At 69.0% G+C, this 57,671-nt stretch carries 48 protein-coding genes (2 of these 48 only partly in view); 18 read left to right on the top strand and 30 right to left on the bottom strand.

Annotation, left to right across the window (positions count from 1 at the left end):
* The 3 genes from lepA to J2W78_RS22640 form a co-directional block, all read left to right on the top strand.
* Positions 1 to 1,471: the 3' portion of a translation elongation factor 4 gene (lepA, locus tag J2W78_RS22650; protein WP_253373821.1), read on the top strand. Its footprint begins 335 nt before the window's first position; 1,471 of the gene's 1,806 nt are visible here — the last part of the coding sequence; the start codon falls outside the window, past its left edge; it ends in the stop codon at positions 1,469 to 1,471.
* 362 nt (positions 1,472 to 1,833) lie between these two features.
* The gene (locus tag J2W78_RS22645) at positions 1,834 to 3,087 is read left to right on the top strand and encodes an efflux RND transporter periplasmic adaptor subunit (RefSeq protein WP_253373820.1); all 1,254 of its coding nucleotides are present in this window, start codon (positions 1,834 to 1,836) and stop codon (positions 3,085 to 3,087) included.
* 95 nt (positions 3,088 to 3,182) lie between these two features.
* Positions 3,183 to 6,353 (top strand): efflux RND transporter permease subunit, encoded by a 3,171-nt coding sequence (locus tag J2W78_RS22640; RefSeq protein WP_253373819.1) that lies wholly within the window; start codon positions 3,183 to 3,185, stop codon positions 6,351 to 6,353.
* Positions 6,354 to 6,369: 16 nt separating this feature from the next.
* On the opposite strand, the gene J2W78_RS22635 is transcribed toward J2W78_RS22640, so the two are convergent.
* A complete protein-coding gene (locus tag J2W78_RS22635) occupies positions 6,370 to 7,353 on the bottom strand; it encodes a LacI family DNA-binding transcriptional regulator (protein ID WP_253373818.1) in 984 nt (327 codons plus the stop codon).
* 212 nt (positions 7,354 to 7,565) lie between these two features.
* On the opposite strand from J2W78_RS22635, the gene ptsP reads away from it, so the two are divergent.
* The 4 genes from ptsP (at position 7,566) to J2W78_RS22615 (ending at position 14,534) form a co-directional block, all read left to right on the top strand.
* Positions 7,566 to 10,127, top strand: coding sequence for a phosphoenolpyruvate--protein phosphotransferase (gene ptsP / locus J2W78_RS22630; RefSeq protein WP_253373817.1), 2,562 nt, complete (start codon positions 7,566 to 7,568; stop codon positions 10,125 to 10,127).
* A gap of 3 nt (positions 10,128 to 10,130) precedes the next feature.
* Positions 10,131 to 11,078: a 1-phosphofructokinase gene (gene pfkB / locus J2W78_RS22625; RefSeq protein WP_253373816.1), complete on the top strand. Its 948-nt coding sequence runs from the start codon at positions 10,131 to 10,133 to the stop codon at positions 11,076 to 11,078.
* A gap of 47 nt (positions 11,079 to 11,125) precedes the next feature.
* Positions 11,126 to 12,850, top strand: a complete 1,725-nt coding sequence (locus J2W78_RS22620) for a fructose-specific PTS transporter subunit EIIC (RefSeq protein ID WP_253373815.1) — start codon at positions 11,126 to 11,128, stop codon at positions 12,848 to 12,850.
* A gap of 178 nt (positions 12,851 to 13,028) precedes the next feature.
* Positions 13,029 to 14,534, top strand: coding sequence for a carbohydrate porin (locus J2W78_RS22615; RefSeq protein WP_253373814.1), 1,506 nt, complete (start codon positions 13,029 to 13,031; stop codon positions 14,532 to 14,534).
* Positions 14,535 to 14,549: 15 nt separating this feature from the next.
* Here the strand turns inward: J2W78_RS22615 and J2W78_RS22610 are convergent, their stop codons facing one another.
* The 5 genes from J2W78_RS22610 to J2W78_RS22590 form a co-directional block, all read right to left on the bottom strand.
* On the bottom strand, positions 14,550 to 15,074 hold the full coding sequence (locus J2W78_RS22610; protein ID WP_253373813.1) for a hypothetical protein: 525 nt from the start codon (positions 15,072 to 15,074) through the stop codon (positions 14,550 to 14,552).
* A 283-nt stretch (positions 15,075 to 15,357) separates the two neighbouring features.
* A complete protein-coding gene (locus J2W78_RS22605; protein WP_253373812.1) occupies positions 15,358 to 16,419 on the bottom strand; it encodes a hypothetical protein in 1,062 nt (353 codons plus the stop codon).
* 57 nt (positions 16,420 to 16,476) lie between these two features.
* The gene (locus J2W78_RS22600; protein WP_253373811.1) at positions 16,477 to 19,539 is read right to left on the bottom strand and encodes a penicillin-binding protein 1A; all 3,063 of its coding nucleotides are present in this window, start codon (positions 19,537 to 19,539) and stop codon (positions 16,477 to 16,479) included.
* 241 nt (positions 19,540 to 19,780) lie between these two features.
* The gene (locus J2W78_RS22595; RefSeq protein ID WP_253373810.1) at positions 19,781 to 20,980 is read right to left on the bottom strand and encodes a flagellin; all 1,200 of its coding nucleotides are present in this window, start codon (positions 20,978 to 20,980) and stop codon (positions 19,781 to 19,783) included.
* A gap of 184 nt (positions 20,981 to 21,164) precedes the next feature.
* The gene (locus J2W78_RS22590; protein WP_253373809.1) at positions 21,165 to 22,364 is read right to left on the bottom strand and encodes a flagellin; all 1,200 of its coding nucleotides are present in this window, start codon (positions 22,362 to 22,364) and stop codon (positions 21,165 to 21,167) included.
* 203 nt (positions 22,365 to 22,567) lie between these two features.
* Here J2W78_RS22590 and J2W78_RS22585 point away from each other — a divergent pair, with 203 nt between their 5' ends.
* Entirely contained in the window at positions 22,568 to 22,984 is a 417-nt protein-coding gene (locus tag J2W78_RS22585; RefSeq protein ID WP_253373808.1) for a flagellar biosynthesis repressor FlbT, read from the top strand.
* A gap of 22 nt (positions 22,985 to 23,006) precedes the next feature.
* Here the strand turns inward: J2W78_RS22585 and J2W78_RS22580 are convergent, their stop codons facing one another.
* Both J2W78_RS22580 and J2W78_RS22575 read right to left on the bottom strand, forming a co-directional pair.
* On the bottom strand, positions 23,007 to 23,234 hold the full coding sequence (locus J2W78_RS22580; RefSeq protein ID WP_253373807.1) for a DUF3606 domain-containing protein: 228 nt from the start codon (positions 23,232 to 23,234) through the stop codon (positions 23,007 to 23,009).
* Between the two features lie 95 nt (positions 23,235 to 23,329).
* Entirely contained in the window at positions 23,330 to 24,475 is a 1,146-nt protein-coding gene (locus tag J2W78_RS22575; RefSeq protein WP_253373806.1) for an acyltransferase family protein, read from the bottom strand.
* A 274-nt stretch (positions 24,476 to 24,749) separates the two neighbouring features.
* Here J2W78_RS22575 and J2W78_RS22570 point away from each other — a divergent pair, with 274 nt between their 5' ends.
* A complete protein-coding gene (locus J2W78_RS22570) occupies positions 24,750 to 26,138 on the top strand; it encodes an HD-GYP domain-containing protein (RefSeq protein WP_253373805.1) in 1,389 nt (462 codons plus the stop codon).
* Positions 26,139 to 26,173: 35 nt separating this feature from the next.
* Here J2W78_RS22570 and J2W78_RS22565 read toward each other — a convergent pair whose 3' ends face one another.
* Positions 26,174 to 26,551 carry a restriction endonuclease gene (locus tag J2W78_RS22565; protein WP_253373804.1) on the bottom strand — a complete coding sequence of 126 codons (378 nt, stop codon included), beginning with the start codon at positions 26,549 to 26,551 and terminating at the stop codon, positions 26,174 to 26,176.
* Between the two features lie 177 nt (positions 26,552 to 26,728).
* Between J2W78_RS22565 and J2W78_RS22560 the strand changes: the two genes are divergently transcribed.
* Entirely contained in the window at positions 26,729 to 27,157 is a 429-nt protein-coding gene (locus J2W78_RS22560; RefSeq protein ID WP_253373803.1) for a TIGR01244 family sulfur transferase, read from the top strand.
* Between the two features lie 10 nt (positions 27,158 to 27,167).
* Here J2W78_RS22560 and map read toward each other — a convergent pair whose 3' ends face one another.
* Complete coding sequence (map, locus tag J2W78_RS22555) at positions 27,168 to 27,920, bottom strand: type I methionyl aminopeptidase (protein WP_253373802.1); 753 nt, start codon at positions 27,918 to 27,920, stop codon at positions 27,168 to 27,170.
* Between the two features lie 394 nt (positions 27,921 to 28,314).
* Here map and J2W78_RS22550 point away from each other — a divergent pair, with 394 nt between their 5' ends.
* Complete coding sequence (locus tag J2W78_RS22550; protein WP_253373801.1) at positions 28,315 to 28,962, top strand: HdeD family acid-resistance protein; 648 nt, start codon at positions 28,315 to 28,317, stop codon at positions 28,960 to 28,962.
* 45 nt (positions 28,963 to 29,007) lie between these two features.
* Here J2W78_RS22550 and J2W78_RS22545 read toward each other — a convergent pair whose 3' ends face one another.
* From J2W78_RS22545 to J2W78_RS22505, 9 genes are all read right to left on the bottom strand, one after another.
* On the bottom strand, positions 29,008 to 29,910 hold the full coding sequence (locus tag J2W78_RS22545) for a transporter (protein WP_253373800.1): 903 nt from the start codon (positions 29,908 to 29,910) through the stop codon (positions 29,008 to 29,010).
* 347 nt (positions 29,911 to 30,257) lie between these two features.
* A complete protein-coding gene (locus J2W78_RS22540; RefSeq protein WP_437178558.1) occupies positions 30,258 to 31,088 on the bottom strand; it encodes a 3-keto-5-aminohexanoate cleavage protein in 831 nt (276 codons plus the stop codon).
* Positions 31,089 to 31,143: 55 nt separating this feature from the next.
* Entirely contained in the window at positions 31,144 to 32,499 is a 1,356-nt protein-coding gene (locus J2W78_RS22535; RefSeq protein WP_253373798.1) for a sigma-54-dependent transcriptional regulator, read from the bottom strand.
* Positions 32,489 to 34,363, bottom strand: a complete 1,875-nt coding sequence (locus J2W78_RS22530) for a sensor histidine kinase (RefSeq protein ID WP_253373797.1) — start codon at positions 34,361 to 34,363, stop codon at positions 32,489 to 32,491. The genes J2W78_RS22535 and J2W78_RS22530 overlap by 11 nt, the downstream gene beginning before the upstream one ends.
* A 205-nt stretch (positions 34,364 to 34,568) precedes the next feature.
* On the bottom strand, positions 34,569 to 35,438 hold the full coding sequence (locus J2W78_RS22525; protein WP_253373796.1) for an ABC transporter ATP-binding protein: 870 nt from the start codon (positions 35,436 to 35,438) through the stop codon (positions 34,569 to 34,571).
* A gap of 8 nt (positions 35,439 to 35,446) precedes the next feature.
* Positions 35,447 to 36,268, bottom strand: coding sequence for an ABC transporter permease (locus tag J2W78_RS22520; protein WP_253373795.1), 822 nt, complete (start codon positions 36,266 to 36,268; stop codon positions 35,447 to 35,449).
* 14 nt (positions 36,269 to 36,282) lie between these two features.
* Positions 36,283 to 37,263 carry an ABC transporter substrate-binding protein gene (locus J2W78_RS22515; RefSeq protein ID WP_253373794.1) on the bottom strand — a complete coding sequence of 327 codons (981 nt, stop codon included), beginning with the start codon at positions 37,261 to 37,263 and terminating at the stop codon, positions 36,283 to 36,285.
* 263 nt (positions 37,264 to 37,526) lie between these two features.
* A complete protein-coding gene (minC, locus tag J2W78_RS22510) occupies positions 37,527 to 38,258 on the bottom strand; it encodes a septum site-determining protein MinC (RefSeq protein WP_253373793.1) in 732 nt (243 codons plus the stop codon).
* Positions 38,259 to 38,396: 138 nt separating this feature from the next.
* Positions 38,397 to 38,864, bottom strand: a complete 468-nt coding sequence (locus tag J2W78_RS22505) for a regulator (protein ID WP_253373792.1) — start codon at positions 38,862 to 38,864, stop codon at positions 38,397 to 38,399.
* Positions 38,865 to 39,214: 350 nt separating this feature from the next.
* Here J2W78_RS22505 and typA point away from each other — a divergent pair, with 350 nt between their 5' ends.
* Positions 39,215 to 41,041: a translational GTPase TypA gene (gene typA, locus J2W78_RS22500; protein ID WP_253373791.1), complete on the top strand. Its 1,827-nt coding sequence runs from the start codon at positions 39,215 to 39,217 to the stop codon at positions 41,039 to 41,041.
* 112 nt (positions 41,042 to 41,153) lie between these two features.
* Here the strand turns inward: typA and J2W78_RS22495 are convergent, their stop codons facing one another.
* Both J2W78_RS22495 and J2W78_RS22490 read right to left on the bottom strand, forming a co-directional pair.
* Positions 41,154 to 42,842, bottom strand: coding sequence for a methyl-accepting chemotaxis protein (locus tag J2W78_RS22495; RefSeq protein ID WP_253373790.1), 1,689 nt, complete (start codon positions 42,840 to 42,842; stop codon positions 41,154 to 41,156).
* Between the two features lie 57 nt (positions 42,843 to 42,899).
* A complete protein-coding gene (locus J2W78_RS22490; RefSeq protein ID WP_253373789.1) occupies positions 42,900 to 43,148 on the bottom strand; it encodes a hypothetical protein in 249 nt (82 codons plus the stop codon).
* Positions 43,149 to 43,261: 113 nt separating this feature from the next.
* Between J2W78_RS22490 and minC (J2W78_RS22485) the strand changes: the two genes are divergently transcribed.
* Genes minC (J2W78_RS22485) through minE form a run of 3 tightly spaced genes read left to right on the top strand, consistent with a single transcriptional unit; the run spans position 43,262 to position 45,012 of the window.
* A complete protein-coding gene (gene minC, locus J2W78_RS22485) occupies positions 43,262 to 43,900 on the top strand; it encodes a septum site-determining protein MinC (protein WP_253374119.1) in 639 nt (212 codons plus the stop codon).
* A 12-nt stretch (positions 43,901 to 43,912) separates the two neighbouring features.
* A complete protein-coding gene (gene minD, locus J2W78_RS22480) occupies positions 43,913 to 44,728 on the top strand; it encodes a septum site-determining protein MinD (protein WP_003602600.1) in 816 nt (271 codons plus the stop codon).
* On the top strand, positions 44,725 to 45,012 hold the full coding sequence (minE, locus tag J2W78_RS22475; protein ID WP_056197183.1) for a cell division topological specificity factor MinE: 288 nt from the start codon (positions 44,725 to 44,727) through the stop codon (positions 45,010 to 45,012). The genes minD and minE overlap by 4 nt, the downstream gene beginning before the upstream one ends.
* 205 nt (positions 45,013 to 45,217) lie before the next feature.
* Here the strand turns inward: minE and J2W78_RS22470 are convergent, their stop codons facing one another.
* The 4 genes from J2W78_RS22470 to J2W78_RS22455 all read right to left on the bottom strand — a co-directional run bounded on the left by J2W78_RS22470 (position 45,218) and on the right by J2W78_RS22455 (position 48,595).
* Positions 45,218 to 45,655, bottom strand: a complete 438-nt coding sequence (locus J2W78_RS22470; RefSeq protein WP_253373788.1) for a MarR family winged helix-turn-helix transcriptional regulator — start codon at positions 45,653 to 45,655, stop codon at positions 45,218 to 45,220.
* A 21-nt stretch (positions 45,656 to 45,676) separates the two neighbouring features.
* Positions 45,677 to 45,964: a putative quinol monooxygenase gene (locus J2W78_RS22465; RefSeq protein ID WP_253373787.1), complete on the bottom strand. Its 288-nt coding sequence runs from the start codon at positions 45,962 to 45,964 to the stop codon at positions 45,677 to 45,679.
* A 126-nt stretch (positions 45,965 to 46,090) separates the two neighbouring features.
* Complete coding sequence (locus tag J2W78_RS22460; protein WP_253373786.1) at positions 46,091 to 47,470, bottom strand: cytochrome P450; 1,380 nt, start codon at positions 47,468 to 47,470, stop codon at positions 46,091 to 46,093.
* 45 nt (positions 47,471 to 47,515) lie between these two features.
* Positions 47,516 to 48,595: an IS630 family transposase gene (locus tag J2W78_RS22455; RefSeq protein WP_253368020.1), complete on the bottom strand. Its 1,080-nt coding sequence runs from the start codon at positions 48,593 to 48,595 to the stop codon at positions 47,516 to 47,518.
* Between the two features lie 280 nt (positions 48,596 to 48,875).
* On the opposite strand from J2W78_RS22455, the gene J2W78_RS22450 reads away from it, so the two are divergent.
* From J2W78_RS22450 to J2W78_RS22440, 3 genes are all read left to right on the top strand, one after another.
* Positions 48,876 to 49,769, top strand: a complete 894-nt coding sequence (locus J2W78_RS22450; RefSeq protein WP_253373785.1) for an SMP-30/gluconolactonase/LRE family protein — start codon at positions 48,876 to 48,878, stop codon at positions 49,767 to 49,769.
* 67 nt (positions 49,770 to 49,836) lie between these two features.
* Positions 49,837 to 51,687, top strand: coding sequence for a glycoside hydrolase family 15 protein (locus J2W78_RS22445; protein WP_253373784.1), 1,851 nt, complete (start codon positions 49,837 to 49,839; stop codon positions 51,685 to 51,687).
* Between the two features lie 8 nt (positions 51,688 to 51,695).
* Positions 51,696 to 52,658, top strand: a complete 963-nt coding sequence (locus tag J2W78_RS22440; protein ID WP_253373783.1) for a TIGR03885 family FMN-dependent LLM class oxidoreductase — start codon at positions 51,696 to 51,698, stop codon at positions 52,656 to 52,658.
* A gap of 30 nt (positions 52,659 to 52,688) precedes the next feature.
* Here the strand turns inward: J2W78_RS22440 and J2W78_RS22435 are convergent, their stop codons facing one another.
* The 5 genes from J2W78_RS22435 to J2W78_RS22415 form a co-directional block, all read right to left on the bottom strand.
* Positions 52,689 to 53,015 (bottom strand): hypothetical protein, encoded by a 327-nt coding sequence (locus tag J2W78_RS22435; RefSeq protein WP_253373782.1) that lies wholly within the window; start codon positions 53,013 to 53,015, stop codon positions 52,689 to 52,691.
* Between the two features lie 13 nt (positions 53,016 to 53,028).
* Entirely contained in the window at positions 53,029 to 53,415 is a 387-nt protein-coding gene (locus tag J2W78_RS22430; protein ID WP_253373781.1) for a hypothetical protein, read from the bottom strand.
* A 10-nt stretch (positions 53,416 to 53,425) separates the two neighbouring features.
* Entirely contained in the window at positions 53,426 to 54,106 is a 681-nt protein-coding gene (locus J2W78_RS22425; RefSeq protein WP_437178529.1) for a tetratricopeptide repeat protein, read from the bottom strand.
* A 17-nt stretch (positions 54,107 to 54,123) separates the two neighbouring features.
* Entirely contained in the window at positions 54,124 to 55,230 is a 1,107-nt protein-coding gene (locus J2W78_RS22420; RefSeq protein WP_253373779.1) for a hypothetical protein, read from the bottom strand.
* 137 nt (positions 55,231 to 55,367) lie between these two features.
* Positions 55,368 to 57,671 carry the 3' portion of a LamG domain-containing protein gene (locus J2W78_RS22415; RefSeq protein ID WP_253373778.1) on the bottom strand. 129 nt of this gene lie beyond the right edge of the window, so the window shows 2,304 of its 2,433 coding nt (coding positions 130–2,433); the start codon falls outside the window, past its right edge; the stop codon is at positions 55,368 to 55,370.

The following is a 57,671-nucleotide window of genomic DNA, read 5'->3' as shown; positions in this document are numbered from 1 at the left end:
CGTCGAGGCGCAGACGCTCGCCAACGTCTACCAGGCGCTCGACGCCAACCACGAGATCGTGCCCGTCCTCAACAAGGTCGATCTGCCCGCCGCCGAGCCGGATCGGGTCAAGGAGCAGATCGAGGAGGTGATCGGCCTCGACGCCTCCGAGGCCGTGCCGATCTCGGCCAAGACCGGCCTCAACATCGAGGCGGTGCTGGAAGCCATCGTCAAGCGCCTGCCGGCACCGAAGGGCGACCGCGAGGCGCCGCTGAAGGCGCTGCTGGTCGATAGCTGGTACGACGTCTATCTCGGCGTCGTCGTGCTCGTGCGCATCGTCGACGGCGTGCTCAAGAAGGGCATGACCATCCGCATGATGGGCGCGGACGCCGCCTACGGCGTCGATCGCATCGGCGTGTTCCGCCCGAAGATGGCCGATATCGGCGAACTCGGCCCCGGCGAGGTCGGCTTCTTCACCGGCTCGATCAAGGAGGTGGCCGACACCCGCGTCGGCGACACCATCACCGAGGACAAGCGCCAGACCACGCAGATGCTCGCGGGCTTCAAGGAGGTTCAGGCGGTCGTGTTCTGCGGCCTGTTCCCCGTGGACGCCGCCGACTTCGAGTCGCTCCGCGGTGCCATGGGCAAGCTGCGCCTGAACGACGCCAGCTTCTCCTACGAGATGGAGACGTCCGCCGCGCTCGGCTTCGGCTTCCGCTGCGGCTTCCTCGGGCTGCTGCACCTCGAGATCATCCAGGAGCGCCTGGAACGCGAGTTCAACCTCGACCTGATCTCGACCGCACCCTCGGTCGTCTACCGCCTGTTGATGCGCGACGGCGAGCACAAGGAGCTGCACAACCCGGCCGACATGCCCGATCCGATGAAGATCGAGACCGTCGAGGAGCCGTGGATCCGCGCCACCATCCTCACCCCCGACGAGTATCTCGGCGGCGTGCTGAAGCTGTGCCAGGACCGGCGCGGCGTGCAGATCGACCTGAACTACGTGGGAAAACGCGCCATGGTCGTCTACGACCTGCCGCTCAACGAGGTGGTGTTCGATTTCTACGACCGCCTGAAGTCGATCTCGAAGGGCTACGCCTCGTTCGACTACCACGTCTCGGATTACCGCGAGGGCGACCTCGTGAAGATGTCGATCCTCGTCAACGCCGAGCCGGTCGATGCCCTCTCGATGCTCGTCCACCGCACCCGCGCCGAGTCGCGCGGCCGGGCGATGTGCGAGAAGCTGAAGGACCTGATCCCGCGCCACCTGTTCCAGATCCCGGTCCAGGCGGCGATCGGCGGCAAGATCATCGCTCGCGAGACCATCCGCGCCTTGTCCAAGGACGTGACCGCCAAGTGCTACGGCGGCGACATCTCACGCAAGCGCAAGCTTCTGGACAAGCAGAAGGAAGGCAAGAAGCGCATGCGCCAGTTCGGGCGCGTGGAGATCCCGCAGGAGGCCTTCATCGCCGCGCTGAAGATGGACGACTGATACGGTTGCCGCTTGATCAGAGCGGCAACCGTATCAGCAAGCCTGCGCGGCGCTTGAGCGAGGCCCCAATCCGCTATCCCGAAGGGATCAACCGGATTTGGTATGACGGGTCATCCCGCCTCGCTGTCATCGCGAGGCGGAGCCGCCGCACGAGCAACAACCGAGGAAAATCCCGTCCGCGCGTCGAATCGGCGCCCTTGCTTCATTTGTGAGAAACCGGTCCCGTCATACCCCCGTCAAGCCGCCACGGTAACGGCGTAATTCGGGAGCTTCGGTTGCGCGCAAGCGAAAGCCGAATCAACCGGCGCGCGGCGCGCCCGTCGTGACATCGAGGCGCTGGGTCGAAGCGGGACGGGACGACGATGGGCGGGGCGCACGAGGACAACCTGACGCCGCACAGGATGCGGCTGCGCACGCAACTCCTCGTTGCCTGCGTGCTAGGGGCGGGCGCGGCTGCCGCCCTCTGGTACGGACGACCGAAGGAGGTCGATGCCGCGGTGCCGACGCCGGCCGCCGTGACGACCGCCGCACCGGGGCGCTTCGTGCTCACCGAGAGCCAGCTCGCCACCGTCACCACCGTTCCGGTCGAGCAACGGCTGTTCTACGAGGACATCGCCACCGAAGGGAAGATCAGCGTCGACGAGTACCGGGCGACGCCCGTCTTCTCGCCCTATGCCGGCCGGGTCATCACCATCTTCGCTCGCTCCGGCGAGCAGGTGAAGCAGGGTGACAAGCTGTTCTCGCTCCAGGCCAACGAGATGGTTCAGGCGCAGAACGACTTCCTCGCGGCGCTGAACGTGCTCAACAAGTCGCGCTCGCAGCTCTCCTACGCCACCAATAACGAGAAGCGCCTGCACGACCTCTACGATTCCCGCGTCACCACGCTGAGGGAGTTGCAGACGGCGCAGAACGACCTCGCCACCGCGCAGAACGACGCCAAGACGGCGGAGGTCGGCCTAGAGGCGGTGCGCAACCGCTTGCGCATCCTCGGGCTCGCCGACGACGACATGCGGGCGCTCCAGACCAAGGGTGCGATCAACCCCGAGACGACGATCAACGCGCCGCTCTCCGGCACCGTGATCCAGCGCAAGATCGGCCCGGGCCAGTACATCAACACCGGCGGCTCCGACCCCTCCTACCTCATCGGCGATCTCGGCCGGGTCTGGATCGTCGCGCAGTTGCGCGAGACCGACGCGGCCAAAGTCGATCTCGGCGAGCGCATCCGCTTCCGGACCCTCGCCTACCCGAACCAGACCTTCGAGAGCCGGATCAACTACATCGGCGCCTCGGTCGATCCCGCCACCCGCCGCATCGTCGTGCGCGCCGAGGTCGACAACCCGAAGGGGCTCCTGAAGCCCGAGATGTATGCCAGCGTCCACATCATCAACGAGCGCGAGACCGTCTCCCGCGCCGTGCCGCGCCAAGCGGTGATCTTCGAGGGCGACAAGGCGCGGGTCTGGGTGCTCGGCGCCGGCAACACCGTCGAGAGCCGCGCGGTGAAGACCGGCTTCCTCGATGGCAACGACATCGAGGTCACGGAAGGGCTGTCGCTCGGCGAGCGGGTGATCTCGAAGGGCGCCCTGTTCATCGACGGCATGACCGACCAGCCCGGCTGAGGAAGCCCGGCCCCCCGTTTCTCCGCGAACACAAGCATTCCGAGCCGGGGCCGTCCCCGGCCGCGCCGTGACGGCGCGAGGCTGGAACCGACACCATGAACGGCATCGTCGCGCTCGCGCTCCGGCAGCGGCCCCTCGTCATCCTCGCCTTCGTGCTGTTCGTGGTCGGCGGCTTGGCCGCCTTCCAGAACCTCAACATCGAGGCCTATCCCGACCCGACCCCGCCGATGGTCGATGTCGTGACCCAGACCGACGGCCTCTCGGCCGAGGAGATCGAGCGCTACGTCACGATCCCGATCGAGCGGATCACCTCGGGCATGCCGAACCTGAAGCAGGTGCGGACGATCTCGCTCTACGGCCTGTCCGACGTGAAGCTGCAGTTCGGCTTCGAGTTCGACTACCTCCAGGCCGAGCAGCAGGTGCTGAACCGCCTGCAGCAGCTCGATCCGCTGCCGGCGGGCGCCAAGCCCACCATCTCGCCGATCAGCCCGATCGGCGAGATCTTCCGCTACAAGCTCACGGCGCCGGCCGGCTACAGCGTGCTCGACCTGCGCACGCTCCAGGAATGGGTGCTGAAGAAGCGCTTCCGCGCGGTGCCCGGCGTGATCGACGCCATCGGCTGGGGCGGCAAGACCAAGACCATCGAACTTTCGGTCGATCTCGACCGGCTGATGGCCTACGGCCTGTCGCTTGCCAACGTGGTCAAGACCCTCAACGACAGCAACCTCAATGTCGGCGGCAACCGCGTCGCCATCGGCGGTCAGTCGGCGGTGGTGCGTGCGGTCGGCCTGATCCGTGACATCGACGACATCAACGGCACGGTGCTGACCCAAGTCGGCGGCGCGCCGGTGCTGGTCAAGGATGTGGCCACCGTCACCATCGGCCACCAGCCGCGGCTCGGCATCGCCGGGATGAACGACGAGGATGACATCGTTCAGGGCATCGTCCTGATGCGCCGCGGCGAGAAGTCGACGCCCTCGATCGAGGCGGTGAAGGCGGAGGTCGCCAAGATCGAAGCCGCCGGCATCCTGCCGCCGGGCGTGAAGATCGAGCGCATCTACGACCGCGCCGACCTGATCGCGGTGACCACCCACACCGTGCTGCACAACATGGTGGTCGGCATCCTGCTGATCCTCGCGATCCAGTGGCTGTTCCTCGGCAACCTGCGCTCGGCGCTCATCGTCGTGGCGACGATCCCCTTCGCCCTGTTCTTCGCCGTCGTCATCCTCGTGGCGCGCGATGAATCCGCCAATCTGCTCTCGGTCGGCGCGCTCGATTTCGGCCTCATCGTCGACGGCACCGTCATCATGGTCGAGGCGATCTTCCGGCGGCTCTCCGGCCACGGCATCCCCGGCTATCCGCCACCGGGGCTCGACGCGAAATCGGGCCGCATCGCGCTCGCGGCCGGCGATGTCAGCCGCTCGATCTTCTTTGCCGCGGCGATCATCGTGACCGGCTTCCTGCCGCTGTTCACACTGACCGGCGTCGAGGGCCACATCTTCGGGCCGATGGCGACGACCTATGCCTACGCGCTCCTCGGCGGCCTCATCGCCACCTTCACGGTCACCCCCGCGCTCGCCGCCTACCTTCTCCCCGCCCATATCGAGGAGAAGGAGACGATCCTCGTGCGTGCCCTCGACCGGATGTACCGCCCGGCGGTGCGCGCGGCGCTCGGCGCCCGGCTCGTGACGGTGGCCTGCGTCGCGCTGATCGCCGTCGGCGTGGGGCTGGCGGCGCGCAATCTCGGCTCGGAATTCCTGCCGAAGTTGGAGGAGGGCAACCTCTGGGTCCGCGCCACCATGCCGGCGACGATCTCGCTCCGAGAGAGCAACGGCTACGTCAACGAGATGCGCAAGATCATCGCCTCGCTGCCCGAGGTCGAGCGCGTGGTCTCGCAGCACGGGCGCCCGGACGACGGCACCGACGCGGCCGGGTTCTTCAACGCCGAGTTCTTCGCGCCGATGAAGCCGCTCGAACAGTGGCGCCCCGGCGTGGACAAGGAGGCGCTCACCGAGGAGATGCTGCACAAGCTCCAGGCCGCCTTCCCCGGCGTCGATTTCAACCTGTCGCAGTACCTTCAGGACAACGTCGCCGAGGCGGTCTCCGGCATCAAGGGCGAGAACTCGTTCAAGATCTTCGGCAACGACCTGCAGAAGCTCACCGACAGCGCGAAAAGCGTGATGAAGGTGCTCTCCACGGTCCGCGGCGTCGAGGATCTGGCGGTGTTCCAATCGCTCGGCCAGCCGACCATCGAGATCGACGTGGACCGGGTGCGCGCCGCCCGCTACGGCCTGACGCCCGGCGACATCAACACCACGGTGCGCACCGCCATCGGCGGCGACTCGGCCGGCGATCTCTACGATCCGGGCTCCGAGCGGCACTATCCGATCATGGTGCGGCTCGCGCCGCAGTTCCGCCAGAGCATCGAGGCGATCGCCAACCTGCGCATCGCCGGCCAGAGCCCGGCCAACGGCGCACCGGTGCAGTTCCCCCTGAGCGCGGTGGCGCGGGTCGAACTCGTCTCCGGCCCCGCCTACATCTACCGCGAGGCGCAGGAGCGCTACCTGCCGGTGAAGTTCTCCGTGCGCGGGCGCGACCTCGGCAGCACCATCGAGGAGGCGCGCGCCCGCGTCGCCAACGAGGTCAAGCTGCCCCAAGGGTATCGGCTGGAGTTGGTGGGCGAGTTCAACAACATGAAGGGCGCGATCGCCCGCCTCTCCGTGACCGTGCCGATCGCGATCGGCATCATCGCGATCCTGCTGTTCATGAACTTCTCCTCGGTGACCGATTCCCTGTTGGCGCTCAGCGTGATCCCGATGGCGATGGCCGGCGGCATCCTGGCGCTGTCGCTCACCGGCACCTCGTTCAGCGTCTCGGCGGCGATCGGCTTCATCGCGCTGCTCGGCATCGCGGTGATGGACGGCATCATCGTGCTGTCGTTCTACAACGACCTCCTCGCCGCGGGCGTGCAGCGCGTGCCGGCGATGCTGCGCACCTGCTACACGCAGATGCGCCCCGTGGTGATGACCTGCGTCGTGGCCGGCGTCGGCCTGCTGCCCGCGGCCTTCTCCACCGGCGTCGGCTCGCAGGTGCAGAAGCCCCTGGCGCTGGTGGTGGTGGGCGGCATGGCGCTGGCGCCCCTGCTGATCCTGCTCGTGCTGCCGGTGCTGATCCTCACCTTCTCGCGCCGCAAGCCCGCCGTGCATTCGGAGGCCTCGGACCGGGTCGCGGCCGCGCAGGCGCATTCGCCCGCCGGCGCGCATTGAGGGGCGTCAGCGCCCCTCACCCCCGCCGCGTCGAGCCTCGCAACACCGCCCGCCCGCTCAGCGTCACCTTGCGCACCGGCTGGCCCGGATGCTCGATCCGCTCGAACAGGAGGCGCATCGCCTGGGCGCCGATCTCGGCCACCGGCTGCTCGATCACGGTCAGGCCGGGTTCGACCAGATCGGTCCAGGGCTCGTTGTCGAAGCCCGCGAGCGCGAGATCCTTCGGCACGGCGAGCCCGAGGGTCCGGGCCGCGCGCACCGCTCCCATCAGCATCAGGCCGTTGGAGAGGACCAGCGCCTCGGGCCGGTCGGACTGGGACAGCCAGCGCGCTGCCTCCGTTTCCGCGGCCGCCGCGTTCGGCGCCACGGTGCGGGCAAGCGGCGCGAGGTCGTAGCGGGCCATGGTGGTCTCGTAGCCGGCCTGACGCTCCCGCGCGGTCGAGCTGGTGGAGCCGAACAGGCCGCCGATGTGCCGGAAACCCTGCGCCACGAGGTGATCGACTAGGGACGCGGCAGCGGCCGCGTTGTCGAGCACCACGCTGTCATGGGCGCCGGGCAGTCCCGAGCGATCGATGAACACCGTGGGGAAGGACAGGCTGTCCGCCTTCAGCGCCTCCGCCGTGATGCGTGTGGGGGCGAAGATCACGCCGGTGACGCGCTCCTCCTCCATCAGACGGAGGTACATCGCCTCGCGGGCCGGATCCTCGTCGGTGTTGCACAGGATCACCCGCATCCCGGCGGCGTAGGCCGCATCCTCCACCGCCCGGCTGACCGCCGTGAAGAACGGGTTTCGGATGTCGGCGACGATCAGGCCGATGGTCTGCGCCGCCTTCGAGCGCAGGCGCCGGGCCGAGAGGTTCGGCCGGTAGCCGGTGGCACGAACCGCCGCCTCGACCTGCTCGCGCACGGCATCGCTCACCGGCCCGCGCCCGAGCGCACGCGACACCGTCGCCGTCGAGACACCCGCCACACGGGCCACGTCACGGATTCCGACACTCATCGGATGGGAAACGTTTTCATCGGCATGAAGCGGTTCTGCCATTCCACGAAAGGTGGAGCAAGCGGCGGCCTGCACTTTGATGCATGATGACGCTTGACGCAGGTTATGAAAACGTTTTCATAGAGAACAACAGGTCAGGCCGAAGCGCCAACGATGACCGACGCACCCGGCAAAGCCATCCGGGGCGCCCCCCGGGTTGAGGAGAGCACGCCATGCTCGCGCTGACGCCGACATTTTCGCCCCCGCGGACGGGTCCGCAATTGCTGGTGCGCCTCGGCGCCGCCCCCGCGAGCAAGGAGGCCGCGATCCGCGAGGCGGCCGGGCTGCTGACCGCCGCCGGCTGCATCGACGGCGCTTACGGCGCCAGCATGCTGCGCCGCGAGGGGGTGGCGAACACCTATCTCGGCCACGGCGTCGTCATCCCGCACGGCATGGTCGATGACCGCCATCTGGTGCGCGAAAGCGGGCTCGCCGTCCTCCAGATTCCCGGCGGCATCGAATGGCACGACGGCCAGACCGCCCATCTCGTGGTCGCCATCGCCGCGCAGTCGGACACGCACATCACCGTGCTGCGCCGCCTCACCCGCCTGATTCAGGACGAGGCCCGCCTCGAACAGCTCCGGACCACGGAGAGCGAGGCCGATATCGCCGCCGCGCTGACGGAGGATGCGGCCGCGCCGATAGCGTCCGGCCCGGTCACGGATCTGCGCCAGCGCTTCGACTGGACCGTCGATTACCCGACCGGCCTGCACGCCCGGCCCGCCTCGCACTGGGTCGAGACCGCCCGCGCGCTGCCCGCCCGCATCCAGGTGCGTCACGGCGATGGAGTCGCGGACGCCAAGAACCTCATCGCCCTGCTGCAACTCGGCCTGCGCTGCGGCGACGAGGTGACGATCTCGGCCGAGGGCGACGACGAGGCCGGCGCGCTCGCCAAGATCTGCGCTGCGGTGACGTCTTTGAGCGCCGGGGAGAAGGCCGCCGCCCAGCGTGCGGCGGAAGCCGCGGCCAAGGCCGCCGCACCGGTGGCCGGATGGAACCCCGCCGGGAGCCTGCGGGTGATGGCCGGCATCGGCGCCAGCCCCGGCCTCGCCATCGGCCCGATCCACGTGCTGGCAGCGGCCGAGGTCGCGGTGCCCGACGAGCCCGAGCCGCTCACCTCCGGCGCCGACCGGTTGCACCGTGCGCTCGCGACGACGGGCGGCCAACTCAAGGCGCTCGCCGACGACACCGAGCGGCGCCTCGGCAAGGCCGATGCCGGCATTTTTTCCGCGCAAGCCGATTTGATCAAGGACACCGACCTGATCACGCTCGCCTGCCAGCTCATGGTCGAGGGCCACGGCGTGGCCTATGCCTGGAACGCCGCTGTCGAGCGGATGGCGGGCCAACTCGCGGCGCTCGGCAATCCCGTCCTCGCTGCTCGCGCCGCCGACCTGCGCGATGTCGGCCGCCGGGTGCTGGCGCAGATCGACCCGGCGCTGAAGAGCGGCCACGACCTGCCGGACGTGCCCTGCATCCTGATCGCCCCCGACCTCGCCCCCTCCGACACGGCGGGGCTCGACCCGGCCCGCGTCATCGGGCTCGCCACGGCGCAGGGCGGCCCGACCTCGCACACCGCGATCCTGGCCCGCACCCTGGGCATCCCGGCCCTCGTCGCGGGCGGGCCCGGCCTGCTGGCGCTCGCCAACCACACGCTCGCGATCATCGACGGCACCACCGGCCGGCTCTACCTCGACCCCAGCGAGGCCGACATCGCCTCGGCCAAAGCGTGGCAGGCGCGCCAGCGCGAGCAGGCCGAGGCCGAGGCGCGGGAGCGGGCGATGCCTGCCGAGACCCGCGACGGCCACCGCATCGCCATCGGCGCCAACGTCAACAACCCGGAGCAAGTGCCGCTGGCCCTGGATCAGGGTGCGGAGGGCGTCGGCCTGATGCGCACCGAGTTCCTGTTTCTGGAGCGGGGCGACACGCCGTCCGAGGACGACCAGTACGCGACCTATTCGGCCATGCTGAAGGCGCTCGGGGGCCGCCCGCTCATCGTGCGCACCCTCGACATCGGCGGCGACAAGCAGGTCGCCCACCTCCGCCTGCCGAAAGAGGAGAACCCCTTCCTCGGCGTGCGCGGCGCCCGCCTGCTGCTGCGCCGGCCCGACTTGATGGAGCCGCAACTGCGCGCCCTCTACCGGGCCGCCAGGGACCATGTGCCGGCCGACGCCCCCAAGGGCAAGGACGCGCCGCTCTCGATCATGATGCCGATGATCACCTCGGTGCCCGAGGTGCTGCGGCTGCGCGCGATCTGCGAGGAAATCCGGGAGGAGATCGGCGCGCCGGAGGTGCCGCTCGGGATCATGATCGAGGTGCCGGCCGCCGCGGTGCAGGCCGACGTGCTGGCCCGGCACTGCGACTTCTTCTCGATCGGCACCAACGACCTCACCCAGTACACGCTCGCCATCGACCGCCAGAACACCGACCTCGCGCCGGAGGCCGACTCGCTCCACCCGGCAGTGCTGCGGCTGATCCGCATGACCTGCGAGGGCGCGGCCCGGCACGGGCGCTTCGTTGGGGTCTGCGGCGGTATCGCGGGCGATCCGTTCGGCGCGAGCCTGCTCGCGGGCCTCGGCGTCCACGAACTGTCGATGACGCCCCGCGATCTCCCCGGCGTGAAGGCACGCCTGCGGGCCTGCGACCACGCCGAACTGAAGGCGCTCGCAGGGCAAGCCTGCGCCCAGGAAGACGCGGCGTCCGTGCGCGCCCTGGACAAAGCCGCGACCGGAGCCTGAGCGATGCGCCTCGTCACCCTCACCCTCAACCCGGCGATCGACCAGACCGTCACCCTGGAAACCCTCTCCCCCGGCAGCGTCCACCGCGCCCGCTCGGTCTGGTCGGATGCCGGCGGCAAGGGCGTCAACGTCGCCTGCTGCCTCGCCGATTGGGGCCTGCCGGTCGCCGCCACCGGCGTGCTCGGCCAGGACAACGCCGCGCCGTTCGCGCAGCTTCTGGCGGCCAAGGGCATCGACGACCGCTTCGTCTGGATCGCCGGCGAGACGCGCACCAACCTCAAGCTGCTCGACGCATCGACCGGCGAGACCACCGACATCAACCTGCCGGGGCTCGAATTCGGCCCGTCCATCGTCGAGGCGGCGCGCGCGGTCCTGAACGATCTCACCGGTCCCGGCAGCCTTGCGGTGCTCGCCGGGAGCCTGCCGCGCTCGCTCGGTCCCGACATCTATGTCCGGCTCACCGCCGAGCTGAAGCGCCGCGGCGTCCGCGTCGTCCTCGATGCCTCCGGGCCGGCTCTAGCCGCCGCCCTCGCGGCGCGGCGAGAGAGCCTGCCCAACGCGATCAAGCCGAACCGGCACGAGTTGGAGGAATGGGCCGGGCGCCCGCTTCCCGCCCTCGCGGACGTGCTCGACGCGGCGAGGGAACTCCAGAGCCGAGGCATTGCCCTGGTTTGCGTTTCGCTTGGAGCCGAGGGCGCGCTGTTCGTCGCGTCCGAGGGCGCGGTGCGGGCGCTGCCCCCGCCGACGCGGGTGGCGAGCACCGTCGGCGCGGGCGACGCCCTTGTCGCCGGCCTCGTCGCCGGGCTGCACGACGGCCTGGCCCTGCCCGACCTCGCCCGGCGGGCGCTGGCCTTCGCCGCGGGCAAGCTCAGCCGCACGGGGGCGAACCTGCCGGGACGGGCCGAGGTGGAGGCACTCGCCGCCGAGATCCGGGTCGAGCCCCTGGGCTGAGCGCGACGGACGGCCAACGACCAAGCAAAAATCCGAGGAGGAAACCCATGGCACAGCTTCTGGCCGTGGTGGGAGGCGGAGACCTCTCCACCCACGCCGTCCTTGCCGCCGAGGCCCTGCGCAAGGCGGCCGGGCGGCGCAACACGCCGATCACTCTCGAAATTCGCAGCAAGAGCGCCGGCGGCAACCCGCTCTCCGAGGCAGCCATCGCGGGGGCGAAAGCCGTGCTGCTCGTCGGCGAGGGCGACCTCGGAGAGGGCCGCTTCGGCGCGCTGCACCGGGCGCGCGCCGCGATCGAGGACGTGCTCACCGACGTCAACGCCGTGTTCGACCGCTTGAGCGCCGGCGCGGAAGCGCCCTCGCCCGCAGCAGGCGCCGCGGCCGGCCGCAAGAGAATCGTGGCGATCACCTCCTGCCCCACCGGTATCGCCCACACCTTCATGGCGGCCGAGGGCATCCAGGCCGCGGCCCAGGCCCTCGGCCACGCCGTCCGCGTCGAGACGCAAGGCTCCGTCGGTGCCCGCGACGCGCTGACCGCGCCGGAGATCGCGGCCGCCGACATCGTGCTCATTGCCGCCGATACCGGCGTCGACCGGGCGCGCTTTGCCGGCAAACGGGTCTACGCCACCAACACCAAGGCCGCGATCCGCGACGGCAAGGGCCTGATCGCCACCGCGCTGGCCGAGGCGCAGATGCAGGCGGCGGGCACCGCCGAGGCGCAGGCCGACGGCCCCGCCCGCCCGGCCGCCGCCGAGAGACAAGCCGGCGCCTACAAGCACCTGATGACGGGCGTCTCCTTCATGCTGCCCTTCGTGGTGGCGGGCGGCCTCTTGATCGCGCTCGCCTTCGCTTTTGGGGGCATCGACGCGATGAAGCCGGAGAATGCCGGCACACTCGGCTACGCGCTGGGCGAGATCGGCGCCAAGGCCGCCTTTGCCCTGATCGTGCCGGCGCTCGCCGGCTACATCGCCTACTCGATCGCCGACCGGCCCGGCATCGCGCCCGGCATGATCGGCGGCATGCTGGCCGCCAACCTTCAGGCCGGCTTTCTCGGCGGCATCGCGGCAGGTTTCATCGCCGGCTACACGACAAGTTTCCTGAACAAGCACATCCGCCTGCACAGGAATCTGGAGGGCCTGAAGCCCGTCCTGATCCTACCGCTCATCGCCACCACGATCACCGGCCTCCTGATGGTCTACGTCGTCGGCGTGCCGGTGGCCGCCGGGCTCGCCGCGCTCACCGAGTGGCTGAAGGGAATGCAGGGGGCGAGCGCTCTGCTGCTCGGCCTCGTGCTCGGCGGGATGATGGCGGTCGATATGGGCGGGCCGATCAACAAGGCGGCCTACGCCTCCTCCGCCGCCTTGCTCTCGTCGGGCGTCGATGCGCCGATGGCGGCGGTGATGCTCGGCGGCATGACGCCCCCGCTCGGCATTGCGCTCGCCACCCGGCTGTTCCCGTCCCGCTTCACTGCGCCGGAGCGCGAGGCCGGCGGCGCGGCCGCCGTACTGGGCGCGGCCTTCATCACCGAAGGCGCGATCCCCTTTGCCGCCGCCGACCCGCTGCGGGTGATCCCCTCCATGGTGGCCGGCTCGGCCGTTGCGGGCGCCATCGCCCTCACCTCGGGCGTGACCCTCAAGGTGCCCCATGGCGGCCTGTTCGTGCTGCCGATCCCCAACGCCGTGACCAACGTGACGGGCGCGCTGATCGCGCTCGCCGTGGGCACGATCGTGACGGGGCTTCTGGTCGGCTTCCTGAAGAAGCGCGCCGCCTGATCGGTCGGGCGGAGCCGAACCGACGGCGCGCGCGACCGCCTCGTCCGCGCCCCGCTTCGAGAGCGACTCACGCAGATGCTGGTCGCACCAAGATGCAACTCTTAGTTATTGTTCACTCAAATCACATCCCGAAACGGGGCGCCAAGACAAACCGACACGTCGTCGATGGGGGAACGACATGAAAGCCGAAAAGGCAGCTTGGGCCGCGATCGGCCTGTTCACGGCGCTCGGGCCAGGGGCGATGCCGGCCGGCGCGCGGGATGCGCCCCCGCAGCCGGGCCTCGCGCGTGCCGAGAGCGGCGTCCCAGCCGTCGTCCGGCGCCCCGCCCTGCGGCGGGTCGCCCGGCGGGCGCCACCGCCCCGGCCCTTCGGCAATGATGGCAGCGCGGCCGCCGCCGCCGACGTGCTCGGCCAATCCGCGACGCCCCCGGCCCTGTCGCCCGGCACATTCGATTTCGGCAACGGCCTCTCGTTCCTGCTCAACTATACGGGACAGGCGGCGGCCAACCCTGTCGGCGGCATCCGCCAGGGCAGCGCTTACGCCGGACAGCTCTTCTTCGGCATCGACGCCGACCTGCAACGGCTGGCCGGGATCGAGGGTGGCTCGGTCCATGTTGCGGTCACCAACCGCCATGGCCGCAACCTCGCCGACGACTTCATCGGCAACAACACGAGCGTGCAGGAGATCTTCGGCGGCGGCCAGACCACGCGGCTGACGCTGCTCTCCTACCAGCAGAAGCTGCTCGACAATCGGCTCGACATCGAGGTCGGACGCTTGGTCGCCAACATCAACTTCCTGAACTCGCCGGTCTACTGCAATTTTCAGACGAATTCCGCCTGCGGCAACCCCACCTTCGTGTTCAAGACCTCGAACTTCACCTTCTGGCCGGTGGCGAGTTGGGGCGGGCACGCCAAGGCGTGGCTGACGGATCGGGTGTTCTTCCATGTCGGCGCCTACGAGGTGAACCCGCTGCACCAGCAGCCCGGCGACAACGGCCTCGACTTCTCGACCAAGGGCGCGACCGGCGCGATCGTGCCGTTCGAACTCGGCTACTCGACGACCTTCGCCAACGATGCGCTGCCCCGCAATTACGGCATCGGCGGCTGGGTCGATCGCTCCGATTACACCGACCCGGTGCGGGACGTGGCCGGCGGCCGCCGGGTGCTCACCGGATTGTCCCCCGCCACCCGGTTCGGCCGCTCAGGCATCTATGCCCGCTTCGACCAAATGGTCTGGCGCCCCGATCCGAACGGTATCCAGGGGCTGACCCTGTTCGGCGTCGCCATGGCCGGCACCGGGGGGCGCTTGGTCGAGGATTACTTCCTGGAGATCGGCGCGCTTCAGACCGGCACCTTCGCGGGGCGCCCCTACGATACGGTCGGCTTCGTCATCAACACGCAAGCCTTCAGCCCGCTGGCGCTCGACAATATCGAGGCGGCGCAAGCCTCCCTCGGTCTGTTCCGCACGCTTCCGCGGCAGCAGATCATGATGGAGCTGAACTACGGCATCCAGGTCTCGCCCGCGATCCGGCTGACGCCGAACCTGCAATACATCGTCAACCCGGACCAGACGCGGTTTCCGTACTACCCGAAGAACATTCCCGACGCGTTCGTGGTCGGCGCCAAGCTCTCGGTGGACCTGTTCACTCTTGCCGGCCTCGCCAAGGGCCCAGGCAATCCGTGAGGAGCGGCACGGCACCTACTCCAATGACAACCACATCTGCGCCTCGATCGGTGCTCGGGCAGGGCTCTTGGGGCAGTCCTCGGCCGGGGCGTCGGACAGAAGAACCGTTTCCAGGCTCACGCCGCGCAACTTGCGCCCCGCTCGGGCAAGCGCAGCGGCGATGGCCGGGGCCAGCAGGTCGGCCTTGAGCCCATCACGGAGTGGCACGCTGGCCCTGCGGCTGTCGATCGATACGGTCCAGCGCGGATCGTCGGCGAGGCGCGCCATCACCGCGCAGCGATCGAACAGCCCGGCCGGGCCGAAGGTCGTGCGCCCGAGCGCGATCACTCTGGTGGATGCGAGCGTACCCTGCGCGCGTGTGAGGGCCGCCGCGACGCCTCCCGCATCGCGCGGACAGTCGCCCGTCAGCGTCGGCGTGCCGTCCGGCGCCAGGATAAGATCGAGCGCGCAACGGCTCACGGTGGCCGCGCTTGTGCCGCTGCCATCGTAGGAGAAGACGACCAGCGTCAGGAGCGCGAGAACGAGCCTGCACGATCTCATCGTGGAATTTTCCGGAATCCTACCGAGGACAGCTTCGACGCCTGGGACGCTCCACCTGCAATCCGGCGGGACGATACGCCACCCTCCGGCCTCACTGGCAATGAGACCGGCCCAAACAAAAAGCGGCGCGCCCGTGGGGCGCGCCGGCTGAGGTGACTCGCGGTCTCAGGAACGAGTCGTATTACTTTATCCAATATACCAGAATGTGTCTGTATCTTTCCGGCGACACTTATCCCTCTTGCTCACGTTTTTGTGAGGAATGAATGACGCCGGTGAACGTATGTCACCTTTTCGCCAGGGCGTCGGCGAAGGCGACGATGCGGTTGCGGGCGTAGGTCGGCACGCCCGCGCTGATCGAGGTGCCGGTGTTGAACGAGGAATTGCCCATCAGCACCTGCACCGGCAGCAGGTTCTTCAGCACCGGCACGCGGGCGTATTCCTGTTTGCGCTCCAGCACGTCGGCCTTGATGGCCAGAGCCATGTAGGTCGTCACCACCGTCCGGTTCGGATCGTCCGGGGCCGGCTGCATCACCGCCAGGAACTTGCCGAAGCGCAGGATCTGGTTGACCCAGAAGATCGTCTGTTCGAGGCCACCCGCCACGGGCGTGTCGATCTTCGTGAGCGCGGCGAGGCCCGCCGCCTCGGCCGGCGGCAGCACCCGCAGCTCGCTCTGGAACGAGACGAACTCCGCTATCCTTTTCGAGGAGCCGAGTTCCAGCTTGTTGGCGAGCTTCACGCCGAGCGGCAGCTTGCCCTCGAGATCGTAGCGCGACTCGATGCAGACACCGCCCGCCCCGCACCAAGGCCGGTCGGGACGCTTGGCGAAGGCGGCGGCCGGGTCCTTGGTCGGCGTTACCTCTGCCGGTTCGAGCCGCTTGTGGCGGATCACCGGATCCATCTTGGCCAGGAAGTCCAAGTTGGCAAACGCCGAGAGATCAATCGCGGAGGGCGGCTTGGCCACGACGAAGCGGCCTTCCGCGACATAGACCTTCAGGGTCTCGTGGCGCGGCTTGGCGACGCCGTTCACCGTCTGGGTGTAGTCGGGCTCGGTATAGCCGGGCCAGGGGCTGAGCGCGGCGGCCTCCGGACCCCGCGCCTTCCGCCACGCTTCGAAGGCGATCAGCCCGCTCTCCGGATTGGTCGAGGCGGCCTCGCGGTGATCGCTGAACAGCACCGTGCCGGGCTTGAGGCTCGCGGCGTCGCCCGGCGTCAGGGCCGGCACGTCCTTGACCCGGTCGGAGACCAGGGCGGCGGGCTTCGGGAGATCTTTTGCTGCCTCTTGCGCGCGGGCGGGCACTGCCAGCGCGAGCGCGACGAGAAGGGCGGCCGGAAAAAGCCTGGGCAAAGCGGACCTCGGAGGAGTCGATGAGGGAGGGCGTCGGAGGGCGCCAAAGGCGTAGGCTCAGTAGCCGGGATCGTCGCCGAACAGGTAGTCGGGATCGCGGCGGCGCTGGCGCGCGCGGGTGTCGCCCTCATCGTCGAAGGGCGAGCCGAACGGCACCGGGTTGACCTGCCCGTAGCGGTCGCGGCCGGGCCAGGCCTGCGGCTCCTCCCGGCGGTCGCGGCGTAGGCCCCAAGGATCGACAGTCCGGTCGGTCTCGGCGCTACGGCGCTGCACGAACGGGTCTTCGGTGCTGCGGCGCCCACCCGGCAGGTTGCCAAAGAGGTCACCGGCAACGTCCGCCCCGTCCTCCGCATTGCCGTAATCGCCGTCCTCCGCGTCGGGGCGCATGGCGTAGAGCGTGTCGCGGGGCACCAGCGCGTATTGCGTGTCGGCGACCTGGCCGCCCTTGAGGCGGAAATGCTCGATGAAGCCCCCGCCCGGGACGCGCTGGCCGCTCCTTGGTTCGATCGGCAGGTCGGCAATCAGCGCCTTCGCCTCCGGAGAAGGCGGCGCCAGCGGCGTGCGCGCCACACCGTTGGCCCAGGCCGCCTGGAAGATCGCCTTTGCCACCGGCACGGAGACGTGGCCGCCGGTCTGTCCACGGCCGAGCGTGTGGCGCACACCGTCGGCGTTGTCGTAGCCGGCCCAGACCACCACGGTGATCTCGTTCGAGAAGCCGGCGAACCACGCGTCGTTCTCATTCTCAGAGGTGCCGGTCTTGCCGGCCACGTAGGCCGAGATGCCCGAGAGCGCCGCGGCGGTGCCGTGTTGGGTCACGCCCTGGAGCATGGTCTTGAGCTGGTAGAAGGCGACCCGGTCGGCCGAGCCGATCCGCACCGGCGCCTTGTCAGGATGACTGTAGACCGGCTTGCCGTCGCGCTCGACCGATTCCAGCGCGTAGGCGCTCGGGCGCGCGCCCTCGTTGGCGATGGCGGCGTAGAAGCTCGCCAGATCGATCATCCGCACCGGCTGGGCGCCGAGGACGAAGGGATAGTAGCGCTCGCATTCGGCGTAGAGCTGGGCCTCCAGCGCGATGTCGCAGACGCGCTGCAGGCTATCGGGGGCCTTGGGGGTGATGCCGCCCTGGAGCAGACGGGCGGTGACGAGGTTCTTCGAGAATTCGAGCCCGCGCCGGATCGTCGTCGCGCCGGAGCCGCCGCCGTCATAGTTCTTCGGCGACCAGGAATCGCCCGTTCCGCCGATGGGCGGCAGGGTCACGGCGGAATCCATCACCAGCGTGTTGGGCTGGAGCCCCGCATTCAGCGCCGCGAGGTAGGTCAGCGGCTTCAGGGTCGAACCCGGCTGGCGCACGGCCTGCGTCACCCGGTTGAGCTGGCTCAGCGGATAGGAGAAGCCCCCGCTCATCGCCAGGATCCTGCCCGTGCGGTTCTCCAAGACGATGGCGGCGCCCTGGACGGTCGGGCGCACGCGCAGGTCGGCCCGGAGGCTCCCTTTGCCCTCGCGCAGGCGCACCCGCACGGCATCGTAGAGCTGAAGTTTTCCCCGCGCGGAGCCGGGCTCCAGGCTCGCGACCCGGCCGTCGGGCAGGCCGACCCTGGTGCCGTTCTTACCCGCTTGGAGCACCACCGCGAGCGGCCAGCGCACGTCGTAGAGCGGCGGCCGGGCGGAGACGAGCGCGCGCTGCCAAGGGGGCTGGATCACGGGTTGGATCGCAGGCGGGGCGGCGGGCTTGGCCGGCGCCCTCGCCGCCGCCTTGTCCGCCCCTTTCTTGGCGCCCCTCTTTGCCTCGGGCGCAGGCGGCGGCGCGGCCGGCTCCGGCGCAGGCGCAGCGGCTTCGATGCGCTTGATCGCCTCGGCGAGGTTCAGCTCCGGCCCCTCGTAGCGGGCGCGGCCGGTGCCGCGCTCGTAGGTCGCCAGCCCCTCCTGCAGCGCCCCTTCGAGCGCGCTTTGCAGGCCGGCATTCACCGTGGCGCGCACGGTGTAGCTCGCGTTGGTGAGCGATTCGAGGCCGGCGAAGCTGCGCGCCTCGCGGGCGACCTGATCGACGAGGTAGAAGCCGGAATCCTGGCGCGCGGCGTCCGGCGGCTTGATGCCGAGATCGGAGGCGACCGCTGCGTTCATCTGCGCCTCGGTGATCGTGCCCTCTTCCTTCATCCGGCTCAGCACGTAGGCGCGGCGCTCCCGCGCCCGCTCCGGGTACTTGTCGGGGCTGTAGTAGTTCGGCCCCTTCGGCAGGCCGGCGAGCAGGGCGGCCTCGGGCAGGCTCAGCGCGCCCACCGACTTCCCGAACCAGCTCCGCGCGGCCATCTCGATGCCGTAGGCGCCGCGGCCGAGATAGATCCCGTTGAGATAGAGGCCGAGGATCTGCGGCTTGGTCTGGAGCCGCTCCAGGCGCGAGGCCACGATCATCTCGCGGATCTTGCGCTCGTAGGTGACGTCGTCACCGACCGAGAGGTTCTTGACCACCTGCTGCGTGATGGTCGAGCCGCCGGCCGGGCGCCCCGGCGAGGCGAGGTTGCCGACGAAGGCGCGGATCACCCCACGCTCGTCGATGCCGTGGTGCTGGTAGAAGCGCTTGTCCTCGGCGGCGACAAAGGCCTTTTGCACGAGGTCGGGCACGCCCTCGATCGGCACGAGGAGGCGGCGCCCATGGGTCTCGAAGGTCTCGGAATAGGGTTTGCCCGCCGAATCCAGGATCACGCTGGCGCTGGGCAGCTTGATGTCGCGCAGGGCCTCGGCTGAGGGCAGATCCTTCACGGCGTTGTTGTAGAACGCGATCACCGCCGCCGCCTCGAAGGGGGAGTTGGCCGAGCTCTCAGCCTTGCAGAACTGCTTGTAGCTCGTGTTCAGCTCGGCGATGTCGAGCCCGTGCAGGATCTTGGGCGCGTTGTCGCCCGCCACAGCGCTCGGATCCTCCATGGCGGTGGAGATCAGCTCGTCGAGATTGATGTCCTCGATGTCGAAGGACTTGCGCATGTGGGCGCAGCCGTCGCGCAGGATCGCCACGACCTGCGCGCCATCCTTGGCCGGGTCGAACTGGGTTCGCACCGCATCGGGCCGCGTCGTGACCTGGGACAGGGTCAGCGCGGTCGCGAACAGCTTGATCAGGATGGCGTTCATCGAGCGGTTGAGGTCCCCGGCCGGCACGCGACGGACAAGCGTGTCGGTGCCGATCAAGCGGCGCACAACGCGGCTGATTTATGGACGCGTGCGCCCGGACGCCACGGGGCGGGCACGGGACGGGGATGCGTCGGCGGCGGGTGTGGACGCAAAGGCCGCACGACGAAAAAGGGCGACCGCCGCGCGCGATCGCCCCTGAACGTCCCGCGGCGGCCGGCCGCTTCTCGGATGGAAACCGCCCTCAGCGCAGGAGCTGGAGGATGCCCTGCTGCGCCTGGTTGGCGAGCGACAGCGCCGAGATGCCCAGCGACTGACGGGTCGAGAGCGCCTGGGAGTTGGCCGCCTCCTCGTTGAGGTCGGCGTTGGTCAGGTTCGAGGCGCCGGTATCGAGGATGTTGACGAGCCGCTTGGTGAAGTCCTGCCGGTTCTGCACGACCGAGAGGTTCGAGCCGAAGGTCGAGCTCGCCGTGCGCAGGGTGTCCGAGGCGCCGGTCAGCTTGGTCAGCGTGCCCTTGATGTCGGTGTCGAGCAGGAAGTTGCCCTGGCCGTTCGCCGTCGCACCCGAGTTACCGGTGATCGAGGTCAGATTCAGGCCATCGGCCGTCAGATCCCTGCCCTGCACATCGAGATTGGCGGTGTCGCGCTCGTTGAAGGTGATGTGCAGCTTGTTCGAGGCATCGCTGCTGCTGATCAGGTTGACGCCGTTGAAGCTCGAATCCTTGGCGAGCTGCGTGATCTGGATCAACAGGCTGTTGTACTGCTCGGCCAGCTTCGTACGCGCCTCCACGCCCGAGATGGTCAGGTTGGCGCTGTTGCTCGCGGCCGTGTTGCCGCTGCCGTACTTGTCGGCCGTGGCGCTGCCCGTGCCAGCGGCAAAGCCCAGTGCGGTCTGACCGGCCGTCGTCGCGAACTCGACCGCCGCGCTGGCGTTCAGCACGATCTTCTTGCCCGTCGTGTCCTTGGAGAACATCGTCGAGCCAGCCGCGCTGTTAAGCGAGGTGATGGCCGCGTCGATCGTCGAGTTGGTGGCGATCGACGCCGTCTTGCTCGCGCCGTTGACGAAGAAGGTGACGGAAGTGGACGTCGTCGTGCTGGCCGCGAAGTCGCTGGCTGCGGTGCCGGTCGTCGTGATCTGCGTCGAGAGCGCTTGGTTGGCGGTGGATTTCGCCGAGTCGATCAGCTTCTGGATCGAGGTGATGCCCTGGTTGGCCGCCTGGATCGTCTGGATGCCGTTCGAGATCGAGTCGAGCAGCGAATTGAGATCGCCCGAACGGCTGCTGAAGGACTGCGCGGTGAAGAAGTTGACCGGGTTGTCGAGGGCCGACGAGACCTTCAGTCCCGTCGCCAGCCGATTCTGGGTGGTAGCCGTCAGGGCCGAGGTGTCCTGCAGGGAGAGCAGGTTCTGGCGGGTGGCGGCGGAAAGCGTGACGCTGGAAGACATGGGTAACAACCCCGTTCAGATCGATACCGATCCGGCATTAGGGTTAATTCAACATGTCCAGGGTTTCTTAAGCGTTAACGATCTCTTCGAGGCCGGATAATTTCCAATTTTTGCAACGGGTCGACGGCCGGAACAAGGTCCCGGCCGTCTCTTTTGCTGGCGCGATGCGTCTCAGGGAACGCGATCAGCGCAGGAGCTGGAGGATGCTCTGCTGTGCCTGGTTGGCGAGCGAAAGCGCCGAGATACCCAGCGACTGACGGGTCGAGAGCGCCTGGGAGTTGGCTGCTTCCAGGTTGAGGTCGGCGTTGGTCAGGTTCGCCGCACCGGTATCGAGCACGTTGATCAGGTTCTTCGAGAAGCTCTGACGGTTCTGCACCACGGAGAGGTTCGAGCCGAAGGTCGAGCTCGCCGTACGCAGGGTGTCGGAGCCTGAGGTCAGCTTGGTCAGGGTACCCTTGATGTCGGTGTCGAGCAGGAAGTTGCCCTGGCCGTTCGCCGTCGCACCCGAATTGCCGGTGATCGAGGTCAGCTTGAGACCGTCGGCCGTCAAATCCTGACCCTGGACGTCGAGGTTCGAGGTGTCCTTCTCGTTGAAGGCGATGTGCAGCTTGTTCGAGGCGGCGCCGTTGCTGATCAGGTTCGTGCCGTTGAAGCTCGAATCCTTGGCCAGCTGCGTAATCTGGGTCAGCAAGCTGTTGTACTGATCGGCAAGCTTGGCGCGAGTATCGACGCCCGACACCGTCAGGTTGGCGCTAGCACCCGCCACGTCGTTGCCGGTGCCGTACTTGTTGGCCGTGGCGCTGCCCGTGCCGGCGGCAAAGCCCAGTGCGGTCTGGCCGGCCGTCGTCGCGAACTCGACTGCCGAACTCGCGTTCAGCACGATCTTCTTGCCGGTCGTGTCCTTGGAGAACATCGTCGAGCCGGCCGCTGTGTTCAGTGTCGTGATGGCCGTGTCGATCGAATCGCCGCTGGCGATGGTCGCCGTCGTTGCCGTGCCGTTGACATAGAGCTTGACGCTGGCACCACTTGAACCAGGGGTGGTGTAGTCACTGGCCGCGGTGCCGGTCGTGGTGATCTGCGTCGACAGCGCCTGATTAGCGGTGGATTTAGCCGAGTCGATCAGCTTCTGGATCGAGGTGATGCCCTGGTTGGCCGCCTGGATCGCCTGGACGCCGTTCGAGATGCCGTCGAGTAGGCCGCCGAGATCGGTCGAGCGGTTCGACAGGTTCTGAGCGGTGAAGAAGTTGACGGGGCTGTCGAGGGCGGAGGAAACCTTGAGGCCGGTGGCAAGGCGGTTCTGGGTGGTGGCCGTCAGGGCCGAGGTGTCCTGCAGCGAAAGCAGGTTCTGACGGGTGGCGGCCGAAAGCGTGATGCCGGAGGACATGGGGGCGATCCTTGTGGGTCTTGATGCCGCCCTTTTGGCGACACCCGGACCTTCCATTCCGCGCCTTGCCGAGACCTTAATCCGACCGTCCGATTCCGCTGCTTTCGCCCTTCAAACGCAAGCATCGCGCAAAGCCGTGCGATCGTGGTTAAGAGAACATCACGGTCTTTGCTTCGTTTCGTCCCACCAAGGAACTGTTCATCATGGCCCTGCGCATCGAGCTCAAGCCCCAGGAGCGGCTGATCATCAACGGCGCGCTGATCCGCAACGGGGACCGGCGCTCGACCTTCGTGATCGAGAACCAATGCAAGTTCCTGCGCGAGAGCGAGATCATCACCGAGACCGAGGCCGACACCGCCGCCAAGCGGCTCTGCGTCACGCTCCAGTTCATCTATCTGGCCGACAACCCGCCGGAGGCCGAGGATCTGTTCGTGCGCCAAGCCACGGAGATCATGAAGGCGTCGCCGAGCATGGCGCCCTACATCCTCGCGATCCAGGACGAACTCTCGGCGCGCCAGTATCACCGCGCGATCAAGCACGGGCGCGAGCTGATCGCCTACGAGCGCCAGCTCCTCGACCATCTCGAAGCGAGCCGCGATGCAGGCGCGCCGCAGAGCTGAGCGGCGCTCTTCGAACGCCGGATCAGACGATGCCGCTCTTCTCGTAGGGCCAGGGCTTGCCGAGATGGGCCGCGACCCGGGCGGCGTCGGAGCCCACCGCCTCGACCGCCGCCTGCACCTGCTCCGCCGGCACCTCGAACCGGCGCGCCCAGTAGGCGCGGTCCCGCGGCGCATCGAGAACCACCTCGGCGGGATCGCCGCTCGCTGCGTGCCCCTCGGCATGTCCCGCGTCGGATGCTTCCTGCACCATACCCCTGTCCTCCCAAGCGCGTCCGCACGAAGACGCAGACCAACGGAGGGCAAACCGGCGGGCGGGGCAGGTTGGTTCCGCCGAGAGCCGTCCGCTCATGCCTCGCGCGGGGCCCCCGCCGGTCGCCGGCGTGCCGGATCGGCTGCGATGTGGAAGGCGGCCGGGCGCCGGAACAGGAAATCCAGCCGCGAACCGCGCACCAGCCGCTCGAAGGCCAGGGGCACCGTGACCGCCGCCACGGTGACGACGAGGCTCGCGAGCCCGACATCGAGGGCGAGGTCGGGCCGGGCCTCGTTGAACCGGGCGATCCCGGTGCGGGTGAGCGCCATCGGCAGGAAGAAGCCGAGATAGATCACGATGGAGCGCTCGCCGCAGGCGCGCAGCGCTGCGGTAACGGGGCCGCCCGCGCGCGTCATCAGCCCGGCAAAGGCGACGATGGCGAGCGCGCCGACCGTGCCGAGCGCCAGGCTGACCACCGGCAGGCGCGCGAGCGTCGGAAGCGCCTCGATTCCTGTCGGCGTGAACACGAACACGGCCTCCAGCACGGCCCAGAGGGCGAGGCCCGCGAGCGCCAGGCCCGCCCGCTCGCGCACCCGGTCGGCGAAGCGGAAGATCCACTCGGCGAAGAGATAGCCGCCGAGGAAGTAGACGTAGCGCTCGCAGAACTCGTCCAGGAGTTCGGGCAGGCCGCTCGTCGGCAGGATCTGCAGCAGAGCCGCCGCGACGAGCAGCAGGGCCGGCGGCACCCGGCGGTGGAGCAGCTTCGTCACCACCGAGAACACCGCGAGCAGGTAGACGAACCACAGCGTCGAGTAGGGCACCACCAGCGCCTCCGCGAGGTGCAGGCCGAAGGCAGCGAGCTTCTCCGCGCTCCCGTCCGCTCCGGCGACGATCGAGCCGGCCTTGAACAGCGATTGGATCACCACCCACAGCCCGTAGAAATAGGCGAAGTGGACCACCCGCCGATCCGCGAACAGCCGCCAGTCGCGGTCGATCACCCGGCCGAGGAAGAGCCCCGAGAGCAGGAAAAAGTCGGGGATCCGGAACGGCTTGGCGAATTCGACGATCGTGTGCAGGAAGCCCTCGCCGCCGAGCGCCTCGCCGGTGCCGAGCGTCGAATGCATCATCACGACGAGGATGATGCACAGGCCCTTGGCGACATCGACCCAGGCGAGCCGGGCGGCCTCTTCGGGACGCGGGCGAAGGGGGCGGGTGGCCGCTATGGAGGGCGCTGCGGTCATGGCGGGCGGACCTGGTGCGGGCGGATCGAGCCGCGATCGTGGCGCCGAAGCGTTAAACGCCCGCGAGCACGGCCCGACGATTTCGCCGTGCGGTTAACATCGCGGGAAGACGGCCGGAGGATTTCCCCGCCGTGGCCGCCGGCCGATCTGAGACAGGCGACATGCCCTGCGCAGTCCGTTCACCATCCGGCCGGGTCGCCGCCGTGGCGCAACGCTTTCATCAGCCTCGGCAGGCAGTGCTCCGGCCGGACAGCAAGAGGACGGGTGAGGAAGAATGCGCATCGTGTCAGGCGGCGAGAGCGAGTCCACGACCGTCCAACTCTCGGAGATCCTCGGCGCCTTGAGCCACGCCCTAGATCTGACGGAGGGCCAACCCGTCGGGCATTGCGTGCGCGCGACCTGGATCGGCTTCCATATCGGCCGGCAGATGGGCCTGCCTGATCTGCAGCTTTGGGAACTCTACCACACCGTGATGCTGAAGGACCTCGGCTGCTCCAGCAATGCCGCGCGCATCTGCGAACTCTACCTGTCGGACGATCTGAGCTTCAAACGCGACTTCAAGACCGTCAGCGACAGCCTGCCGAAGGTTCTCGGCTTCGTCTTCTCGCATACGGGTCTCAAGGCCGGTTTGGCCGACCGCTTCCGCGCGGTGCTCAACATCCTGCAGAACGGGGGGACGATCGTCGACGAACTGATCCAGACCCGCTGCCAACGCGGCGCCGAGATCGCCCGGCAGTTGCGCTTTCCGGCCAGCGTCTGCGAGGCCATTCACGCCCTCGACGAGCACTGGAACGGCGGCGGGCGGCCCGACCGGCTCGCCGGCCCCGCGATCCCGCTCTATGCCCGCGTGGCGCTGCTCGCCCAGGTGGTCGATGTCTTCCACACCTCCGCCGGCCGCGCGGCGGCCATGGCCGAGGTGCGGGCGCGCGCCGGCACGTGGTTCGATCCGCAGATCGTGGCGTGCTTCGAGGCGGCCGCGGCTGCCCCCGGCTTCTGGGAGACCTTGGCCTCCGACGCGGTCGAGGCGGCGGTGTTCGCCCTGGCGCCCCGCAGCCCGATCACCGTGGACGAAGACTACCTCGACGACATCGCCCGCGCCTTCGCGCAGATCATCGATGCCAAGAGCCCGTTCACCTCGGGCCATTCGGAGCGCGTCGCGGTCTATGCCGACATGGTCGCGGCCGAACTCGGCTACACGCCGGAGCGCCGACGCTGGCTCAAGCGGGCCGCGCTGCTGCACGACGTCGGCAAGCTCGGGGTCTCGAACGCGATCCTCGACAAGAACGGCAAGCTGGACGAGGCCGAGTGGCAGGACATGCGCAACCACGCCTCAATGTCCGAGACGATTCTGACACGGGTCGCCGCCTTCCACGAGATCGCCCGGATCGGGGGCGGCCACCACGAGCGGCTCGACGGAAGGGGCTATCCGCGCGGGCTGAAGGGCGAGGCGATCGCACCCGAAACCCGGATCGTCTCGGTCGCCGACGTGTTCGACGCCCTGACCGCGGACCGGCCTTACCGGAAGGCGATGCCGGTGGAGAAGGCGCTCGCCATCATGCGCGGCGATGTCGGCACCGCGTTCGATCCGGACTGCTTCGCGGCGCTGGAACGCGCCATCGCCGGGCTCGACATGGACCTGGCGCGGGTGGACGCGGCGGCGTAGGGCGGAACGCCCGACCGATCCGAAGTCCCTCGCGCCTACCGCCGCGAGTTCGCATCGCCGCGTCGGGTGCGGGTCTTGCGCGTCGGGGCGTGGAAGTCGTCGGGCTTGCCGCGCACCCAATCGAGGAAGCGGGCGATCTCGGGATCGGCGCGGAGCGCCTCGACCTCGGCGAGCCGCCGGGCGATCTCGGCCTCGCTGTAGCGGGCATGGATCGCCGAGTGGCAGATCTGATGGAGCCGTACGGTCGCCCCGCGGGCCCCGCCCTTCATCTTCGGCGTGAGGTGATGCAGGCTCTGGCGCGCATGGGCCGGAATCGGCCGCTCGCAGAGCGGGCAGACCGGCGTGTCCGCCGGCTTCGGTCCGTGCGTCTCGGGATCCGCGTCGCGCCAGCGACGGGCGCGCCGCCCCACCACCCCGTGTCTCCGTCCAGCGACCCGGTCCCGCCGGGTGCGAGGGAAACGGACAGAGGGTCCGCACGGCTCCCGCCGAGGCCCCGCGTCACGTGCGCCGGCTTGATCGAGCGTCTCGCCTTGTTGCGACGAAGGGTGCGCGCTACGCCCAGGGTTCAAACGGCGATACGAGTGGGCGGCATGAAGCGGACAACCATCGACTCCAAGCTCTCCGTGGCCCATCAGCCGAGCCTCGCGGAGATCGAGGCGCTCGGTCGTGAGGGCGTGCGCCTTCTCATCAACAACCGCCCCGACGGCGAGGAGCCGGGCCAGCCCGGCACGGCAGCCGAGCGCGCGGCGGCGGAGGCAGCGGGCCTGCGCTACCTCGATCTGCCGGTGACCGGCCCCACCCTCACCCGCGACGCGGTGGAGCGCTTCCACGCGGCGGTCGAGGCGGCACCGGGCTCGGTCGTCGCCCATTGCCGCAGCGGCACGCGCTCGCTGACGCTCTGGGCGATCGGCGAAGTGCTCGCCGGACGCCTCCGGCGCGACGAGGTGGCGGCCTACGGCGCCCGCCACGGCTACGACCTCTCCGGCGCCGAGCGCTGGCTCGACGCGAATCCGGGTTGAGTGAAACGCGCTACTGGCCCGGCATGGTGAGGATCAGCGGCCCGTTGCGCGTGGCGACGGCGGTGTGCTCGTACTGGACCGTGAGGGCGCGCGGCCGGCTGTAGAGGGTCCAGGGATCGTCGCCGTCCTCGGCGAAGTCCGCGCCCAGTGACAGGAACGGCTCGACGGTCAACACCATGCCGTCGCGCAGGATCCGGCGCTCGGACGGATCGGGCCAGGTCGCGATCTCGGTCGGCTCCTCGTGCAGCGACAGGCCGACTCCGTGGCTCGCGAGGTTGCGTACCAGGGTGTAGCCGTTCTTGTGCGCGAAGGTGCCCACCGCCCGGCCTATCCCTGAGAGCGGCTTGCCGGCGCCGACCTGCCGCAGGCCCGCCCACATCGCCCGGCGCCCGTCCTTGCACAGCCGCTCGACCGCGCGCGTCACCGGCGGCACGGCGAAGGACGCGCCCGTATCGGCAAAGTAGCCGTCTCGCTCCGCCGAGACGTCGATGTTGACCAAGTCCCCCGGCGCGATCCGGCGCTCGCCGGGGATGCCGTGGGCGATCTCCTCGTTGACGCTGATGCAGGTCGCGCCCGGAAAGGCATAGACCGCCTCCGGCGCCGAGCGCGCGCCGGCCGCCTCCAGGAAGGCCCGCCCGACGTCATCCAGTTCACGGGTGGTCATGCCGGGCTCGATCGCCCGGCCCATCATGGCCAGCGTGTCGGCGACGATGCGGCCGATCTGTTTCAGCCCCGCCAACTCGTCGTCGTTCGACACCGTCATGTCGCGTCCTTTCGCAGGGTCGGAGGAGCCGGCATCTCCGTCTCGGCCTTCGAGAGCCGGGAATGTCGTGGCCGAAGCTCCGGCCGAACCGGTTCTGCCATCTTCACGCGATCGCGCGAAGCCATCGGCATGGCGCGGGCGGCCGCATGGCCGGCATGAGCACGGGCGATCCGCTCGATGAGGCTCAACAGAGCACGCTGCCATCGCCGGAGATCCGTCGATCCCCAGAACGGACACTTGCGAATTGCGTCGCCACCCGTCGCCCACTGTCAGGCTGCAGGGAACGGGCAGCTCAAAGTTGCGTTTCGCAACCGATAGAAGGCTCGTGCCCGGTCCGATCCGGCGACAACGCCTACATCCTCGACTTTGCCCGACCTTGCCGGAGGAGTGTGAGATGGCTGGAGCGTCCGAGACATCCGGGGCGGCACATCCGTCCGGCCTGCTGCCGACCGGGCCGGCCCGCCTCGACGCGATGAGCGCTGTCCTGGCCCGCAACTGGTGGCTCGTGGCCCTACGCGGCGCGCTTGCCATCCTGTTCGGGATCATCGCCTTCGTGGCGCCGGGCGCCTTCGTGCTCTCGCTGGTGCTGTTCTTCGCCGCCTACATGCTGGTCGATGGCTTCTGCGGCATCGCCGCCGCATTGCGGGCGGCGCAGAGGCACGAGCGTTGGGGCTTCCTGCTGCTCGAAGGCCTGCTCGACATCGTGGTCGGCGTCGCGGCGTTTCTCGTGCCGGCGGCGGCCGTCTGGGCCTTCGTGCTGCTCGTGGCCGCCTGGGCCCTGGTCTCGGGCGGGCTGATGATCGCGGCGGCCTTCCGCCTGCACCTGCATTACGGGCGCTGGTGGCTCGGCCTCGGCGGGGCGATCTCTGTGCTGTTCGGGATCGCGCTGCTGATCAATCCCGGGATGTCGGCACTGGTGCTAACATGGTGGCTCGGTGCCTACGCCGTGGCCTTCGGCGCCATGCTGCTGATCCTCGGCTTCCGCCTGCGCTCCCATCATACGGCCCAGGCGCGGCCGCTCTCCGAGAGCGGTCGCGCCTGAACCTCAGCAGAGCGTTGCCCGGCCCGCCCGAGGCGGGCCGGTTCGTCAGTCGCCGGCAACCGCCGGCCCCGCGGCGCTGTTGCGCCGGACCGTGACACGATTGGGAACCTGCTCGCCCTTGTCCGGCCGCCAGAGCGGCACGAGGAAGCGCAGCCAGGCACGGGTCTCCTCGCCGCCGAGATTGCGCTGGGCGATGTCGCGGGTGAGCATGGTCTGGACCGTGAACTTCTCGAAGGCGTAGCCCACGAGCCCGCCCATGGCGAACTGCCCCCCCGGCCGGTAGCCGGGCCTGTTGGTCGGCAGGTCGGTCGAGCCGAAGGCGACGGCGCCCACCTGCCACTTGCCGAAGCGCTTGGCTGCGGTCAGGTCGAGGTTCATGTAGTCGGAATAGTGCACGTTGGTCGGCGAGTTCTCCGCCAGCATCGTGCCGTAATGGAGGTTGGCCGTGACGTTCCAGCCATCGCCGACATAGCTGATCGCGAAGCGCTGGGCGATCGAGGCGGAGCGGAGCGCGAACAGCGTGTCGCTCGGCCAGAAGCCGCCGATGAAGTAGCTGACGCCGAGGTTGTCCGCGACCTTCCAGGCGATCTGGGCCGTCGTCAGCGGCTGGGCGAGACCCGCCTGCCAGGGTCCCTCCTGCGGGCTGACCGCGTTGAACGGGAACGACTGGATGAAGCGCAACTGCCCGCCGAGGACCTTCCAGGGCGTTGCCCATAGGAACACGACGAGGTTGTTGTTGCCCTGGTTGTCCCGAGGCAGCGTCCCGCGCTCAGCGAAGCTCGTCGTGAGGTTCATCTGCACGCCTTCCGGCACCTGCCAGCCCGTTGGGAGACCAACGGTGATGCCCGGGAGGGCCGCGGAGCGGGCCAGAGCCATGGAGGGCAGCCCGGCCAAACAAACGCACGTGACGATCTGCGCGTAGCGGCGCGCTTTCGGTCCGAACTGCAACGTCTTTCCCCCAATGGCTTGCCTGCGTGAGCCGCCCGTCCTCGGCTTCAGCGCTTCTTGATCCGTAGCCGCCCCACCTTGAGGGACGCAGCCACGCGGCAACAGCCGAGCTAGCCCCCATCAATTGATGGAATCTTGCTTCTGTTACAATTTTTTCAGAATACAACAGATTAAAATTATTTTTCTGATCTTTTCTATGTTGGGATTAAAACCGCCGGACAGGCGTATCGACGGCAGGGCCAACGTTAGAGGCCCGCTGGAATGCCCGCTCATCTCGGTCTGCACCTTGGACTGCGACGCCAATAGTCGCCAGCCGATACGGACCGCTGCGGGGGGCTCGGACGCGGTCAGGCCATCAGCGCCCGCGCGGTGTCGGCATCGGCCAGCGGGCGCCCGAGCAGGCGGGCACCCTCCGCGGCGCGGCGGATCTGGGCGGCATTGCTTTCGGCCGGGCTTCCGTCGGGCGCGAGCAGGCTGTTCTCGAAGCCGACGCGCACATGCCCGCCGAGGCCCGCCGCGACGAGGGCGCAGGCATTCTCCCGCGAGCCGAAGGCGCAGATCGACCAAAGCGGTACCCCCTCCCCTGCCGCTTCGAGGAAGGGCAGCAGGTCGGCGGGCCGCGAGACCTGTCCGGGCGTGTAGCGGCCGAGCACGAAGAGCGGGAAATCCCCGCCCTCGCCGAGCACACCGCGGCGTTTGAGGTCGGCGTAGCGGGCCACCTCGGCCGGTTCGTAGAGGATGATCTGCAGGAGGATGCGCTCGCGCCGCGCCCAGGCGAAAAAATCCGCCGCCGCAGTCTCGGCCCCGGCATCCGGCACGAGTTCGCGCAAAGCCAGCGAGACCGCCTCGGGGCGCGTGGCTCGCACCACCGCCATCTGCTCCGGGCCTTGGTAGCGCCCGGCGGCCTCCGAGGTGATTTGCACCACGAGGCGGTTCCCCACCTCCGCGCGGATCGCAGCGGTGACCGAGCGATACGCCTCCGCATCGAGGAGGTGACGGCCTGCCGGATCGCGGACATGGACGTGGATCAGGGCAGCGCCCGCCTCCACGATCTCGGCCGCGGTGCGGGCGATCTCGCTTTGCGTGATCGGCAGGGCCGGATGGTCGGCCTTGCTGCGGGTGGCGCCGTTGGGGGCGTTGGCGAGGATGAGCGGCGGACAGCCGGCGTCGTGGGTCATGGGCTCGATCGTCATGGACTCGGTCGTCATGGGCTCGGTCTCGCGGTCGAAAAGATCAGTCGCCCGCGCTCAAGCCCAGGCGCCGCATGCGGTCGGAGAGCGTCTTGCGCGGCAGGCCGAGGGTCCGCGCGGCCTCGGCGATGCGCTGGCCGGAGGCCTTGAGCGCGTCCTCGATGACGAGGCGCTCCACCCGGTCGAGCAGGGCGTCGAGGCTCGGCGCCGCGCCGGGGCCGCCGGCGAGGTCCGGGCTCAGGAAGCCGAGGATGGTGCGCTCGGCGGCGTTCTTGAGTTCGCGCACGTTGCCCGGCCAGTCGGCGAGCATCAGCGAACGGCGCAAGGACGGCGGCACCTCGATCACCGGGCGCTGGTACTTCACCGCCGCCTGGACGAGGAAGCGCTCGAACAGGAGCGGGATGTCCTCGCGGCGCTCGCGCAAGGGGGGCAGGGTCAGCGTCACCACGTTGAGGCGGAAATACAGGTCGCGGCGGAAGCGGCCGGCCTCCGAGAGCGCGTCGAGATCCTCCTTGGTGGCGGCCACCACCCGCAGATCGACCGGCACGCTGGTGTTCGAGCCGAGCCGCTCCACGCGCCGCTCCTGCAACACGCGCAGCAGCTTCACTTGGAGCGCCAGCGGCATGCTCTCGACCTCGTCGAGGAACAGCGTGCCGCCGCTCGCATGCTCGACCTTGCCGATGCGGCGCTTGCCCGCCCCGGTGAAGGCGCCGGCCTCGTGGCCGAACATCTCGCTCTCGAACATGCTCTCGGGGATGGCGCCGCAATTGATTGCCACGAAGGGTTTCGCCGCCCGCGCCCCGCCCTCGTGCAGCGCGCGGGCGACCTGCTCCTTGCCCGCCCCGGTCTCGCCGAGCACCAGCACGTCGGCGGCGGCCGAACTGAGCGAGGCGATGTCGTCGCGCAGCCGCCGCAGGGCCGGCGACTGACCGACGAGACAGCGCTCCACCGCGCTGCCCGGCGCGTCGCCGCGATCGAGGGCATCGCGCAGGCGGCGGTTCTCGATCACCAGCGCCCGCTTCTCCAGGGCCCGGCGGACCACCTCGACGAAGGCGTCGTTGACGAAGGGCTTCTCGATGAAGTGGTAGGCGCCCTCCCGCATGGCGGCGACCGCCATGGCGATGTCGCCGTGGCCGGTGACGAGCACCACCGGCAATTCGGGGTCGCGGCGGCGAATGTCAGCGAGGAGTTCGAGCCCGTCGCGGCCCGGAAGGCGTACGTCGCTCACGACGATGCCGGCAAAGCCGCGGGTGATGGCCGGCAGCGCCGCCTCCGCGCTGGCAAAAGCCTCGACAGCGATGCCGGCGAGTTGCAGCGCCTGCTCCATGGCAAGCCGAACCATTTCCTCGTCGTCGATCAGCACGACCCGCGCGGCGGCTGGCTCGGCCTCAGGAAACATGTCGCATTCTCTCTACACGGGGCGTGTCCGCGGCCTCCTTCATCGCGTCCCTGGCTACCTCCATCACGAGGTCGAAGGCGAGGCCGCCGCCGGGCATCGGCCGGGGCTGCAGGCTCGCCCCGAATTCGCGCGCGATGGCGAGCGAGATCGGCAGGCCGAGGCCGAGCCCCTCCCCCGCCGGCTTGGTGGTGAAGAACGGCTCGAACAGGCGCGCCAGCGCCGCCGCATCGAGGCCCGGCCCGTTATCTTCGACGCTGAGCACGACCTGCCCGTCCCCGGCCCAGGCGCGCACCGCGACCTCCGCACCGGAGCGCCCCTTCACCGCATCGAGGGCGTTGCCGACGAGGTTGACCAGCACCTGCGACAGGCGGATCGGCTCGAACACCACCCATCGCGCCGCCGGGTCGAGATCGGTCGTCACCCGCGCGCCCGCGTCGCGGATGCGGGATGAGAGGATGGCGAGGCTCTCCGAGACCGCTGCGCCGACATCGACCGCGACCCGCTCCGTCCCCGAGCGGCGGGAGAAGCTGCGCAACTGTCCGGTAATCTTGCCGAGCCGGTCCACCAGGGAGACGATGCGGGTCAGGTTGGCCGCCGTCTCCGCCTCCCGCCCCTGGCGCAGGAAGGCGGAGGCATTGTCGGCCAAGCCCCGCATGGCGGCGAGCGGCTGGTTGAGTTCGTGGGTGATGCCCGCCGCCATCTGGCCCAGCGTCGCCATCTTCGCCGCCTGGACCAGTTCCCCTTGCGCCTCGCGCAGGTCGCCCTCGGCACGGGTCCGCTCCTCGATCTCGCCCGCGAGTTTGAGGTTGGCCGCGCTGAGATCGGCGGTCCGCGCCGCGACCGCGGCCTCCAGCGCGCGTTGCGCCGCGCGATTCTCGCGCACCCGCCGCAGGTGCTGACGCCCGTAGAGGCCGATCAGCCCGAGCACGATCAGCGCCAGGATCGCGCCGGCCCGGGCGCTGCGCCCGGCGATGGCCACCGGCGCGGCGTCGGCGAAGAGCAGCAGCGTCCAGCCATAAGCCGGCAGGCTCGCCTCCTCGAACAGCGCGCGGGTCTGCGGCGTGGCCTCCGACCGGCTCACCAGAGGCACGCCTCCGACGGTGTCCGTCCGGCCGAGATCGATCGGGGCATGATCGTCGCGCCCGTACTGGCGCGTCCGCTCAATGGCGGCACGGGCAGCGGCGTCGAGCGGCTTCGTCGCGCGGAACTTGAGCGCCGGATCGGAGGCGAGGAAGACGATGCCGTTCTCGTCGGCCACCAGCACGCGGTCGCTGCCCTCGCGCCAGATCGTCTCCAGCGGGTCGAGGCCGACCTTGGTCGCCACCACGCCGCGCACCGTGCCGTCGATCATGACGGGCGCGCTGATGAAGTAGCCGGGCACGCCGGTCAGCGTCCCGATGGCGTAGAAGCGTCCGGTGCGTCCGGTGCGCGCTTCCGTGAAATAGGGACGATAGGAGAAGTCCTGGCCGACATAGGTCTGGGGCGTGTCCCAGTTCGACGCGGCGATGGTCAGGCCGGACGGGATCAGCAGGTAGACGACACCCGCCCCCGCCTCGCGGCTCAGCCGATGGAGATAGGCGTTGACGGTCGCGACCTGCGCCGGATCGTCGGGGGCGGCGAGCAACGACTGCACGCGCGGATCGAGGGCGGCGGCGGCCGGCAGGAAGCCGAACCGCTCGATGGTGCCCTCCAGGCTCCGGGCGTAGATCTCCGCCCGCTGGCGCGCGTCACCCGCGAGGCTTTCCGCCACGCGGGCCTCCGTCACCTCCCCCGCCTTCAGAACGGCCAAGACGGCCGCCGCCGCCAGCGCGGCGAGAATGAGGACACGCGCCGCCGTGGCGCGGGGGAAGGGCGTCACTCTCATGGACCGGACGAGGCTTCCGTCACCGCCCTCGTATGCGGTGAGCGATCTGATGCGGCTTCCGGTTGATCGAACGGGGGCCGCAACTCCCCCCTCTCCCCGCTCGGCGGGGAGAGGGGATCCGCAATCCCCGAAGTGATCATCTGGAAACGATGTGAGAGCCTAACATGGCAGCGCCGCAGGCCGAAGAAAGCCGCGGCGACGATCATCAATCCGTCGTCAGCCCCTTCATCTCCACCTGCTCGAAGCGGTGCTGCTCGGCGGTGACGAGGGCGGAGAGGTCGCGCTTCAGGGCGTTGAAGGCGGCCGAGGCGCTGTCGCGCGGGCGCGGCAGTTCCACCCGCAGGTCGCGCTTGATCGTGCCGGGGCGGTAGGTCAGCACCACGATGCGGTCGGCCAGATAGATCGATTCCTCGATCGAGTGGGTGACGAACACGATGGTCTTGCCGGTCGCCGCCCAGATCCGCAGCAGCTCGTCCTGGAGCGAGCGGCGGGTCAGGGCATCGAGCGCCCCGAACGGCTCGTCCATCAGCATCACCGGGCTGTCCAGAGCCAGAACGCGGGCGATCGCCACGCGTTGGCGCATGCCGCCGGACAGGTCCTTGGGGAAGCGGTCGCGGAACTCGGCGAGCTTGAGCATGTCGAGGAGCTCGGCCACCCGCGCCTGGATCGCCGCGCGGGACATGCCCTTGATCTCCAGACCGAAGGCGATGTTCTGCGCCACCGTCATCCAGGGAAACAGGGCGTATTCCTGGAACACCATGCCCCGGTCGGGACCGGGCGCGGCGACCGTGCGGCCCTCAACGTCGATGCCGCCGCGGGTCGGGTGCGAGAAGCCGGCGATGGCGTTGAGCAGCGTCGACTTCCCGCAGCCGGACGGGCCGAGCAGGCAGACGAACTCGCCGCGGTTGATGGTGAGGTCGATATCCTTGAGGGCGACGACCTCGCCACCGGGGACGGGGAAGATCTTGTCCATCCCCGAGACCACGATGTGCGGCGAGGCGGAGGCGGCCAGCGAGCCGGTGACGGGAACGGCGTCCTGCGTCACGGAAGCGATGGGATGCGGTTGCACGGACATGGGGGACCTCACGATTCCAGACCGCGATGCCAGCGGAGCAGGTGATTGTTCAGGCGGCTCACCGCCATGTCGATGACGAGGCCGAGCGCGCCGATGGTCAGCATCCCGGCGATGATCTTGTCGGACCAGAAGTATTCGCGCGCCTCGAGGATGCGGAAGCCGAGGCCGTTGTTGACCGCGATCATCTCGGCCACGATCACCACGATGAAGGCGGTGCCGATGCCGATGCGCGCCCCCGACAGGATGTAGGGAGTGGCGGCCGGCAGGATGACCCGCCGGAAGATCGTCATCCGGCTGGCGCCGAGGCTGCGGGCGGCGCGGATGTAGATCCCGTCCACGTGGCGCACGCCGGCGATGGTGTTCATCAGCACGGGGAAGAAGGCGCCGATGGCGATGAGGAACACCGCCGGAGCGTTGCCGAGGCCGAACCACAGGATCGAGAGCGGGATGTAGGCGATCGGCGGGATCGGCCGCAGCACCTGCATCAACGGGTTGATGTGGCGGTAGATGAGGTCGCTGGAGCCCATGAACAGCCCGAGCGGCAGGGCAAGCCCGGCGCCGACGGCGAAGCCGACGACGACGCGGTAGAGCGAGGCCACCGCATCGTGCAGCATCTCGCCGGAGAAGAGCCAGAGAAACCACGATCCGTGCTCGGGATCATAGGCTTCGAGCGGGGCGAGATAGGCCCACCAGCGCACCGCGACCGCGGCGGGCGAGGGCAGCACCATCGGGTTGACGAGCCCCGCCGTGCAGGCGAGCTGCCAGAGAACGAGTATGGCGACCGGAACCGCCAGCCCCTCGGCCAGGGGTTTGAGACGGGAGGTGTTCACGGGAAAAACCCTCCTCAGTTCGTGCCGGCGGAGGCTTTGGCGGCCTCCAAGAGGTCGAGCTTCACCCACTCGGCGGCCTTGGCGGGCTTCGACATCTTGCCGATGCCGTGCTCGGCCATGACGTCGGTGGTCCTCTGGATGTGGTCGGCGCTCATCTCCAGGGTGTAGGGCGAGTTGGCGAGCGCCTCCTGGAACTCGGCGGCCGTGACCTGGCCCTTGAACACGTCTTGCGTGACGAAGGTCTCGGCGGCCTTCGGATTGTCCATGAAGGTCTTCTGCGCCTTCACGAAGCACTCCATGAACTTGGACGCGAGCGGCTTCTTCTCGCCGTAGAACTTCTCCGTCATCACCAGGGTGCGGATCGGCGAGCCGACCGGCGTGTCGTAGGGCTTGATCACCTCGACGCCGAAGCCGCGGGCGATGGCCTGGGCCGATTGCGGCTCGGTCTGCATGATCGCATCGACCTGCTTCTGCAGCAGCGCCTGGTTCAGATCCGGGTAGCCGAGATAGATCAGGTTGACGTCGCGGGCCTTGAGGCCGTGCTTGGCCATCTCGGCGCCGAGCAGCACCTCCTGGATCGAGCCACGGGTGACGCCGACCTTCTTCCCCTTGAGGTCGGCGGCCGACTTGATGCCGGAATCCGGTGTCGCCAGCAGGCGGGCGCCACCCTTGGCGAAGCCGCCGACGATGAAGACCTGGGCGCCGTTGCCGCGGGCCGAGATCGCGGCCTCCGAGGCGGTGGCGCCGACATCGAGTTCGCCGGCCAGCATCGCCTGCATGATGTCGGGCCCCTTGGCGAAGATCTTGAGATCGACGGTCAGGCCGCAGGTTTTGGCGATTTCCTTGACGTAGGAGACGCCGGCGAAGTGAGCGAGCTTGAGGTTGCCGACGCGGACCACCTCCTGCGCCGAGAGCGGGAGCGGGGCGAGCAGCGCGGCGCTCGCGGCGGCGAGCATCGCGAGGCTGCGACGCGTGAAACGGAGGCGTTCGAGCAAGGGGCTTCTCCCGGATAGCCCGGCTCTGCGGCCGGTGCGAATGGTCCGGTCGTCTCTGCAGAGCGCATGCCAGCCATGCAGGAAGTGCTCACATTCCTGCAATTTACTGCTTGGAAAGGGTTTTTCTGGACTTTTCTAATTCACATCCGAATGACGGGTGGCGGATTTCCGCCACCTGGGCCGTCGGGGGGGCGGATGACCGCCACCCGCACGCTTTCGTGAGGAATGGGCACAGCCGGGTGACGCGTGCCGAAAACGAAGCGTCAGTCGAGCGGCACGAGGACGATGGCGTCACCTTCGAGACGCGCCTGGACCGACTGGCCCCAACGCACGCCGCCGAGATCGTCTGCGGTCTTGTAAAGACCGTCGATGGCGACGAGTTCCGGCTCGAACTTGCGGGTGAGGATGCGTGCCCCCGGATCACCCACCGCGCCCGCGATCGCCCGGCCGCGCAGGGCGCCGTAGATGTGGATCGAGCCGCCCGCGATCACCTCTGCGCCAGAGGCGACCGACCCCATCACGGTCACGTCGCCGTCGAGATGCTGGATCACTTGGCCCGAGCGTACCGGCGCGTCGAGGACAAAGGAGCGGGTCCGGGCCGGGGCCGCGGACGCCACCAAAGCCGGAGCGGACGAATGGTCCGTCGCAGCCGGCGCCTCGGCGGCGCCGGGTTCGGGGGGCGCGATGTCCTCGACCGGCTTGCCCCCCACCAGAGGCGGCGGGAAGCCGGGCCCGAGCGAGGTCGGCCCGATGCCCTCGATGCCGAGGATGGTGATGGAGCGCCGGTTCAATTCCTCGCAGAGATAGGCGAGGTCCGAACGCTCGAAGCGCAGGCCAGTCACGTCGAGGATGATCGCCCGCACCGAGAAGAAGGCGGGCGCGCGCCGCTTGAGCGCATCGAGTTCGGCAAGCCACTGATCGATCGGCGGCACGGGGGCCAGCACCATCGCTAGGAAGGAGCGGCCGCGGAAGCGGATCGGGGGACGGTCGGTCACGGGAAAGTTCGCGGCGAAGGGATCATGCCCGGAAGCTTATGGCAGATCCCCGACCCGTCCGGCCAGGAGCCGGCGCTCCTCAACAGCAAAGTGGCGCGCGGGGCGCCGACTGCCGAGGCGGAGGCCGGCTCCTGTCGCTCAGGCCGGGCGGGCGCCAACGTGGGCGAGCACGCCGTTGGCGACCTGCGCGTCGTAGAGGGCTTGGACGTCGGCGATGCCGAGCGGCTGGTCCGGTCCACCGTCCGCGCCCAGGAATAGGTAGATCGTGTCCTCGACCCCGCGGTGACCGAAGAAGACGATCGCTTCGCTCTCGCCCGCCCCCTCGAAATGCGGCTCGCCGTTGACGACGCCTTCGACGTAGCTGCCCGTGGGCCGTATCTCCTTCAGCGTGCCGTCCGGGCGGTAGAAGCGCAGTTCACCCTGCAGCACCAGGGTGAAGTACGGGCAGGTGTGGCGGTGGAGCGGCTGTCGCGTCCACGGCGCGAACTTGTAGACGATATCGACGATCCCGCTCGCCGCATCGCACTTGTAGATGAAGAAGGCGACGTCATCGAAGCCGTCCAGTCTGCGCCAGGGGATGTTGCTGTCGTCGAAGGTGCTCGGCATGGCGTTTCCTCGCGATTGGGTTCCTCTCCGGTCCGGGCGTCGCGGCCCGGTACCCGATCCTCCGGCTGCCCGAACCGACAACGGAGCCGGGAGCCCGCATCATAGCGCAGCGGGCGAGCCGGACTTGCCGGAAGGTGACAGGACCTTCGACCGGCCCCTGCTCGGGGAGGCCGAGCCCGGCGTACCCCGCGCGGCAGCCCCCGCACGGTTGGAATACCCACCGGCTTGCAGGATCACCCCGGTTTCCTCTATTGCAGCGCGACACTGCCCGATTCCCGTGAGCCCGCCGCGACGGTCGCCTGAGAGCGTTCCGCCACGTGACGGGCTCGCCATGCTTCCGAGACCCTCCGATGAAGCTGCGCAACATCGCCATCATCGCCCACGTCGATCACGGTAAGACGACGCTGGTCGACAAGCTGCTTCAGCAGTCCGGCACCTTCCGCGAAAACCAGCGGGTCGAGGAACGGGCGATGGATTCCAACGACCTCGAGAAGGAGCGTGGCATCACGATCCTGGCCAAGGCGACCTCGGTCGTCTGGCACGACACCCGCGTCAACATCGTCGACACCCCCGGCCACGCCGATTTCGGCGGCGAGGTGGAGCGCATCCTCTCGATGGTCGACGGCGTCATCGTGCTGGTCGATGCCGCCGAGGGCCCGATGCCGCAGACCAAGTTCGTGGTCGGCAAGGCGCTCAAAATCGGCCTTCGCCCGATCGTCGCGATCAACAAGGTCGATCGCCCGGATGCGCGCATCAACGAGGTCGTGAACGAGGTGTTCGACCTGTTCGCGGCGCTCGACGCTACCGACGAGCAGCTCGACTTCCCGATCCTCTACGGCTCGGGCCGCAACGGCTGGATGGCCGATTCGCCGGATGCTTCGCCGGATGTCGGCCTCGCGCCGCTGTTCGATCTCGTGCTCAAGCACGTGCCGCAGGCCCGCGTCGAAGAGGGCCCGTTCCGGATGCTCGGCACGCTGCTCGAAGCCAACCCGTTCCTCGGCCGCATCATCACCGGGCGCATCGCCTCCGGCACGGTGAAGCCGAACCAGTCGATCAAGGTTCTCGACCGCACCGGCAAGGTCGTGGAGACCGGCCGCGTCTCGAAGATCCTCGCCTTCCGCGGCCTTGAGCGCGCGCCGATCGAGGTCGGCGAGGCAGGCGACATCGTCTCCATCGCCGGTCTGGTGAAGGGCACGGTGGCCGACACCTTCTGCGACCCGCAGGTCGAGACCCCGATCCAGGCCCAGCCGATCGATCCGCCGACCGTCACCATGTCCTTCATCGTCAACGATTCGCCGCTGGCCGGCACCGAGGGCGACAAGGTCACGAGCCGCATGATCCGCGACCGCCTGTTCAAGGAGGCCGAGGGCAACGTCACGCTCAAGATCGAGGAAGCCGCCGACAAGGACTCGTTCTACGTCTCCGGCCGCGGCGAGCTGCAGCTCTCGATCCTGATCGAGACCATGCGCCGCGAGGGCTTCGAGGTCGCCGTGTCGCGTCCGCGCGTGGTGCTGGAGAAGGACGAAGCCGGCGAGATCCTGGAGCCGGTCGAGGAGGTCGTGGTCGACGTCGACGAGGAGTATTCCGGCGTCGTCGTGCAGAAGATGTCCGAGCGCAAGGCCGAGATGATCGAGATGCGGCCCTCGGGCGGCAACCGTCTCCGGCTCGTCTTCCACGCGCCCACCCGCGGCCTCATCGGCTACCAGGGCGAGCTGATGACCGACACCCGCGGCACCGCGATCATGAACCGCCTGTTCAAGGCCTACGAGCCCTACAAGGGCGAGATCTCCGGCCGCCGCAACGGCGTGCTGATCTCGAACGACAAGGGCGAGGCCGTGGCCTACGCCATGTGGAACCTCGAAGACCGCGGCCCGATGATGATCGAGCCCGGCGCCAAGGTCTATCAGGGCATGATCGTCGGCGAGCACAACCGCGAGAACGACCTCGAGGTGAACGTGCTCAAGGGCAAGAAGCTCACCAACATCCGCACCACCTCGAAGGACGAGGCCGTGCGCCTGACGCCGCCGATCCGGATGACGCTGGAGAAGTCGCTGGCCTGGATTCAGGACGACGAGCTGATGGAAGTCACGCCGAAATCGATCCGCCTGCGCAAGATCCATCTCGACCCGAACGAGCGCAAGCGCTTCGAGCGGTCGAAGGAAGCGCTGACGGGCTGATCCTCAAGGCCCAGCGGACGAAAACGAAAAGGCCCCGATGCGTACACCGCATCGGGGCCTTTTCGTTCGCGGCCTCCCCGGATGCCAGTTCGGCACCCGGGGCCGGCCTGCCTCAGGCCGCCCGCACCGTGTGGAGGAACTGGCGGACCTGGCCATCGAGATGCTCGGACTGACGCGACAGTTCGGAGGCCGAGATCAGCACTTGGCTCGCCGCTGCCCCGGTCTCCTCGGCCGCCACCGCGACGCTCGCGACGTTGCCCGTCACCGCACCGGTGCCGGCGGACGCCTCGGAGACGTTGCGCACGATCTCCTGGGTCGCAGCGCCCTGCTCCTCCACCGCCGCCGCGATCGAGCCGGCCAGCTCGTCGATGTCGCGGATGCGGGCGGCGATATCGCCGATGGCTGCAACCGCCTGCCCGGTGATGGCCTGAACCTGGCCGATCTGGTTGGAGATCTCGCCGGTGGCCCGAGCGGTCTGGTTGGCGAGTTCCTTGACCTCGGCCGCGACCACCGCAAAGCCTCGGCCCGCTTCGCCCGCGCGCGCCGCCTCGATGGTCGCGTTGAGCGCCAGCAGGTTGGTCTGGCCGGCGATGGTGGAGATCAGCCCCACCACGTCGCCGATCTTGGCCGCGGCGACGCTGAGATCCTGCACGAGCTGCGCCGTGCCCTCGGCCTCGACGACCGCCTTCTGCGCCAACGCGGTCGAGCCGGTGACCTGCCGGGCGATCTCCTGCACCGAGGCACCGAGCTCCTCGGCCGCTGCGGCGACCGTGCCGACATTCGTCGCGGCCTCCTCCGCGGCGGAGGCGGCGGCGTTCGATTGGTCGGCCGTCTGCGAGGCGGTGCCCGCCATGCTCTGCGCGGTCGCCTGCAGCTTGGTGGCGGCGGCGGAGACTGTGCCGACGATACCGCTCACCGCCCGCTCGAAGTTGTCGGCCATGTCGCGCATCGCCGCCTTGCGCTGCGCCTCGGCACCGGCCCTCGCCAGGGCGGTCTCTTCCTCGAGGGCGCGGGTGCGGATCAGGTTGTCCTTGAACACCTGGACCGCGTTCGCCATCGCCCCGATCTCCTCGCGGCGCTCACGGAAGGGGATCTCGACGCTCGCATCGCCCTCCGCGAGGCGGCTCATCAGCCCGGTCATGCGACGAATGGGACGTGCGACGAAGCCGTTGAGCAGAAGGATGCCGAGGCCGGCGGCGGCCAGCAGCGCCGCGAGGCCCGCGCTGACGGCGAAGCGAGACGCGCTCGCAGCCTCCTCCGCGATCCGGCCGCGTGTTTCCAGCAGGGCCCGCTCGGTGCCGGCGATCACGGCGGCGACCTTGCGGACCGTGTCCATGGCGCTCTTGCCGGCACCGGACGCCTCGATCCGGCGCGCCTGCTCCCGGGTCGCCTCGTCGCGCATCAGCGCGATCTCGCGCTCGGCGACATCGCGGTTCCACTGGCCCACGGCCGCATCGAGAGCGTCGAGCCGGCGAAGCTGCTCGGCGTTGTCGGAGACGAGCGCGCGCAGCCGCCCCAGCGCCTCGGCATAGCTCTTGGTTCCGGCGTGGAACGGTTCGAGGAAGGCGGTGTCGGCCGAGACGAGGTAGCCGCGCAGGCCCGTCTCCCGATCCACCACGCTGGCTGTCAGCCGGTCGAGATCCAAGAGGACTTGGTAGGTGTGCTCGCGCCAGCGGTTGGTTTCCTCGATCGTGCCGAGGCTGCGCCAACTGATGAAGGTCGAGCTGCAGACGGCGAGGATCACGAGGGCGAAGACGACAACGAGTTTTGCGATGATAGAAAGGTTGGCGATGGCACGCATACGCAGATCCAGAGGGTCGAATGCGCTGCACGACGGCGGCGCTTAAACAAATGATAGTCACGGCGTGCCTAAGGCGCCGTTAATCCGGTATTGCCCGAGAAAATTGTGTGCCCATGCCGCCGAGCCTGGCTCGCCGGCCTGATTCGCGCCGATCACAGGATCCGGCGATCCCATGGGCACAGGCCGGCTTAAGGATTGTTTCCAGCCGACACGCTTCATCCAAACCACTGGCACGACGATCGTTTTCTGGAAGGTATGGATGGACTGGAAAAATCTTGCCCGGCAATTTTTGCCCGGCGCGCGCAAAAATTAACTCCCCGGTAACTATCCGGACGGTCAATGGGCGTGTCGGTAAGGAAACGTCAACGCCCGTGACCAGCCCCGCTCCCACCCGCCCCTCACTGCCCCTGCGAGGCCGCGTGTTCCGCGCCGTCTCATTGGCGCCGGAAGCCCCCCTCGCCGATTGGCTCGCCCTTCTGGACGCCGCCCTGAAGCGATCGGCCACGCTGTTCGACGACAGGGCCGTGATCCTCGACGTCGCCGGGCTCAAGCCCGCGCCGTCCGAGTTGGAGACCCTGATCGCCGAGCTGTCGGCGCGAAAGCTGCGCATCCTCGGCATCGAGGGCGCGGAGGCTCCGCTGCCCTCGCTCCTTCCGCCGCGGCTCGTCGGCGGTCGCCCCGCCGGTGACGTCTTCGAGGCGCCGGCGTTCGAGGAAGAGAAGCCGGGCGTGTCGTCCCTCACCATCGAGGGCTCGGTGCGCTCGGGCCAAAGCATCGTCCACCGCGAGGGGGACGTGACCGTGATGGGCTCGGTGTCCTCAGGGGCAGAGATCCTCGCGGGCGGCTCCATCCACGTCTACGGCGCCCTGCGCGGGCGGGCCATCGCGGGCGCCGCCCGCAACCCCCGCGCACGCATCTACTGCCGCAAGTTCGAGCCCGAGCTTCTCGGCATCGACCGCCTCGTCCGCACGGCCGAGGACATGGGCACTCACCTGCGCGGTCAAGCGGTCCAGATCTGGTCCGACGGCGGCGCGATCAAAATTGCAGCCTTGGGTTAAGGGGAAACGAGAATGGCCAAGGTTCTTTGTGTCACGTCCGGTAAGGGCGGCGTCGGCAAGACCACCACGACGGCAGCGCTCGGTGCGGCGCTGGCGCAGGCCGGCGAGAAGGTCTGCGTGGTCGATTTCGACGTCGGCCTGCGCAACCTCGACCTGATCATGGGCGCCGAGCGCCGCGTGGTCTACGACCTGATCAACGTCACCAACGGCGACGCCAAGCTGCCGCAGGCGCTGATCCGCGACAAGCGCCTGGAAAACCTCTCCCTGCTGCCCGCCTCGCAGACCCGCGACAAGGACGCGCTCACCGACGAAGGCGTCGAGCGGGTGATGGGCGAGCTGCGCGAGAAGTTCGACTGGATCGTCTGCGACAGCCCCGCCGGCATCGAGCGCGGCGCCCAGCTCGCCATGCGCCACGCCGACGTGGCCGTGGTGGTGACGAACCCGGAAGTCTCCTCGGTGCGCGACTCGGACCGGATCATCGGCCTGCTCGACTCCAAGACCGTGCGCGCCGAGCGCGGCGACACGATCGAGAAGCACCTGATCCTGACCCGCTTCGACCCGGCCCGCGCCGACCGCGGCGACATGCTGAAAGTGGACGACGTGCTCGAGATCCTCTCGATCCCGCTGCTGGCCATCATCCCGGAGAGCCTCGAAGTCCTGCGCGCCTCGAACGTCGGCTGCCCGGTGACGCTCAACAACCCGCTCTGCGCGCCCTCCCGCGCCTACATCGATGCCGTGCGTCGCCTGAAGGGCGAGACCGTGCCGATGGCGATCCCCTCCGACCGCAAATCCCTGATCAACAAGCTGTTCACACGGAGGGCCGCATGAGTGTCCTGACCTTCCTCAAGCCGCGCGGCTCCGGTTCGGTCGCCCGCGAACGCCTGCAGCTCATCCTCGCGCACGAGCGCGTGGAGAATGGGCGGCCCGACCTGATCATCACCTTGCGCGAAGAGATCCTGAACGTGATCGCCAAGCACGTCACGGTCGAGCGCGACAAGGTGCAGATCAAGCTGGAGCGGGGCGAGGGTGTCTCGACGCTCGGCGTCGACATCGAATTCCCCGTCGATGCGGTTCTCAAGCCGAAGGCGAAGGCCAAGCGCGCCATCGCGTGATCCGGCCCACGCGAGGTCTTCGCACGAACGCTGACCCGCGGCATCGCAGCGATGCCGCGGGTCTCCTCGTTGCGTGGGCATTCATGGAAGCGGGCCCCACGCCGCAGACCGAGGCTTTCGCACCTACGAAGCCCCCAGCATGACGAGCGGTCGAGCGGCGGCCCAGATCAGGACAGGCAAAACCCCGTCAGGCAGTGCCGGCGCTTCACAGGGTTTTCTCCATCTCTTCTGCAATGATGGCCATGTAGCCGGGAAGTAGTGCATCGAGCGTCTCTCGCCCGATCCTGGTCAGACCGACCTGTTTGATCCTGGCATCTTGAGCGTCCTTCTCCTGGGTGACCAACCCGTCGTCGAGAAGGGCCCGCAACGTGCGCGCGACGACGGGGCCGGCAACATCCAATCGCTCCGTGATCTCGCCGACGGTCAGCGTCTCGCGATCAGGTTCCCGGTCGATGACGATGAGGACCAAGAAGCGAACCTGCGACAGACCATGGCTGCTGAAGTAATTCTCCAGATGCCGGATCATCAAGCTTGCCCTACGCATGATGGCAAGCCCGGAAGCGATCGTCTCTGTGGCAACGCCGTAGGCGTCGGCATAGCCTTCGATCATCTGTCGCGACGGAAGTTCCTTCAGGAAGAACACGCACGCTCCGCCGTAATTGGATCAGGCCACCGGTCGCATGAAGGTCAACTCGACGGGTTCGGCCAGCCAAGCCTCGTATTTCCGAAAGACCGCCTGCGTGTAGGGCTGGGCGTGATGGCTATCGAAGGCATCGCGATCGGACCAGACCTCGTAGAGATAAATCCGTCCCGTGCCGGCGCCACGGTGGAGGTCGAACTGCAGACAGCCATCCTCGGCTCGGGTGGCGGCCAAGATGCCTTCGATCGCAGCCAAGGCTTCCGTCAGGTGCTCGGACTTGGGCGAGATAGTGGCGAAGACGGAAAGCGGCATGGCGATGCTCCGGACGCAATTGCCTATCATGATATATATCTAGCTATATGAAGTGGCAACGCCGATCTTCGAAGGGAAGGCCTGCTTGGTACGACAGGCGAAAAGGGGCGGCCGTCGAACGCTCGCTTACACCCGCCGCGTCAGCCGGAAGGCAGGGGCGTGGTCGGGCTGGGTCGTCACCACGGCCGTCGGAAGCACCGGGCGGGCATCGGCCCGCTCGATCCGGAAGTGCCCGACGATCCGGCTGAGCGCCAGCGTCGCCTCGGTCAGCGCGAAGGCCGCGCCGATGCAGACCCGCGGGCCCGCCCCGAAGGGCAGGTAGGCAAAGCGCGGCACCGGCGGGGCTCCCGGTAGGAAGCGGCCCGGATCGAAGGCATCGGGGTCGCGCCACAGCGTGCGGTGCCGGTGCAGCAGCCAGGGCGAGATCGTCACGCTGTCGCCGGGCCGGACCGTCTCGCCGGCCAGCTCGTCCGGGCCGAGCGCGCGGCGGGCCAGCACGAAGGCCGGCGGGTAGAGCCGCATCGTCTCCTCGATCACCGCGCGGGTGAACGGCTTGTCCGCGCTGCCAGCCTCCGCCGCGACGGCTCCTTGCGTCTCCGGCGCGAGCGCGAGCAGCGTGCAGGCCCAGAGCAGGGTCACCGCCGTGGTCTCGTGCCCGGCCAGGATCATGGTGGCGACCTGATCGCGCAGCTCCTCGTGCGAGAAGCCCCGGCCGGTCTCGGGATCGCGGGCGGCTCGAAGCAGGTCGAGCAGGTCGCGCGCTTCGCCTCCAACTCGGCCTCCGCCTTGACGCCCACTTTGGCCCTCGTCGCGGTCGGTGATGACCTCATCGAGGAAGGCGACCCAGTCGCGGCGGAAGCGGGCGCGGGCCCGGTCGAGCGGCGTGGCGAAGCGCAAGGGGACGAGCAGATCGGTCAGGTGCGGGCGCCCGAGCCGCGCGGCGTAGGCTTCGAGGAAGCCGCGCAGGCGGTCGCCGCGGCGGGCCATGCCGACGGAGAACATGGTGCGCCCGGCGATCTCCAGGGCGAGCCGCTGGAGCGCAGCGAACAGATCGACCGGTCCCCGGGCCGCCGGGCCTTCGAGGGCGGCGACCGCCTCGTCGCTTGCCGAGAGGATGTGGGGCACCAGCGTTTCGACCGCCCGCGGGGTGAAGGCAGGTGCCAGCGCGCGCCGCTGGTGGCGCCACGCCGTCCCCTCGCTGATGAGCAGCCCGTCGCCGAGCATCGGCCGCAGCAGGCGGATGGTGATCGGAGTGCGAGCGTAGTTGGCGGCGTTGTCCACCAGCACGCGCCGCACCAGATCCGGATCGCTGACGGTGAAGCGCGCGCGCCCGAACAGCCGGCGGCGGCGCAAGGGCGCCTCGTAGGCGGAGGCCGGCCAGCACGCGATGCCGTTGACCCGCATCGCCGCGATGAAGCGCAGGGTCGGCAATTCCCTTTCCGGCGGCACCGGCACAGGCGGCACCAAGCGCGGCGCCGCGTGGCCGGGCGGAGCCTGCATGTCCATTCCGTCAGTCCTCTCGCGCCTGTGAGCGGGCGCTCGCGAAGCGTTCTAGTGGTGCGAGTCTAACACTTGGTGCCCGCGCCTTGCGGCCTGGATGATGCGATCCGGGTCGGCGGTCCAGGTGAAGGGCTTGGGGTCGCCGTTGCTCTCGGCGATGAAGCGTTTGATGGCCGCCTGTACCTCGATCAGCGATCCGAACACGCCGCGTCGCAGGCGGCGTTTTGCGAGCTTGGCGAAGAAGCCCTCAACGGCGTTGAGCCACGAGGCTGAGGTCGGGGTGAAATGGAAGGTCCAGCGTGGGTGGCGATCGAGCCAGGCGCGGACCTTCGGGTGCTTGTGAACGGCATAGTTGTCCAGGATCGCGTGGACGATCTTGCCCGCCGGAACCGCCGCCTCGACCGCGTTGAGGAAACGGATGAACTCCTGATGCCGGTGGCGCTGCATGCAGCGGCCAATCACCTTGCCCTCCAGGATGTCCAGAGCGGCAAACAGGGTCGTCGTGCCGTGGCGCTTGTAGTCGTGGGTGCGCGTCGTCGGCTGGCCCGGCTTCATCGGCAACGGGGCCTGCGTGCGGGCGAGCGCTTGGATCTGGCTCTTCTCGTCGACCGAAAGCACGACGGCATGGGCGGGCGGATCGACGTAGAGCCCGACGACGTCACGCAATTTGGCAGCGAAGGCCGGGTCGGTAGAGAGCTTGAACTGCCGGACCCGGTGTGGCTGTAGGCCGTGCCTCCGCCAGATCCGCTGCACCGACGAAATGCTTATGGCTGTGACCTTGCTCATGGCGGCGGCCGTCCAATGCGTGGTCTCGCCGGGCGGATCTTCCTGCGTCAGAGCCACAACACGCGCCGCCACCTCCGGCCCCAGCGGCGGGATGCGCGCCGGCCGCGTCTTGTCTCGCAGGAGCCCTTCGACGCCCTCCTGCGCGAAGCGGTCCTGCCAGCGCCAGACCGCCGTCTTGGACACGGCCGCCTCACGCATGATCGCGTGCGTCCCGATCCCATCGGCGCTCAGCAGCACGATGCGAGCGCGCCAAACGTGCTTCTGCGGAGTGTTTCGATCCGCGACCAGGGCCTCTAGCCGAAGGCGATCCGAGGCGGAGAGCGTGAAAGAGATGTCACTGCGCATCCCACGAGACTCGCAGGACGGACTTCAAACCGGAACCCCGGACGGACTCAACCGTCAGGGCTGAACCACTAGGCGCTGAGGCTCGCCGGGGCGAGTGCGACGGCGGAACGGCCTGGCGATGGGCTGCAAAGACCCAACCGCGCGACCAAGGTGGATGAAAATTTTGCCCCAGACGTAGCACAAGGCAAGCTCAGATCATCCGCTAAGTCTTCGTAAAACCCGCGGAACTTCTCTTTTCGACAGACGTCAACGGTCGTCGATTTTAGAGGAATCTCCCGATTTGGCCGCATCTCCAGCGATCCGCGTCCTTGATCCGTCCCGCTGCCATCTCGGCGAGGGGCCGAGCTACGATCCGGCGACCGACACCGCGTGGTGGGTCGATATCCTGGAGAACCGCCTGTTCGAATTGCCCCTGAGCGGGGGCGCCGGCCCGGCGAAGGTGCATGCCCTCCCGTTCATGGCGAGCGACGTCGCCGCCATCGACGCCGAGCGGCAATTGCTCTCGGCGGAGGACGGGCTCTACGTCCGAACCATCCGCGATGGGCATCTGAGCCTGTTCTGCCCGCTGGAGGCGGAGGATGCCGGCACCCGCTCCAATGACGGCCGGGTCCATCCGAGCGGGGCGCTGTGGATCGGCACCATGGGCCGGGACGCCGAACCGAAGCGCGGCGCGATCTACCACGTCGCCGGCACGCGGGTGACGCGGCTGTTCTCCGGCCTCTCGATCCCCAACGGCATGGCCTTCTCGCCGGACGGCGCGACCGGCTACTTCGTCGATACCGACGAGGGCGTGCTGCGGCGCGTCTCCCTCGACCCCGCCACCGGTCTGCCCACGGGCGAACCCGAGACCCATTACGATCACAGTGACGGCGAGGGCGGGATCGACGGCGCGGCGGTGGACGCCGAAGGCCTGATCTGGACCGCGCGCTTCGGAGGCGCTTGCCTCGACGTCTACAGCCCGGCGGGCGAGCGGGTGCGCACCGTGCCCGTCCCGGCGCGCCAGCCCACCTGTCCGACCTTCGCTGGCCGTGCCCTCGACCAGCTCCTCGTCACCACGGCCTACGAGGGCATGGACGCTGACGCGCGCACAAAAGACCCCGAGCACGGGCGCACTCTGCTCGTCGGCATCGGCGCCCGCGGCCTGCTGGAGCCGGCCTTCCGCCTCGACGCCTGACCACGACGGGCCGGACTTCATCCCATCCCATCACCGGGCGGCCGGCATCGGCGCCCCAGGAACGACCATGTCCGAGACGATGTCCGAACCGCAGACCCGCCCCTATCAGCCGATCGAGGCCTACGCGCTGCTCAGCAACTGCGAGGGCTGCGCGCTGGTGGCGCGCGATGGAGGGATCGACTGGGCCTGCCTCGAGCGCTTCGATGCCGACCCCTCCTTCTCGCGTCTGCTCGACCGCAAGCGCGGCGGCCATTTCACGATCCGGCCGACCGAGCGCTTCGAGACCGCGCGGCAATATCTGAGCCGCAGCAACATCCTCGAGACCACCTTCACCACGCAGACCGGCTTCGTGACGCTCCACGACTTCATGGTCGGGCCGGAGGGCGGCGAGGGCCGGCCGCGGCTGGTGCGCCTCGTCACCGGTGTCTCGGGCTGCGTCTCGATGATCGCCGAGTATCGCCCGCTGGCGGGCTTCGCCGAGGACTTCGCGCCCCTCGCCGTGCAGGGCCACCGCGTCACCGCGCCGGGCTGCCCCGGCCTCCTCTCGGACGCCGACTTCGCCGCGGAGGGCGATCTCGCCGCGGCGCGCTTCACCCTGGAGGGCGGTCAGGCCCGCAGCTTCGCCCTTTATCTCGACACGCCCCCCGAGACCTGCCCGGATGCCCGCATCCTGATGGAGGAGACGCGCCGGGCCTGGGTGCTGTGGACGGAGGGCGCGGCCTATGTCGGACCGCTGGCGGACGAACTGATGCGTTCGGCGCTGGTGCTGAAGGGACTGACCTACGAGCCCACCGGGGCGATCGTCGCCGCGGCCACCACCTCCCTGCCGGAGGAGATCGGCGGCATCCGCAACTGGGATTACCGCTTCTGCTGGATTCGCGACGCATGCCTGTCCTTCTACGTGCTCAAGAAGTTCGGGATGACCCGCGAGGCCGAATCTTTCTTCGGCTTCGTCACCGAGCTGTGCGAGCGGGAGGAGAGCCGCCTGAAGCCGCTCTACAGCATCTCGGGCGAGGCCGACCTCGAAGAGATCAAGATCGATCACTTCGAGGGCTGGCGCGGCAGCGCCCCCGTGCGCCACGGCAACGAGGCGGCCGAGCAGCATCAGGCCGACGCCTACGGCCAGGTGCTCGACCTGCTCTACCTCTACGAGCGCTTGGGCGGCACGATGCCGGAGGCGATGCGCAAGCATGGGGCGCGGCTCGCCGACATCTCGGCGGCCCACTGGCACGAGCCCGATGCCGGCCTGTGGGAGCCGCGCAAGCCCGAGCAGCGCTACCTGCACGCGGCGATCATGAACTGGGTCGCCCTCGACCGGGCGATCCACCTGTTCGGCGAGCGCGAGGACTGGTGCCGCGAGCGCGAGCGGATCGTGGCCTGCGTCAACGGCGAGGCGATCCACCGCGACGGCTACTACCCGCAATATATCGGCGGCGACGACGTCGATGCCGCCCTGCTGATCGCACCGATGGTCGGCTTTCCCGTCGATGAGGCGGCGTTCGCCCGCACCGTCGATGTGGTCATCGAGCGCCTCGGCCACGGCCCCCTCGTCTACCGCTACAAGAACGACGACGGCCTGCCCGGCCACGAGGGCACCTTCCTGCTCTGCGCCTTCTGGCTCGTGGACGCCCTGCTCTGGCTCGGGCGCGAGGAGGATGCCCGCACCCGGTTCCAGGCGCTGCGCGCCCTGCAGAACGATGTCGGCCTCTACGCCGAGGAGATCGCCGAGGACGACACCTTCCTTGGGAACTTCCCGCAGGCGTTCAGCCATCTTGGCTTCATCCACAGCGCGCTGATGCTCGACCTGTACGAGCATGGCGGCCGCGAGGCGGTGCAGGGCACCTACGCCGACCGCTCCCTGCGGGAGACGGATTCGCGCCGGGCGCCCCGTATCGACGGGGCCGAGGCGGGAGAGTGAGCGTAGGAATGACGCGTATCGGCTACCACGCCTCGCACGAGCAGCACGCTCCCTCCGCCCTCCTGCGCCACGTGCACGCGGCGGAGGCCGCAGGGTTCGCCTGCGCCATGTCCTCGGAACACTTCAAGCCGTGGAGCCGGGCGCAGGGGCATTCGGGCCATGCCTGGTCCTGGCTCGGGGCGGCCCTGGCGACGACGCACCTTCCGTTCGGCATCATCACCGCGCCGGGCTACCGGCATCACCCAGCCGTGCTGGCGCAATCGGCGGCGACCCTGTCCGAGATGTTTCCCGAGCGCCTGTGGCTGGCGCTCGGCAGCGGCCAGCGCCTCAACGAGGACATCACCGGCCTGCCCTGGCCGGAGAAGGCTGAGCGCAACGCGCGGCTCGCCGAATGCGCCGCGGTGATCCGGGCGCTGCTGGCCGGCGAGACCGTGACCCATCGCGGGCGCGTCACGGTGATCGACGCCAAGCTCTATTCGCGGCCGAAGACCGCTCCACTCCTGATCGGCGGGGCCGCCACCGCGGCCACCGCCCGCGCCCTCGGCGCCTGGGCGGACGGCCTCGTCACTGTGGGGATCGAGCCGGACAAGCTGCGCCCGGTGGTGGAGGCCTTCCGCGAGGGCGGCGGCGCGGGCAAGCCGGTCTTCCTCCAGACCAAGGTCTGCTGGGACCCCGACCCCGCCCGTGCGCTCGCGGAGGCGCACGCGCAATGGTCGAGCAACGCCATCGAGGGCGAGGTGAACTGGGAGCTGCGCAGCCCGGAGGATTTCGAGACGGCGACCCGCTTCGTCCGTCCGGAGCACATGCATGCCTGCGTGCGCATCTCGCACGATCTCGGGCAGCACACCGCTTGGCTCGCCGAGTTGGCGACGATGGGCTTTGCCGAGATCATCGTCCATCAGGTCGGCGCGAGCCAGGAGGCCTTCATCGAGCGCTTCGGCCACGCGGTGCTGCCCCAGCTTCGCCGCTGATGCGCGACGCAGGGCGGATGCCGCCTGGGATCAGAACCGCGCAGGCGTGAAGCGCCCACGGCTGGCGGCCCCGAACACGCTCTCGATCACGGCCCAAGTCGAGGGACTGAGGCCGTGGTCGCTCCGGAGCCGGCGCGGATCCGCGCGTTCGAGCCGGTCCACCTCGCTGGCGCATTTCCGAAGCGCGAACTCTGCCTTTCCGGACATCGGCACAGGCCGCGGGCCTTTCGCCGCATCCGCCTCGAAGCGCAGGCAGGCCGAGAGATCCTCCTTCAGGTTGTCGAAGGGAGCGGCCTCGCCGGAGGCGGTGAAGGCCAAGAGGACGGGAACGAGCAGGACGGCGGCACGAACGGACATCAAGACGCTCCGGTCACGATCGACTGACCACGACAACGCACGGGCCCGCGTTTCGCCGCAGGAGGGAGACCGGTTTTGCGGCAGCTCCGTACTCATACTCCGTGTCCGGGGCACCGCTCTCCGGCCCGCGCCGGAACAGGAAGACCTGGCGGCCCTCCCCCGCCAGCGCGGCGGCGCCCTGCCGGCCGCAGAGCCAGTCACGCACCATCGCGGCGGCGGCAGGCGAGACCGCCGGCTTCCACAGCCAGATGTCGCGGGCCTCGTCGATCCCGTGCTCGTGGAACAGGGCCGCGGACGCATCCTCGGACACGCCCACCGACCACGCGGAAAAGTCGGCGCCGAACTCCTTCACGTAGCTGATGAATTCGAATTTGATCTGCTGCACGCTGTAGGCGGTCATCGGACGTCCCTCAGGCGGGAATCGGCGCGATGCGGCCGGGCTCCGTGCGGCGGCTCTGCGCCCGGGCAGCGCCCTCGCGCTTCTCCTCGGCCGACATCTCCTTGCAGATCAGCTCAAGCGCGTTCAGCGCCGTGCCGACCCCGTGCCCGGCGGCGAGCGAGAGCCACGCGAAAGCTTCGACGCGGTCGCGCGCCACCCCGATCCCCTGGGCGTAGAAATGGCCGAGCCGGGCCTGAGACGGGTAGTGCCCGGCCTGCGCTGCGCTCCGGTAGAGTTCGGCGGCGCGGACGGGATCGGCGGGCAGGCCGTCGCCCTTCGCCAGCAGGGTAGCGAGGTTGTAGGCCGCCATCACGTCGCCGTTCGCCGCCGCCCGTTCCAGCCAGCGGGCGCCCTCGGTCCGGTCCTGCGCCACGCCCTGGCCCATCGCCAGCATCGCGCCGACATTGGTCGCGGCCGGGCCGTGGCCCTGCTCGGCGGCGCGGCGATACCATTCGAAGGCCTGCGTCAGCGAGGCGGGCACACCGGTCCCGCCGGCATGGAGCGCACCGAGCCACGCCTGCGCCTCCGGGTCGCCCGCCTCGGCGAGCGGCCGGAACACGGCGAGCGCCCGGTCGTAGGCGCCGGCCTGGAACGCCGCGACGCCCTCCGTAAGGGTAAGCGGGGCGGCCAGAGGCTGGGCGGCAAGGCTCATCGACATCTCCCGAGACATCAGCAGCCGCGGCCCTGGGCCGTGGCGTAGAGGGGTTGGGTGTCCGTGGCGGCGGGCCGCGCCCGCACGCGGGCGGCGAGGTTTCGCTGAAGCCAGAGGCCGGCGGCGTTGGTCGGAAGGGCCTCATCGGCGTCCGGGCGCGAGAGTGCCGCCTGCGCGGCGACGGCCTGCGCCATCCGGGCGGCGATCTCGGCGAGCCACGCATCCCAAGAGGCTTCGAGTGAAGAGGCTTCGAGGTCGGGCGCCGCCCTCCCCTCCGGGCCGAGCAGGCCGATCCGCAGCAGCGTCTGGCCCAACGCCGTCGGCTGCAGCATCACGGCGCAGGTCTCGCCCCGCGCCTCGATCAGGACGAGGTTGGGGAAGTGGGCGGCAATGGCAGCAGCCTCGCCGGTCGCGAGCCGTCCGGTCAGGTGCAGGCTGTCCGGCGCTTCCGCGAAGCGATTGCCCTCGGCCAGCGCCTGCGCCGCGAGCTTCCAGTTGGCCGCGTACTCCGCCCGCCGAATCTCGCCGGTCAGCGCCACCAAGCCTTCGGGCGGGGCCTTGAGCGGGGCGGCTTCGGGATCGAGGTTGATCCGCAGCATCGGCCCCCAGGCGCGGGCGGCCACCGGCAGCAGCCGCTCCGGGCGCAGGCCGAGATACTGGTGCATCGCCGGGGTCGGCCCCTCGGTCCCCGCCGAAAGCACGGCCCCGTCGCGGCTGTAGCCGCAGGCGGTGAAGGAGCAGCGGGTCTTGGTGCCGGTCCGGCATTGCACCGGCACCGCGCGGCAGCCGCCGTGCTGGGCCTTGTTGAAGCGCCCGACGAGGCCGCCGTCGCGCGCGCGCTGGACATGGAGGCCGTGATGGCCGGCCGTGAAAGGCAGGAGGTCGTCGGGCGCCGGGATCTCGGCGGAAAGGCCGATGGCGAGCCAGGAGCGGGTCCAGACCGCGTCGTCCTCGAGTTCCGCGAAGGCGAGCGCCCGGTAGGCGGCCGGCGGTAGCAGGCGCGGCGCGCGCGGATCGAGGCCGTCCGCGAAGAAGGCGGGATCGGCAAGGTCAACTCCCTCGGCCCGGTGGCCGAGATCGGGACGGTCCGGCACGAAGCCGGCGGACGCGGCGGCGAGGGCCATGAACGCCTCTTACGCTTCTTGAAAAGGGGTCGGTGGCAGCGCACGGGGGGCTGACGGCGCTGCCACCGGGCTCCACCCGCGGAAGGTGCGGACGGAGCGTCGGGGCGGTCCCCGCCATGGCGGGGAGCATCGGGGTCTCAGGCGGGCAGTGGCTCGCCGCGCTCCTTGCGGCTGCGGTGCTCCATCGGCGTCGGGTCGTAATCGGCCCGGCCACGGTGCCTGATCGCGCTCGCGGGCGGGGCCGGCAGGGGGCCGTCCATGGCGAAGCGGTCGAGGACGTTCTTGGTCAGCCGCGAGATGTTGTTGTCACCGTTGTTCCAGGGCAGCGAGCCGCAATAGGCGATCGAGGAGAAGGCGAAGCAGGCGCCGCCGTTCGGCGTCTCGTGATAGGCGATGTCGCCGCGCACCCGCGGATGGGTGGTGCCGTCCAGCCCCTGCTGGTTGAAGCCGAAATCCTCCATGACGAGGAGGTAGGCCTCGGTGTGCCGCCCGGCGGAAGTCGCCACCGTCAGGGTGTGCGGCGGCGAGCCTAGCATCGTGTCGACGATGTCGAGTTCGAGACCCGCCGCGCCGCCGCCGACGAGGCCGAAATTGCCGAGCTTCTCGTCGTAATCGATCCCTTCGAAGGCCCACGACACGCGGGTATCGAGGCTGTCGGGCGTGCGGGAGAAGTAGCTCGACACGTCGAAGCCTTCCGACGACATGCCGACGCCGGCCACCGCGTGCAGGTAGCGCCCGCGGAAGCGCCACATCCCGCCGAGTTCGCCCGTGCCCTGGTGGTAGTACTCGCCCGGATCGGCCCGCCACGTGCGGATGCCGGATTCGCAGCGGCGCATCTCGGTGACGACGCCGCGGCCCTTGCTCTCGTAGCCCGGGTGGAACGCGTGGACCCAATACCACGCGTCGGCACCCATATACATGAGCCGCCCGCCGCGCTGCGTGTAGTTGTGGAGCGCGTCGAGCTGGGTGCCCGTATTGTGCTCCGGGTGCGAGCCGGTGATGATGACGTTGTAGTTCTCGATGCGTGCCAGCCCGTCGTAGGTTATGTCCTCGTCGGTGAAGACGTCGTACTCGTAGCCCATCGTCTCCAGCCAGTAGATCAGGTGGAGGTCGGCCGGGTATTGCCACGGCGCCTGAGCGAGGAAGTGGTCGTACTTCGGCCGGATCGACAGAATCGGCCGCAGGCGCGACGAGATCGAGATACCGGTGCCGTCGGTGTGGGTGTCGTAGATCGAGCCACCGTATTCGCGGTGCTCGGAGAGGAACATGTTCTGCTGCTGCATGATCGGCACGCGGTAGACGAACAGTTCCGCGCCGCCCGCATTGCAGGCCACGTGCTCGTTGGCATAGGCCATGTAGCTGATGGTCGGCACCATCACCGCGATCTTGGCGGTCTCCTGGCCGATGCGCGGCACCACCCAGAACGGGATGAACTCCTCGTCGCCCTCAGGCGTGGTCAGCTTGGCGGCGTAGAAGCGGCTCTTCACGCCGGTCTCCGGCACGGTCCAGGCGAAGTCGGAGACCCAGCGGGCGTCGTCCACGTCGTCGTCGTGGAAGCTGATGGCGCCGTATTCCCCCGGCGCGTGCTTCCAATCGAAGTTCTGGCCCGACCAGTTGTAGCCGGTCATGGCGCGGTTGGGGCAGTTCACCAGGGCCGCATCGAAACGGTAGGGCCCCTCGTCCTTGGCCGTCAGCGTGCCGATGCCGAGGGAGAAGTTCCAGGCGGCGACGATGCATTCCGAGAGCTTGCCGGTGGGGCCGGCATTGCGCCGCTCGGTCAGGCCGGGCTGGGCGCCGGCCTTCATCATTTCGATCTCGGCGCGCGAGAGCGCCCGGTTACAGATGCGCGGGCTGTCGAGCTTGCCGTTATACTTGCCGGCAAAGACCACGCCCGCCGGCTTCGAGGAGGCGGCAAGCGGATCCTCGGGCGCCAGCCGCTCGACATAGGCGCCGAGCGCCACCGGCACGGGGGCGTGGGCGATGGCGACCTTCAGGCTGGCCTCGACCGGAGCGATCTCGGGATCGAGGGCGTAGACCACCTGGGGCTCGTGGATCAGGGTGACGGTGCCGGTGGCCGCATCGAAGGTCGCGGCGCAGAAATGCCAGGCATGGTCGCGCAGCGGCACGTCGGTGGTGATCCGGTGCTCGTTGATGCGCAGCTCTAGGCAGCCCTCCTCGTTGATGAAGAGGCCGTAGCCGCATTCGTTCGACCACTTCGTGACGAGCCCCTGCGGCCCGTGCTTCCAGTAGCGCGGATGGGTCTTGGGCGCGGTCGGCCAGATCCAGCACTGGAGCGTGAAGCTCTCGACATGGAAAGGCTTGGCGTCCGGCACGTAGGCATAGGAGCCGCCGTGGATGATCTGCTTCTGGCCCGCATAGGTGCCGTTGACCGCCGCCTCGACCGGCTTGTCGATGTAGCCCGGTCCGCGCGGGTTGGTGTC

Source organism: Methylorubrum extorquens, from assembly GCF_024169925.1.
GTDB classification, from domain to species: Bacteria; Pseudomonadota; Alphaproteobacteria; order Rhizobiales; family Beijerinckiaceae; genus Methylobacterium; species Methylobacterium extorquens_A.
Note: the sequence above shows the minus strand (reverse complement) of the source record. Positions and strands in the feature narration are given on the sequence as shown.

Bases quoted from the DNA above. Each gene is read 5' to 3' on its own strand.
- J2W78_RS22505 (WP_253373792.1), bottom strand. From the start codon at position 38,864: ATGCCGAGCACCTTCGACGACAGCAACATCCCCTGGCGCAGACTGGAC.
- J2W78_RS22610 (WP_253373813.1), bottom strand. From the start codon at position 15,074: ATGAGATCGTGCAGGCTCGTTCTCGCGCTCCTGACGCTGGTCGTCTTC.
- J2W78_RS22420 (WP_253373779.1), bottom strand. From the start codon at position 55,230: ATGGCCCTCGCCGCCGCGTCCGCCGGCTTCGTGCCGGACCGTCCCGAT.
- J2W78_RS22560 (WP_253373803.1), top strand. From the start codon at position 26,729: ATGAAGCGGACAACCATCGACTCCAAGCTCTCCGTGGCCCATCAGCCG.
- J2W78_RS22430 (WP_253373781.1), bottom strand. From the start codon at position 53,415: ATGACCGCCTACAGCGTGCAGCAGATCAAATTCGAATTCATCAGCTAC.
- J2W78_RS22445 (WP_253373784.1), top strand. From the start codon at position 49,837: ATGTCCGAGACGATGTCCGAACCGCAGACCCGCCCCTATCAGCCGATC.
- J2W78_RS22550 (WP_253373801.1), top strand. From the start codon at position 28,315: ATGGCTGGAGCGTCCGAGACATCCGGGGCGGCACATCCGTCCGGCCTG.
- J2W78_RS22495 (WP_253373790.1), bottom strand. From the start codon at position 42,842: ATGCGTGCCATCGCCAACCTTTCTATCATCGCAAAACTCGTTGTCGTC.
- J2W78_RS22590 (WP_253373809.1), bottom strand. From the start codon at position 22,364: ATGTCCTCCGGCATCACGCTTTCGGCCGCCACCCGTCAGAACCTGCTT.
- J2W78_RS22620 (WP_253373815.1), top strand. From the start codon at position 11,126: ATGGCACAGCTTCTGGCCGTGGTGGGAGGCGGAGACCTCTCCACCCAC.
- J2W78_RS22595 (WP_253373810.1), bottom strand. From the start codon at position 20,980: ATGTCTTCCAGCGTCACGCTTTCCGCCGCCACCCGCCAGAACCTGCTC.
- J2W78_RS22460 (WP_253373786.1), bottom strand. From the start codon at position 47,470: ATGGACATGCAGGCTCCGCCCGGCCACGCGGCGCCGCGCTTGGTGCCG.
- J2W78_RS22585 (WP_253373808.1), top strand. From the start codon at position 22,568: ATGGCCCTGCGCATCGAGCTCAAGCCCCAGGAGCGGCTGATCATCAAC.
- J2W78_RS22600 (WP_253373811.1), bottom strand. From the start codon at position 19,539: ATGAACGCCATCCTGATCAAGCTGTTCGCGACCGCGCTGACCCTGTCC.
- minD (WP_003602600.1), top strand. From the start codon at position 43,913: ATGGCCAAGGTTCTTTGTGTCACGTCCGGTAAGGGCGGCGTCGGCAAG.
- J2W78_RS22525 (WP_253373796.1), bottom strand. From the start codon at position 35,438: ATGTCCGTGCAACCGCATCCCATCGCTTCCGTGACGCAGGACGCCGTT.
- J2W78_RS22440 (WP_253373783.1), top strand. From the start codon at position 51,696: ATGACGCGTATCGGCTACCACGCCTCGCACGAGCAGCACGCTCCCTCC.
- J2W78_RS22645 (WP_253373820.1), top strand. From the start codon at position 1,834: ATGGGCGGGGCGCACGAGGACAACCTGACGCCGCACAGGATGCGGCTG.
- J2W78_RS22535 (WP_253373798.1), bottom strand. From the start codon at position 32,499: ATGTTTCCTGAGGCCGAGCCAGCCGCCGCGCGGGTCGTGCTGATCGAC.
- J2W78_RS22635 (WP_253373818.1), bottom strand. From the start codon at position 7,353: ATGAGTGTCGGAATCCGTGACGTGGCCCGTGTGGCGGGTGTCTCGACG.
- minE (WP_056197183.1), top strand. From the start codon at position 44,725: ATGAGTGTCCTGACCTTCCTCAAGCCGCGCGGCTCCGGTTCGGTCGCC.
- J2W78_RS22570 (WP_253373805.1), top strand. From the start codon at position 24,750: ATGCGCATCGTGTCAGGCGGCGAGAGCGAGTCCACGACCGTCCAACTC.
- ptsP (WP_253373817.1), top strand. From the start codon at position 7,566: ATGCTCGCGCTGACGCCGACATTTTCGCCCCCGCGGACGGGTCCGCAA.
- J2W78_RS22530 (WP_253373797.1), bottom strand. From the start codon at position 34,363: ATGAGAGTGACGCCCTTCCCCCGCGCCACGGCGGCGCGTGTCCTCATT.
- J2W78_RS22575 (WP_253373806.1), bottom strand. From the start codon at position 24,475: ATGACCGCAGCGCCCTCCATAGCGGCCACCCGCCCCCTTCGCCCGCGT.
- J2W78_RS22425 (WP_437178529.1), bottom strand. From the start codon at position 54,106: ATGAGCCTTGCCGCCCAGCCTCTGGCCGCCCCGCTTACCCTTACGGAG.
- J2W78_RS22540 (WP_437178558.1), bottom strand. From the start codon at position 31,088: ATGACCCACGACGCCGGCTGTCCGCCGCTCATCCTCGCCAACGCCCCC.
- typA (WP_253373791.1), top strand. From the start codon at position 39,215: ATGAAGCTGCGCAACATCGCCATCATCGCCCACGTCGATCACGGTAAG.
- J2W78_RS22455 (WP_253368020.1), bottom strand. From the start codon at position 48,595: ATGCGCAGTGACATCTCTTTCACGCTCTCCGCCTCGGATCGCCTTCGG.
- J2W78_RS22580 (WP_253373807.1), bottom strand. From the start codon at position 23,234: ATGGTGCAGGAAGCATCCGACGCGGGACATGCCGAGGGGCACGCAGCG.
- pfkB (WP_253373816.1), top strand. From the start codon at position 10,131: ATGCGCCTCGTCACCCTCACCCTCAACCCGGCGATCGACCAGACCGTC.
- map (WP_253373802.1), bottom strand. From the start codon at position 27,920: ATGACGGTGTCGAACGACGACGAGTTGGCGGGGCTGAAACAGATCGGC.
- J2W78_RS22435 (WP_253373782.1), bottom strand. From the start codon at position 53,015: ATGTCCGTTCGTGCCGCCGTCCTGCTCGTTCCCGTCCTCTTGGCCTTC.
- J2W78_RS22465 (WP_253373787.1), bottom strand. From the start codon at position 45,964: ATGCCGCTTTCCGTCTTCGCCACTATCTCGCCCAAGTCCGAGCACCTG.
- J2W78_RS22615 (WP_253373814.1), top strand. From the start codon at position 13,029: ATGAAAGCCGAAAAGGCAGCTTGGGCCGCGATCGGCCTGTTCACGGCG.
- J2W78_RS22640 (WP_253373819.1), top strand. From the start codon at position 3,183: ATGAACGGCATCGTCGCGCTCGCGCTCCGGCAGCGGCCCCTCGTCATC.